The sequence below is a fragment of the Erythrobacter oryzae genome (assembly GCF_030271515.1).
Classification (GTDB): domain Bacteria; phylum Pseudomonadota; class Alphaproteobacteria; order Sphingomonadales; family Sphingomonadaceae; genus Erythrobacter; species Erythrobacter oryzae.
In genome coordinates this window covers 276,576-332,257 of record NZ_JASCXI010000001.1, presented here as the reverse complement: position 1 = coordinate 332,257, position 55,682 = coordinate 276,576, and the positions used below count along the sequence as shown (strand labels likewise).

At 67.8% G+C, this 55,682-nt stretch carries 56 protein-coding genes (1 of these 56 only partly in view); 16 read left to right on the top strand and 40 right to left on the bottom strand.

Going from position 1 to position 55,682, the window contains the following annotated elements:
• Positions 1–16 precede the first annotated feature (16 nt).
• From PFX90_RS01655 to lexA, 8 genes are all read left to right on the top strand, one after another.
• Positions 17–1,546, top strand: a complete 1,530-nt coding sequence (locus PFX90_RS01655) for an anthranilate synthase component I family protein (RefSeq protein ID WP_419180072.1) — start codon at positions 17–19, stop codon at positions 1,544–1,546.
• Positions 1,543–2,394, top strand: a complete 852-nt coding sequence (locus tag PFX90_RS01650; protein WP_285709794.1) for a phosphodiester glycosidase family protein — start codon at positions 1,543–1,545, stop codon at positions 2,392–2,394. The genes PFX90_RS01655 and PFX90_RS01650 overlap by 4 nt, the downstream gene beginning before the upstream one ends.
• Positions 2,391–3,017: an anthranilate synthase component II gene (locus tag PFX90_RS01645; RefSeq protein ID WP_285709791.1), complete on the top strand. Its 627-nt coding sequence runs from the start codon at positions 2,391–2,393 to the stop codon at positions 3,015–3,017. Before PFX90_RS01650 ends, PFX90_RS01645 begins: the two co-directional genes overlap by 4 nt.
• Positions 3,014–4,006: an anthranilate phosphoribosyltransferase gene (trpD, locus tag PFX90_RS01640; protein ID WP_285709788.1), complete on the top strand. Its 993-nt coding sequence runs from the start codon at positions 3,014–3,016 to the stop codon at positions 4,004–4,006. Before PFX90_RS01645 ends, trpD begins: the two co-directional genes overlap by 4 nt.
• A 4-nt stretch (positions 4,007–4,010) precedes the next feature.
• Positions 4,011–4,805: an indole-3-glycerol phosphate synthase TrpC gene (gene trpC, locus PFX90_RS01635; protein ID WP_285709786.1), complete on the top strand. Its 795-nt coding sequence runs from the start codon at positions 4,011–4,013 to the stop codon at positions 4,803–4,805.
• 254 nt (positions 4,806–5,059) lie between these two features.
• The gene (gene moaC / locus PFX90_RS01630; protein ID WP_285711224.1) at positions 5,060–5,491 is read left to right on the top strand and encodes a cyclic pyranopterin monophosphate synthase MoaC; all 432 of its coding nucleotides are present in this window, start codon (positions 5,060–5,062) and stop codon (positions 5,489–5,491) included.
• Positions 5,488–6,669, top strand: coding sequence for a molybdopterin molybdotransferase MoeA (locus tag PFX90_RS01625; RefSeq protein ID WP_285709784.1), 1,182 nt, complete (start codon positions 5,488–5,490; stop codon positions 6,667–6,669). Before moaC ends, PFX90_RS01625 begins: the two co-directional genes overlap by 4 nt.
• A 210-nt stretch (positions 6,670–6,879) precedes the next feature.
• Positions 6,880–7,566, top strand: a complete 687-nt coding sequence (lexA, locus tag PFX90_RS01620; protein WP_285709779.1) for a transcriptional repressor LexA — start codon at positions 6,880–6,882, stop codon at positions 7,564–7,566.
• Here lexA and PFX90_RS01615 read toward each other — a convergent pair.
• On the bottom strand, positions 7,560–9,752 hold the full coding sequence (locus tag PFX90_RS01615; protein ID WP_285709777.1) for a ComEC/Rec2 family competence protein: 2,193 nt from the start codon (positions 9,750–9,752) through the stop codon (positions 7,560–7,562). The two genes, lexA and PFX90_RS01615, sit on opposite strands and share 7 nt — an antisense overlap.
• Before the next feature lie 163 nt (positions 9,753–9,915).
• Here PFX90_RS01615 and gltX point away from each other — a divergent pair, with 163 nt between their 5' ends.
• From gltX to PFX90_RS01600, 3 genes are all read left to right on the top strand, one after another.
• Positions 9,916–11,352 (top strand): glutamate--tRNA ligase, encoded by a 1,437-nt coding sequence (gene gltX, locus PFX90_RS01610; protein WP_285709774.1) that lies wholly within the window; start codon positions 9,916–9,918, stop codon positions 11,350–11,352.
• 63 nt (positions 11,353–11,415) lie between these two features.
• Positions 11,416–12,702 (top strand): citrate synthase, encoded by a 1,287-nt coding sequence (locus PFX90_RS01605; protein ID WP_285709772.1) that lies wholly within the window; start codon positions 11,416–11,418, stop codon positions 12,700–12,702.
• 38 nt (positions 12,703–12,740) lie between these two features.
• On the top strand, positions 12,741–12,911 hold the full coding sequence (locus tag PFX90_RS01600; protein WP_285709770.1) for a hypothetical protein: 171 nt from the start codon (positions 12,741–12,743) through the stop codon (positions 12,909–12,911).
• 6 nt (positions 12,912–12,917) lie between these two features.
• On the opposite strand, the gene PFX90_RS01595 is transcribed toward PFX90_RS01600, so the two are convergent.
• The 4 genes from PFX90_RS01595 to PFX90_RS01580 form a co-directional block, all read right to left on the bottom strand.
• On the bottom strand, positions 12,918–14,324 hold the full coding sequence (locus PFX90_RS01595) for a sensor histidine kinase (RefSeq protein WP_285709768.1): 1,407 nt from the start codon (positions 14,322–14,324) through the stop codon (positions 12,918–12,920).
• A complete protein-coding gene (locus PFX90_RS01590) occupies positions 14,324–15,259 on the bottom strand; it encodes a hypothetical protein (protein ID WP_285709765.1) in 936 nt (311 codons plus the stop codon). Before PFX90_RS01590 ends, PFX90_RS01595 begins: the two co-directional genes overlap by 1 nt.
• A 43-nt stretch (positions 15,260–15,302) precedes the next feature.
• Complete coding sequence (locus tag PFX90_RS01585) at positions 15,303–16,511, bottom strand: hypothetical protein (protein ID WP_285709763.1); 1,209 nt, start codon at positions 16,509–16,511, stop codon at positions 15,303–15,305.
• Between the two features lie 116 nt (positions 16,512–16,627).
• Positions 16,628–16,954, bottom strand: coding sequence for an Hpt domain-containing protein (locus tag PFX90_RS01580; protein WP_285709762.1), 327 nt, complete (start codon positions 16,952–16,954; stop codon positions 16,628–16,630).
• 67 nt (positions 16,955–17,021) lie between these two features.
• Here PFX90_RS01580 and PFX90_RS01575 point away from each other — a divergent pair, with 67 nt between their 5' ends.
• Entirely contained in the window at positions 17,022–19,571 is a 2,550-nt protein-coding gene (locus PFX90_RS01575) for a coiled-coil domain-containing protein (RefSeq protein WP_285709759.1), read from the top strand.
• Here the strand turns inward: PFX90_RS01575 and PFX90_RS01570 are convergent.
• The 26 genes from PFX90_RS01570 to PFX90_RS01445 form a co-directional block, all read right to left on the bottom strand.
• Complete coding sequence (locus PFX90_RS01570; RefSeq protein WP_285709757.1) at positions 19,568–19,849, bottom strand: DUF1467 family protein; 282 nt, start codon at positions 19,847–19,849, stop codon at positions 19,568–19,570. The two genes, PFX90_RS01575 and PFX90_RS01570, sit on opposite strands and share 4 nt — an antisense overlap.
• The gene (locus tag PFX90_RS01565; protein ID WP_285709755.1) at positions 19,849–21,504 is read right to left on the bottom strand and encodes a ribonuclease J; all 1,656 of its coding nucleotides are present in this window, start codon (positions 21,502–21,504) and stop codon (positions 19,849–19,851) included. The genes PFX90_RS01570 and PFX90_RS01565 overlap by 1 nt, the downstream gene beginning before the upstream one ends.
• A gap of 23 nt (positions 21,505–21,527) precedes the next feature.
• The gene (locus PFX90_RS01560; RefSeq protein WP_285711223.1) at positions 21,528–22,322 is read right to left on the bottom strand and encodes a type III pantothenate kinase; all 795 of its coding nucleotides are present in this window, start codon (positions 22,320–22,322) and stop codon (positions 21,528–21,530) included.
• 16 nt (positions 22,323–22,338) lie between these two features.
• Positions 22,339–23,049, bottom strand: coding sequence for a biotin--[acetyl-CoA-carboxylase] ligase (locus tag PFX90_RS01555; RefSeq protein ID WP_285709753.1), 711 nt, complete (start codon positions 23,047–23,049; stop codon positions 22,339–22,341).
• Positions 23,046–24,524 (bottom strand): NADH-quinone oxidoreductase subunit NuoN, encoded by a 1,479-nt coding sequence (nuoN, locus tag PFX90_RS01550; RefSeq protein WP_285709750.1) that lies wholly within the window; start codon positions 24,522–24,524, stop codon positions 23,046–23,048. The genes PFX90_RS01555 and nuoN overlap by 4 nt, the downstream gene beginning before the upstream one ends.
• Positions 24,524–26,101 carry an NADH-quinone oxidoreductase subunit M gene (locus PFX90_RS01545; RefSeq protein ID WP_285709748.1) on the bottom strand — a complete coding sequence of 526 codons (1,578 nt, stop codon included), beginning with the start codon at positions 26,099–26,101 and terminating at the stop codon, positions 24,524–24,526. The genes nuoN and PFX90_RS01545 overlap by 1 nt, the downstream gene beginning before the upstream one ends.
• Before the next feature lie 14 nt (positions 26,102–26,115).
• Positions 26,116–28,140, bottom strand: coding sequence for an NADH-quinone oxidoreductase subunit L (gene nuoL / locus PFX90_RS01540; protein ID WP_285709746.1), 2,025 nt, complete (start codon positions 28,138–28,140; stop codon positions 26,116–26,118).
• 6 nt (positions 28,141–28,146) lie between these two features.
• A complete protein-coding gene (gene nuoK / locus PFX90_RS01535; protein WP_285709744.1) occupies positions 28,147–28,452 on the bottom strand; it encodes an NADH-quinone oxidoreductase subunit NuoK in 306 nt (101 codons plus the stop codon).
• Positions 28,449–29,072 carry an NADH-quinone oxidoreductase subunit J gene (locus PFX90_RS01530; protein WP_285711222.1) on the bottom strand — a complete coding sequence of 208 codons (624 nt, stop codon included), beginning with the start codon at positions 29,070–29,072 and terminating at the stop codon, positions 28,449–28,451. The genes nuoK and PFX90_RS01530 overlap by 4 nt, the downstream gene beginning before the upstream one ends.
• A gap of 135 nt (positions 29,073–29,207) precedes the next feature.
• Positions 29,208–29,696: an NADH-quinone oxidoreductase subunit NuoI gene (gene nuoI / locus PFX90_RS01525; protein ID WP_086735106.1), complete on the bottom strand. Its 489-nt coding sequence runs from the start codon at positions 29,694–29,696 to the stop codon at positions 29,208–29,210.
• A complete protein-coding gene (gene nuoH, locus PFX90_RS01520) occupies positions 29,693–30,739 on the bottom strand; it encodes an NADH-quinone oxidoreductase subunit NuoH (RefSeq protein ID WP_285709738.1) in 1,047 nt (348 codons plus the stop codon). Before nuoH ends, nuoI begins: the two co-directional genes overlap by 4 nt.
• Positions 30,739–30,921 carry a hypothetical protein gene (locus tag PFX90_RS01515; protein WP_285709736.1) on the bottom strand — a complete coding sequence of 61 codons (183 nt, stop codon included), beginning with the start codon at positions 30,919–30,921 and terminating at the stop codon, positions 30,739–30,741. Before PFX90_RS01515 ends, nuoH begins: the two co-directional genes overlap by 1 nt.
• The gene (gene nuoG / locus PFX90_RS01510; RefSeq protein WP_285709734.1) at positions 30,918–32,933 is read right to left on the bottom strand and encodes an NADH-quinone oxidoreductase subunit NuoG; all 2,016 of its coding nucleotides are present in this window, start codon (positions 32,931–32,933) and stop codon (positions 30,918–30,920) included. The genes PFX90_RS01515 and nuoG overlap by 4 nt, the downstream gene beginning before the upstream one ends.
• A 280-nt stretch (positions 32,934–33,213) precedes the next feature.
• Positions 33,214–34,506: an NADH-quinone oxidoreductase subunit NuoF gene (nuoF, locus tag PFX90_RS01505; RefSeq protein ID WP_285709732.1), complete on the bottom strand. Its 1,293-nt coding sequence runs from the start codon at positions 34,504–34,506 to the stop codon at positions 33,214–33,216.
• Positions 34,506–34,682, bottom strand: coding sequence for a hypothetical protein (locus PFX90_RS01500; protein WP_285709730.1), 177 nt, complete (start codon positions 34,680–34,682; stop codon positions 34,506–34,508). Before PFX90_RS01500 ends, nuoF begins: the two co-directional genes overlap by 1 nt.
• A complete protein-coding gene (locus tag PFX90_RS01495; RefSeq protein ID WP_285709728.1) occupies positions 34,679–34,822 on the bottom strand; it encodes a hypothetical protein in 144 nt (47 codons plus the stop codon). Before PFX90_RS01495 ends, PFX90_RS01500 begins: the two co-directional genes overlap by 4 nt.
• Positions 34,819–34,989 (bottom strand): hypothetical protein, encoded by a 171-nt coding sequence (locus PFX90_RS01490; RefSeq protein WP_285709726.1) that lies wholly within the window; start codon positions 34,987–34,989, stop codon positions 34,819–34,821. The genes PFX90_RS01495 and PFX90_RS01490 overlap by 4 nt, the downstream gene beginning before the upstream one ends.
• Entirely contained in the window at positions 34,989–35,657 is a 669-nt protein-coding gene (gene nuoE, locus PFX90_RS01485) for an NADH-quinone oxidoreductase subunit NuoE (protein ID WP_285709724.1), read from the bottom strand. The genes PFX90_RS01490 and nuoE overlap by 1 nt, the downstream gene beginning before the upstream one ends.
• Positions 35,657–35,962, bottom strand: a complete 306-nt coding sequence (locus tag PFX90_RS01480) for a nuclear transport factor 2 family protein (RefSeq protein WP_336426484.1) — start codon at positions 35,960–35,962, stop codon at positions 35,657–35,659. The genes nuoE and PFX90_RS01480 overlap by 1 nt, the downstream gene beginning before the upstream one ends.
• Before the next feature lie 23 nt (positions 35,963–35,985).
• On the bottom strand, positions 35,986–37,197 hold the full coding sequence (locus PFX90_RS01475) for an NADH-quinone oxidoreductase subunit D (protein WP_285709719.1): 1,212 nt from the start codon (positions 37,195–37,197) through the stop codon (positions 35,986–35,988).
• Positions 37,194–37,985 (bottom strand): NADH-quinone oxidoreductase subunit C, encoded by a 792-nt coding sequence (locus PFX90_RS01470; RefSeq protein ID WP_285709716.1) that lies wholly within the window; start codon positions 37,983–37,985, stop codon positions 37,194–37,196. Before PFX90_RS01470 ends, PFX90_RS01475 begins: the two co-directional genes overlap by 4 nt.
• On the bottom strand, positions 37,982–38,521 hold the full coding sequence (locus PFX90_RS01465) for a hypothetical protein (RefSeq protein WP_285709714.1): 540 nt from the start codon (positions 38,519–38,521) through the stop codon (positions 37,982–37,984). Before PFX90_RS01465 ends, PFX90_RS01470 begins: the two co-directional genes overlap by 4 nt.
• The gene (locus PFX90_RS01460; RefSeq protein WP_285709712.1) at positions 38,518–39,096 is read right to left on the bottom strand and encodes a NuoB/complex I 20 kDa subunit family protein; all 579 of its coding nucleotides are present in this window, start codon (positions 39,094–39,096) and stop codon (positions 38,518–38,520) included. The genes PFX90_RS01465 and PFX90_RS01460 overlap by 4 nt, the downstream gene beginning before the upstream one ends.
• A complete protein-coding gene (locus PFX90_RS01455) occupies positions 39,093–39,467 on the bottom strand; it encodes an NADH-quinone oxidoreductase subunit A (RefSeq protein WP_285711221.1) in 375 nt (124 codons plus the stop codon). Before PFX90_RS01455 ends, PFX90_RS01460 begins: the two co-directional genes overlap by 4 nt.
• Before the next feature lie 132 nt (positions 39,468–39,599).
• A complete protein-coding gene (locus PFX90_RS01450; protein WP_285709710.1) occupies positions 39,600–40,829 on the bottom strand; it encodes an NHL repeat-containing protein in 1,230 nt (409 codons plus the stop codon).
• On the bottom strand, positions 40,826–42,277 hold the full coding sequence (locus tag PFX90_RS01445; protein WP_285709708.1) for a coniferyl aldehyde dehydrogenase: 1,452 nt from the start codon (positions 42,275–42,277) through the stop codon (positions 40,826–40,828). The genes PFX90_RS01450 and PFX90_RS01445 overlap by 4 nt, the downstream gene beginning before the upstream one ends.
• Before the next feature lie 142 nt (positions 42,278–42,419).
• Between PFX90_RS01445 and PFX90_RS01440 the strand changes: the two genes are divergently transcribed.
• Entirely contained in the window at positions 42,420–43,616 is a 1,197-nt protein-coding gene (locus PFX90_RS01440) for a thiolase family protein (RefSeq protein WP_285709706.1), read from the top strand.
• A gap of 139 nt (positions 43,617–43,755) precedes the next feature.
• On the opposite strand, the gene PFX90_RS01435 is transcribed toward PFX90_RS01440, so the two are convergent.
• On the bottom strand, positions 43,756–44,253 hold the full coding sequence (locus PFX90_RS01435) for an SH3 domain-containing protein (protein ID WP_285709705.1): 498 nt from the start codon (positions 44,251–44,253) through the stop codon (positions 43,756–43,758).
• Between the two features lie 96 nt (positions 44,254–44,349).
• Between PFX90_RS01435 and PFX90_RS01430 the strand changes: the two genes are divergently transcribed.
• Both PFX90_RS01430 and PFX90_RS01425 read left to right on the top strand, forming a co-directional pair.
• Positions 44,350–45,357 carry a 2-hydroxyacid dehydrogenase gene (locus PFX90_RS01430; RefSeq protein WP_285709703.1) on the top strand — a complete coding sequence of 336 codons (1,008 nt, stop codon included), beginning with the start codon at positions 44,350–44,352 and terminating at the stop codon, positions 45,355–45,357.
• 13 nt (positions 45,358–45,370) lie between these two features.
• Positions 45,371–45,793 (top strand): hypothetical protein, encoded by a 423-nt coding sequence (locus PFX90_RS01425; RefSeq protein ID WP_285709700.1) that lies wholly within the window; start codon positions 45,371–45,373, stop codon positions 45,791–45,793.
• Here the strand turns inward: PFX90_RS01425 and PFX90_RS01420 are convergent.
• From PFX90_RS01420 to PFX90_RS01385, 8 genes are all read right to left on the bottom strand, one after another.
• Positions 45,790–46,488 carry an alpha/beta fold hydrolase gene (locus PFX90_RS01420; protein WP_285709698.1) on the bottom strand — a complete coding sequence of 233 codons (699 nt, stop codon included), beginning with the start codon at positions 46,486–46,488 and terminating at the stop codon, positions 45,790–45,792. The genes PFX90_RS01425 and PFX90_RS01420 overlap by 4 nt on opposite strands.
• A 9-nt stretch (positions 46,489–46,497) precedes the next feature.
• Positions 46,498–47,145, bottom strand: coding sequence for a hypothetical protein (locus tag PFX90_RS01415; protein WP_285709695.1), 648 nt, complete (start codon positions 47,143–47,145; stop codon positions 46,498–46,500).
• Between the two features lie 40 nt (positions 47,146–47,185).
• Positions 47,186–48,589: an NAD(P)H-dependent flavin oxidoreductase gene (locus PFX90_RS01410; protein WP_285709693.1), complete on the bottom strand. Its 1,404-nt coding sequence runs from the start codon at positions 48,587–48,589 to the stop codon at positions 47,186–47,188.
• A 93-nt stretch (positions 48,590–48,682) separates the two neighbouring features.
• Positions 48,683–49,417 carry a class I SAM-dependent methyltransferase gene (locus tag PFX90_RS01405; protein ID WP_285709690.1) on the bottom strand — a complete coding sequence of 245 codons (735 nt, stop codon included), beginning with the start codon at positions 49,415–49,417 and terminating at the stop codon, positions 48,683–48,685.
• 3 nt (positions 49,418–49,420) lie between these two features.
• Positions 49,421–50,548, bottom strand: a complete 1,128-nt coding sequence (gene prfB / locus PFX90_RS01400; RefSeq protein WP_285709687.1) for a peptide chain release factor 2 — start codon at positions 50,546–50,548, stop codon at positions 49,421–49,423.
• A gap of 87 nt (positions 50,549–50,635) precedes the next feature.
• Positions 50,636–51,166, bottom strand: coding sequence for a peroxiredoxin (locus PFX90_RS01395; RefSeq protein ID WP_285709683.1), 531 nt, complete (start codon positions 51,164–51,166; stop codon positions 50,636–50,638).
• A gap of 43 nt (positions 51,167–51,209) precedes the next feature.
• Positions 51,210–53,729 carry a penicillin-binding protein 1A gene (locus tag PFX90_RS01390; protein WP_285709682.1) on the bottom strand — a complete coding sequence of 840 codons (2,520 nt, stop codon included), beginning with the start codon at positions 53,727–53,729 and terminating at the stop codon, positions 51,210–51,212.
• Between the two features lie 54 nt (positions 53,730–53,783).
• The gene (locus PFX90_RS01385) at positions 53,784–54,713 is read right to left on the bottom strand and encodes an N-acetylmuramoyl-L-alanine amidase family protein (RefSeq protein WP_285709680.1); all 930 of its coding nucleotides are present in this window, start codon (positions 54,711–54,713) and stop codon (positions 53,784–53,786) included.
• 427 nt (positions 54,714–55,140) lie between these two features.
• On the opposite strand from PFX90_RS01385, the gene PFX90_RS01380 reads away from it, so the two are divergent.
• Positions 55,141–55,682: the 5' portion of an Rne/Rng family ribonuclease gene (locus PFX90_RS01380; RefSeq protein WP_285709678.1), read on the top strand. It continues 2,197 nt past the right edge of the window; 542 of the gene's 2,739 nt are visible here — the first part of the coding sequence; its start codon is at positions 55,141–55,143; its stop codon lies off the right edge, out of view.

The following is a 55,682-nucleotide window of genomic DNA, read 5'->3' as shown; positions in this document are numbered from 1 at the left end:
ACCCCGTGAGCCTTTCGTGACCCTCCCGCCCCCGGCCGGCCTGCCCGAGAACGCCCCCGCCGCCATCGCCAGCCTCGCCGCCGGGCGGCCGAGCCTCGTGTGGCGCCGGATCATCGCCGACAGCGACACGCCCGTGGGCGCGGCGCGGCGGCTGATCGTGCCCGGGCGCGGCGACTTCCTGCTCGAGAGCGTCGAGGGCGGCGAGGTGCGCGGGCGCTACAGCCTGCTGGGGCTCGACCCCGATCTGGTGTTCCGGGCGAAAGGCGCGGCGGCCGAGATCAACCGCGACTGGAAACTCGACCCCGAGGCCTACGTGCCGCTGGCAGGCGGCGCGCTCGCCGAACTGCGCGCGCTGGCGGATGCCTGCCGAATCGATCCCATGCCCGAGGGGCTGCCCCCGGCGCTCGCCTGTCTGGTGGGCTATTTCGGCTACGAGACCATCGGCCTCGTCGAGACCCTGCCACGCGCCCCGCAAAGCCCGCTCGAACTTCCCGACATGCTGTTCGTGCGGCCCACGGTCATTCTCGTCTTCGACCGGCTGACCGACGCGATCTTCGCGATCGCCCCGATCTGGGAGGCCGCCGATCCTGCCGATGCCGTCGCGCGCGCGGGCGAGCGGATCGATGCCGCGCTGAGCCAGCTCGGCGCACCCATGCCCGCAGGCGGGGCACAGGCCGTGCCGGACACCCTCACCGATCTTGCGCCGGTCATCGCACCCGATGACTACAAGGCGATGGCGCTGGCGGCGAAGGAATACATCGTTGCGGGTGACATCTTCCAGGTGGTGCTCGCCCAGCGCTTCACCTGCCCCTTCACCCTCCCCCCGCTCGCGCTCTACCGCGCGCTGCGGCGGGTGAACCCCTCGCCCTTCCTCTATTTCCTCGACCTGCCGGGCTTTGCGCTGGTCGGCTCCTCGCCGGAGATTCTGGTGCGGGTGCGTGACGACGAAGTCACGATCCGCCCCATCGCCGGCACCCGCCCCCGCGGCGCGACGCGCGAGGAGGACATCGCCAACGAGGCCAGTCTGCTCGCCGATCCCAAGGAGCGCGCCGAGCACCTGATGCTGCTCGACCTCGGCCGCAACGATGTCGGTCGGGTGGCGGCGGCAGGCACGGTCGAGGTGACCGGCAGCTTCACCATCGAGCGCTACAGCCATGTGATGCATATCGTCAGCAATGTGGTCGGGCAGCTCGCAGGCGACCGCGACGCGCTCGATGCGCTGTTCGCAGGGTTCCCGGCGGGCACGGTCTCTGGCGCGCCAAAAGTCCGCGCGTGCCAGATCATCGCCGAACTCGAGCCCGAGACGCGCGGCGCCTATGCCGGCGGCGTAGGCTATTTCGCGCCCGACGGCAGCCTCGATAGCTGCATTGTCCTGCGCACCGCGGTGGTGAAGGACGGGGTGATACACGTGCAGGCGGGCGCAGGGATCGTCGCCGATTCGGACCCCGATTACGAACTCGCCGAATGCCGCGCCAAGGCCGGCGCCCTCATCGCCGCCGCGCGCGAGGCGGTGCGCGTCGCGGGCGAGCCGGGGTATGGCCAATGAAGCGTGCTGCCCTCATCCTCGCCCTGACGCTGGCGCTCGCCGCCTGTTCCGATGCCCCGGCGGGCGAGGCGCAGGTCAAGGTCAAATTCGACGGCTCGGACGCCGAAGAGCCGCTCGCCGCGCCCACCGAGACCGCCGCGCCCGACCTCGGCCCCTCGGCCTGCGAGAGCGTGACCTTTGAGAGCATCCCCCTCACCCACTGCATCGCCGACCCCGCGCAGCACCGTATCGCCATGGCCAATCTCGGCAAGGACAAGCAGCCCTTCGGCAGCCTCTCCGCCTTCGCCGCCAGCGTCGATCCGGCGACCATCGCCTTCGCCGTCAATGGCGGGATGTATGGCGACGACCTGAAGGCCATCGGCTACTACGTCCAGAACGGCGAGCGCCTGAAGGAGCTGAACCGCGCAGACGGGGACGGCAATTTCTACATGAAGCCAAACGGCGTGTTCTTCGGCAGCGACGCCAAATGGCAGGTGCTGGGGAGCAACACCTTCTTCAACACCATCGGCGACCGCCCGCAATTCGGCACGCAATCGGGCCCGCTGCTTCTGGCCGATGGCAAATTGCACCCCGAGGTGCAGGACGACGGCCCCTCCAAGGCGATCCGCAACGCCGTCGGCGTCGATGCGGGCGGCAAGGCGCATTTCGTCATCTCCGACGCCCCCGTCAGCTTCGGCCAGCTCGCGCGCTATTACCGCGATGTGCTGAAGGTGAAAAACGCGCTCTATCTCGACGGGGCGATCTCCTCGCTGTGGGACCCGGCGAGGGGCCGCATGGACAAGGGCCGCGTGGGGCCGATCATCGTGGTGACGAAGCGCGAGGCGAAGGCGGAGGCGACACCGGAATGATCCCCACTCCCCAGATATTGGTCATCGACAATTACGACAGCTTCACCTTCAACCTCGTCCATTACCTAATGGAGCTGGGGGCCGAGGTGCGCGTCGAGCGCAACGACGCGCTTACCGCCGCCGAGGCGATCCGCACCAATGCGGCCGGGTTCCTGATCTCGCCCGGCCCTTGCACGCCCAACGAGGCGGGCATCAGCCTCGATCTGGTCGCGGCCTGTGCGGATGCGGGCAAGCCGCTGATGGGCGTGTGCCTCGGCCACCAGGCGATCGGGCAGCACTTCGGCGGGACGGTGCAGCGCGGCGGGCTGATGCATGGCAAGACCTCACCCGTCAGCCATGACGGGACGGGGGTGTTCGAGGGCCTCCCCTCCCCCTTCATCGCGACACGCTACCACAGCCTCGAGGTGGTGAACGTGCCCGCAGAGCTTATCGCCAATGCCCATGCCGAGACACCCGGCGCCGATCACCCCAGCGTGATGGGCTTCCGCCACGCGAGCTTGCCGATCCATTCGGTGCAATTCCACCCCGAGAGCATCGCCACCGAGCATGGCCATGCCCTCCTCGCCAATTTCGTGAAGCTGTGCGGGCTCGAGCCGGTGCTGCCCGCGCGGGCCACCGCATGACCGCCCTGCCCGACATCACCGCGCCCCTCAGCGAGGCCGAGGCCGAAGCGGCCTTCGGCGTCCTGCTCGACGGCGCGCCCAGCGAACAGGAGATCGCCGACTTCCTCGTCGCCCTCTCCGCGCGCGGCGAGACGGCGGACGAGATCGCCGGTGCTGCCCGTGCCCTGCGCGCGCGGCTCATCCCCATCGCCTCGCCCGAAGGCGCGATCGACGTCTGCGGCACGGGGGGTGATGGGCACCACACCTTGAACGTCTCGACCGCCGTCAGCCTCGTGGTCGCGGCCTGCGGCGTGCCGGTCGCCAAGCACGGCAACCGCGCGGCATCCTCGAAAGCGGGCGCGGCGGATACATTGGAAGCCCTCGGCCTCGACATGGACGCGGCCGGGCGCACCGCCGAAAAGACCCTCGCCGAGATCGGCATCTGCTTCCTCTTCGCCAAGAACCACCACCCCGCGATGGCGCGCATCCAGCCCATCCGGGTGCGGATCGGCCAGCGCACGATCTTCAACCTGATGGGGCCGCTGTCGAACCCCGCAGGCGTCGAGAGCCAGCTGATCGGCATCGCGCGGCCCGCCTATGTCCCGATTTATGCCGGAGCGATGGCGCGGCTCGGCACGGGCCGGTCGCTGATCGTCTCGGGCGACGAGGGCCTCGACGAGCTTAGCCTCGCGGGCGGCAACGAGGTCGCGGTCGTCAGCGGCAATGCCTTCACGATGGAGCGGATCGACGCCGCGGCGGTTGGCCTCCCCCATGCGCCGATCGAAGCGATCCGGGGCGATGACGCGAAGCACAACGCCGCCGCGCTGAAGGCGCTGCTGATGGGCACCCCTGGCCCCTATCGCGACGCGGTGCTGTTCAACGCCGCTGGCGCGATGACCGTGGCCGGGCGCGGCAGCGACTGGCCCGAGCGTGCCGCGATGGCCGCCGAAGCGCTCGACAGCGGGGCCGCGCTGGCCTTGCTCGAACGCTGGATTGCGCTAGCGAAGTGAGACGATGAACAAGCTCGAGGAAATCTGCGCCACCAAGCGCGAGGAAGTCGCCGCCCGCAAGCCCGCGACCACGATCGCCGCGCTCGAAGCCGCCGCCGCTGCGCAAACCGCGCCTCGCGGGTTCGAGGCCGCATTGCGCGCCCGTGCCGCCGAAGGCTTTGCCCTCATCGCCGAGATCAAGAAGGCGAGCCCGTCCAAAGGCCTGATCCGCGCCAACTTCCGCCCCGCCGAACACGCCAAGGCCTACGAGGCAGGCGGCGCGGCGTGCCTTTCGGTGCTGACCGATGCGCCCTATTTCCAGGGGCACGAGGATTACCTCGTCGAAGCCCGCGCCGCCTGCGCCCTGCCGGTGCTGCGCAAGGACTTCATGGTCGACCCGTGGCAATGTCTCGAAGCCCGCGCCATCGGGGCCGATGCGATCCTCATCATCGTCGCCGCGCTCGAAGACGCGCAGATGGCCGAGATCGAGGCCGCCGCGCGCCAATACGGCATGGACGTGCTGGTCGAGGTGCATGACGAGGCGGAAATGGAGCGCGCCGCGCGCGTGCTGCAATCGCGACTGATCGGGGTCAACAACCGCGACCTGAAAACCTTCACCACCTCGCTCGCCGTGACCGAAAGGCTCGCCCCGCTCGCACCGGAAGGCACGCTGCTGGTGGGCGAGAGCGGGATCAACACTCACGCCGATTGCGAGCGTCTGGCCCGCGCCGGGGTGCGCACCTTCCTCGTCGGCGAAAGCCTGATGCGGCAGGACGATGTCGCGGCTGCGACCTGCGCCCTGCTGGCGGGCGCGGTGTGAGGCAATCCGGGCGCGCTCCGAGGGGAAAACCTGCTCTGTCCTACAGGCGCCAAATCGGGCAAGAGTAAGCGCATGAACCACGCTGTCCCTTCCCTTTTCCATGCTCTCCCCCCGCGCTGCACGGGGCGCTCTTTTTCGCCCCTGGACAGTGTCTCATGTGTCTCCAACACGGCCCTCCGGTCAGCTTCGGAGGCTTGGGCGTGAACGGCGAGACCGAGAGACTCACCCACCTCGACGACACAGGCGCAGCGCGGATGGTCGATGTCGGCGGCAAGGCAGCGACCGAGCGCCGAGCGGTGGCGAGCGGGCGGATCACCATGAGCCCCGAGGTGCTCGCCGCGATCCGCGCAGGCAACGCCCCCAAGGGCGATGTGCTCTCCGCCGCACGCATCGCCGGGATCATGGCCGCCAAGCGCACCGGCGAGCTGATCCCGCTGTGCCACCCGCTAGGGCTTGAGGCGGTGAACGTCGACTTCGCCTATGAATCAGACGCCATCCGCGTCACCGCCACCGCCTCGCTGACCGGCAAGACGGGAGTGGAGATGGAGGCGATGACCGCGGTCTCGGTCGCGCTGCTGACGATCTACGACATGGCCAAGGCGCTCGACAAAGGCATGGTGATCGAAGGCGTGCGCCTCGTCGCCAAGAGCGGCGGCAAGTCGGGCGACTGGAAGGCTCCTGCTTGAAGCCGCTGCTCGGTCTCGAGGAAGCACAGGCCCGCCTGCTGGCGCTCGCGCCGCAGCTGCCGCCCGAGACGGTGCCGGTCGAGGCCGCGCTCGGCCGCTTCCTCGCCGAAGACCTCCACGCCGCCCGCACCCAGCCCCCCGCCGACCTCTCGGCGATGGACGGCTATGCGCTCGCCGGGGGCGAGGGACCGTGGACGCTGGTGGGCGAGAGCCGTGCGGGCGCGCCCTATCGCGAGGTGCTGGAGCCGGGGCAATGCGTGCGCATCTCGACCGGCGCGATCGTGCCGCCCGGTGCCGACCGCGTGCTGCTGCAGGAGGATGCCGCCGACGATGCCGGACGGATCAGCGCAACCGAGCTCCCGCCGCCCGGTCGCCACATCCGCGCGCGCGGGTTTGACTTCCACGCCGGTGACCTGCTGCTGGCGCGCTCCACCCGCCTGACCCCCGCCCGCCTCGCGCTGGCGCTCGCCGGGGGGCACGGGCAAGTCACCGTCCCGCGCCGCCTGCGGGTGGCGGTGATGGACTCAGGCGACGAGCTCAGCCCCGATCCCGCCGACTGCCTCCCCCACCAGATCCCCGCGAGCAACGCAGCGATGATCGCCGCCATGCTCGAACCGCTCGGCTGCGAGGTGACCCGCGTCGGCCCCGTGCCCGACAACCGCGAGGCCCTCGCCGCCGCGCTGGCGCAGGCGGAAGACGCCGACGTCCTCGTCACCTCGGGTGGCGCATCGGTGGGCGATCACGATCTCATCAAGCCCGCGCTCGCCGACTGGGGCGCCGAGACCGCCTTCTGGCGCGTCGCGATCAAGCCGGGCAAGCCGCTGCTGGTCGCCACCAGAGGCGCGCAGGTGATCCTCGGCCTGCCGGGCAATCCGGTATCGAGCTTCGTCACCGCCTTCCTCTTCGCGCTGCCGCTGGTGCGTGCCGCGATCGGTGATCTTGACCCGCTGCCGCGCGCCGTCGCCATGATCGCGGGCGAGGACCTGCCACCCACCGAAAAGCGCCGCGAGTTCCTGCGGGCGGTGGTGGAGGGTGACAGCGTGCGGCTCGCCGGATCGCAGGACTCATCGGCGCTTTCGGCGCTGGCGGCGGCCGATGCCCTGATCGACCGGCCGGCGGGCTCGCCAGCGGCCAGGGCGGGAGAGGTGGTGCGGGTGTTCCTGCTCCGAAATGGCTGAATTGCGCGGGTTCAGCGCGGGCGACGCTTGACTTGGGCGAATGAGTTGCCTAATTGTTCCTTGTTCGTTCACCTTAATGGCGGAACGGCAAGTGCAGACTACGCACCGGGGCCTGGAGCAAGCAGGCAGGTGCCTCTTGGCGCACGCAAGGGATTGGCACGCTTTGCCCTGTCGGGCGCGGCGTGGGTGCGACCACAGGAGAATTGACCAATGCTGACCGCAAAACAGCGCGAGCTGATCGTCTTCATCCAGCAGCGGCTCGAGGAAACGGGCATCTCGCCGAGCTTCGAGGAAATGAAGGAAGCGCTCGATTTGAAGAGCAAGTCGGGCGTCCACCGGCTGATCTCCGCCTTGGAGGAACGCGGCTTCCTGCGCCGCCTGCCCAACCGGGCCCGCGCGCTCGAGGTGATCCGCGAACCGGGCGATACTACCCCTGCCCGCGCGGCTGCGCCTGCGGGTGACAATGTGGTGTCGATGCCCGCGCCGCGTGCGCCCCAGCGCGAGGCCGCCAATGACGTAGTCGATCTGCCGTTGCATGGCCGCATCGCCGCCGGTGCCCCGATCGAAGCGCTCGAAGGCCAGTCGACCCTGCCGGTGCCGGCGGCGCTGCTCGGCCCGGGCGAGCATTATGCGCTCGAGGTGTCGGGCGACTCGATGATCGAGGCAGGCATCTTCGACGGTGATTTCGCGCTGGTTCGCCGCACCAACACCGCGCGCGACGGCGAGATCGTGGTCGCGCTGGTGCGCGGTGAGGAAGCGACGCTCAAGTATCTGCGCCGCGAGAACGGGCAGGTGCGGCTCGATCCGGCGAACGCGACCTATGATCCGCAGTTCTACCGCCCGGACGAGGTCGAGGTGCAGGGCAAGCTGGCGGGGCTCCTGCGCCGCTATCACTGAGACGTGGCGGCGGGAGCCAAGGGCGCGGGGCGTATCGGCCTCGGCTCCGGCTCCCGCCACCAGCCATGTTCGCCCTGGCCCTCGGCGACCGTGGTGATGCGCTCGGCGGCAAGGTCGATGGCGATCCCGCCCGAGCGTTCGAGGTATCGCCGGTCGGCCTTGAGCCATCGCGGGCGGCAGGAGCGTGGAAGGAAGCGCTCGGAGACGACGATGTCCGCCCCGGCGCAGGCGGCGGCGAGCGCGCGCTCCTCCACCTGACCCCGCCCGCGACCGAGGAGCAGCACCCAGTCGCGCCCGCCGCGCGCGATGGTGAGGGTGCAGAAGGCCGAGGTGCAGCGCGCAGCGGGCCAGTCGGCGATCGGCACGGGCTCGGCGCCGACCCCGGCGAGCTCCATCAGGTTGTCGCGGGTGTAATCCGAGCGGCTGTCGCGTAGGGAGACGAGCCGCAGCGTCCCGTCCGCTTCGCGCATGGTGATCCCGACCTGCTGCCCGTCGCCCGCCACGAGCATGTCGGGCACCGGGGTGAGCGCCACCATCACGCTCGCCGCCGCGACCGGCACAAACCCCGCAAGCCGCACCCGCCCGCGCCATAGCGCGAGCCACAGGCCCCCGCTCGCGAAGAGTGCGACGGCAAACCCGCTGATCTGCGGCATCAACCGCACAGCTCCGGCCTGCGAAGCGGTAAGGTGGGCGATCCCGAGCAGGAGCGCGAGCGCCTGCTCGACCAGCCACCAGAACGGCCAGCCTAGCCCGATGAGATCGAACACCAGCGCCAGTGCGATCAGCGGCATCGCCACGAAAGTTACCAGCGGGATCGCGACGACATTGGCGAGCGCCCCGTACATGCCTGCGCGGTGGAAGTGGAACAGCACGATCGGCATCAGCGCCAGCTCGATCACAACGCCGGTCGCGAACAGCAGCACCGTCCGCCGGGCAAGGTGCTTCCACCAGGGCTCCTCGTGGTGCGCGAGAAAGGCGTGAACCGGCGCACTGTTCGATAGCGCAATGATCGCCAGCACCGCGGCAAAGCTCATCTGGAAGCTGGGGCCGATCGCGCTCTCGGGCCACAGCAGCAGCACGAAGCCCGCGGCAACCGCCACCATCCGCAAGGACAGCGCCTCGCGCCCCAGCACCAGCGCGCCCAGCACCAGCAGCGCGGCGACGCAGCTCCTCACCGTCGGAACCTCGGCCCCGGTGAGCAGCGTATAGGCGATGCCCGTCAGCCCTCCGCCCACCGCCGCCACGACCGGCAGCCGCACCCGCAGGGCGAGCGCGGGCCACAGCGCGAGGAGGCGCAAGACCGCGAAATAGGCCGCGGCGATCACCGCGCTGACATGCAATCCGCTCACCGAAAGCAGGTGCGTGAGGCCCGAGTCGCGCATCGCCACCTCGTCGCTCTCGGCAATCCCGCCGCGGTCGCCGCTGGCGAAAGCTGCTGCGATCGCGCCCGGCGAGCCCGGGACAGCGGCGCGGACATGGGCCGAGAGAGCCCGCTGCCAGCGCGCCAGCCCCTCGCTCTCGGGTGCTGGGGTCATCACAGTCAGCTGCCCCACCATCGTGCCCGTCGCCGCAAGCCCCTGGAACCACGCCGCGCGGGCGAAGTCGTAGCTCCCCGGCAGCATCGGCGAGGCGGGCGGCATCAGCCGGGCGCGCAGCCGCACCAACGCGCCCTCGGCCAGCCCCGCGGGCGGCCCGCCCTTGCCCAGCGCTTTCAGAGGCACATTGACCCTGACCTTGCGAGCCACCCCGTCCTCGGCGTCGCGCATCGCGAGCGTCAAGCGCAAGCGCTCTTCGGCGGGCTGGTCCTCGCGTGCCAGCACCCGGCCCTCGATCAGCACCACCGCCGGGCGCGCGATAGGCTCGGCCCCGACTACGCCCGAGCGCGCCCACACCGTAGCCACGCCGAAAGCGAAGACCAGCCCGCAGGCGACCACCGCGAGCCTCAGGTTCGCCCGCGTCTCGTCCGCCGCGCTGCCCGGCGGCCAGAGTGCGAGGGCGGCCAGCGCCAGCCCCGCGCCGCTGGCCATCGCCGCCAGCCATTGCCACGGGTGAGGAAGCGTGAACCAGGTGATGATCCCGAGCGCGAAGACCACCGCCAGCCACGGCGCGCGCTCGAACCCGGCCCCGGCGAGGAAGCGCTCGGCCGCATCGCCCGCGGCCCGCCACGAACCGCCGCCGCTGGACAACCCTCTCGCTCTTTGCCAAGGGCGCGGCGCCGGTTCCCGGTCGGCAGCCCCGCCGCCCGGGTCCTCCCCCATCGGAATGATCGGCACGTCGCGCATCGGCTCGCCCCCCGACCCGGGCCGGTATTGCCCGAGCCGTCTGAAAGTGAACAGGAAAGCAACGCCCATGGCAAGCGAAAGCAGCACCCCCGACGCCCTCCCCGCCGGCGAGGTCGTCACCCGCTTCGCCCCCTCGCCGACCGGCTTCCTGCACATCGGCGGCGCGCGCACCGCGCTGTTCAACTGGCTCTATGCCCGCCACCACGGCGGCCGCACGCTGCTCAGGATCGAGGATACCGACCGCAAGCGCTCCACGCAGGAGGCGATCGACGCGATCATCGAGGGGCTCGACTGGATGGGCCTCGATTATGACGCCCCCCCGCTGTTCCAGTCCGACCGCGCCGAGCGCCATGCCGAGGTCGCGTGGCAGCTGCTCAAGGCGGGCCACGCCTACAAGTGCTTTGCCACCCCCGAAGAGCTCGAAGCGATGCGCGAGGAGCAGCGCGCCCAGAAGAAGCCGCTGCGCTATGACGGGCGCTGGCGCGACCGCGATCCTGCCGAGGCGCCCGAGGGCGCGCCCTTCGTGATCCGCCTCAGGACGCCCGAGGACGGCGAGGTCACGATCCACGACCGCGTTCAGGGCGCGGTGACGGTGAAGAACGATGAGCTCGACGACTACATCATCCTGCGCGCCGACGGGACGCCGACCTATATGCTCGCGGTGGTGGTCGACGACCACGACATGGGCGTCACCCACGTGATCCGCGGCGACGATCACCTCAACAACGCCTTCCGCCAGCTCCCGATCATCCGCGCGATGAACGCAATCGAGGGCAATTGGCCCGATCCGGTCTATGCCCATATCCCGCTGATCCACGGCAGCGACGGGGCGAAGCTGTCGAAGCGCCATGGCGCGCTCGGCGTGGAGGCCTATCGCGACGAATTCGGCATCCTGCCCGAGGCGCTGTTCAACTATCTGCTGCGCCTCGGCTGGGGGCATGGTGACCGCGAGGAAATCACCCGCGCCGAAGCAGTGGAGCTGTTCGACCTGGCGGGCGTGGGCAAGAGCCCTTCGCGCTTCGACATGAAGAAGCTCGAAAACCTGAACGGGCACTACCTGCGCGAGGCCGACGACGCGCGCCTTGCCGCGCTGGTTGCCGCGCGCATCGGCGAGCATGCCGACGAAGCGCTGCTCGCCCGCGCCATGCCGGTGCTGAAGGTGCGCGCCAAGAACCTCAATGAAGTGGTTGAAGGCGCAGGCTTCCTCTTCGCCAAGCGGCCGCTGGTGATGACCGAAAAGGCCGCCGCCCTGCTCGAGGGCGACGCGCGCGCGATTTTGCGGAAGATTTACGAGGCGCTACGGGGCGAAAACGACTGGACAAGCGAGGCGCTCGAAGCCACTACGAAGGCGCTCGCCGAGGAGCAGGGATTGGGTCTCGGCAAGCTGGCGCAGCCGATGCGCGCGGCGCTGACGGGGACGACCACGTCACCGGGGATTTTCGATGTTCTGGTCCTGCTCGGCCGAGACGAGGCACTGGCCCGGCTCGACGCGCAGGCCGCCTGAGACTTAGCCTGAAACAGGGCGACCGGCGGGGGCCGGAAGTAAAATTTGGACAGGAGACAGATCTTGGCAGACAAGACGGCGAAACTCGAATTCGGCGGCCAGACGCACGAATATCCCGTGCTCGCGGGCAGCACCGGCCCCGACGTGATCGACATCCGCAAGCTCTATGCGCAGACGGGTGCCTTCACCTTCGACCCGGGCTTCACCTCGACCGCGAGCTGCGAGAGCGCGCTCACCTATATCGACGGTGACGAGGGCGTGCTGCTCCACCGCGGCTATCCGATCGGTCAGCTGGCCGAGGATTCGAGCTTCATGGAAGTCAGCTACCTGCTCTTGAACGGCGAACTGCCGAGCCAGCAGGAACTCGCGGACTTCACCTACACCATCACCCGCCACACCATGCTGCACGAGCAGCTGATGACCTTCTACCGCGGGTTCCGCCGCGACGCGCACCCGATGGCGGTGATGTGCGGCGTGGTCGGCGCGCTCTCGGCCTTCTACCACGACAGCACCGACATCTCCGATCCGCAGCAGCGCATGATCGCCTCGCACCGGCTGATCGCCAAGATGCCGACGATCGCGGCGATGGCCTACAAGTATTCGGTCGGCCAGCCCTTCGTCTATCCGGACAACTCGCTGAGCTACACCGGCAACTTCCTGCGCATGACCTTCGGCGTCCCGGCCGAGCCCTATGTGGTGAACCCGGTGGTCGAGCGCGCGCTGGACCGCATCTTCATCCTCCACGCCGACCACGAGCAGAACGCATCGACCTCGACCGTGCGTCTGGCAGGCTCCTCGGGCGCGAACCCCTTCGCCTGCATCGCGGCGGGCATCGCCTGCCTGTGGGGCCCGGCGCATGGCGGGGCGAACGAGGCCGCGCTCAACATGCTGCGCGAGATCGGCACGCCCGATCGCATCCCGCACTATATCGAGCGCGCCAAGGACAAGAACGATCCCTTCCGCCTGATGGGCTTTGGCCACCGCGTCTACAAGAACTACGACCCCCGCGCGACCGTCATGCAGAAGACCGTGCGCGAGGTGTTCGAGAGCCTCAAGGTCACCGACCCGCTGTTCGAGACAGCGCTGCAGCTGGAAGAGATCGCGCTCAACGATCCCTATTTCATCGAGAAGAAGCTGTTCCCGAATGTCGACTTCTATTCGGGCATCATCCTCTCGGCGATCGGCTTCCCGACCACGATGTTCACCGCGCTCTTCGCGCTGGCGCGCACCGTGGGCTGGGTGGCGCAGTGGAACGAGATGATCTCGGATCCCGGCCAGAAGATCGGGCGTCCGCGCCAGCTCTACACCGGGCCCACGGAGCGCGACTACATCCCGCTCGACAAGCGCTAAGCGGCTGACGCAAAATGCTTATGCTGAGGGCGGCAGGGATGTTCCTTGTCGCCCTCGGTTGTATCTGGGCCCTGCAAGGCCTCGGCCTGCTGCACTGGCCTGCGGACAGCTTCATGCTCGGCGAGCGGGAATGGGTGTTTCGGGGCAGCGCGATGGTGTTGGCGGGTGCGATCCTGATCGGGCTTCCGCGATGGCTTCGCCGCGGCTGACCGCAATCAGGCGGCGGGCAGTTCCAGCGTGAACAAGGCGCCCCCGCTTGGCGCGCTTCCCACGGTCAGCGTCCCCTCCATCGCCTCGGCAAGGCGGCGCGAGATGTAGAGGCCGAGGCCGCTGCCCTTGTCCTTGCCCCCGTCGCTGTCGCGGCCGAGGCGCTCGAACTTGTCGAAGATCCGCGCGGCCTGCTCGGGCGAGACGCCCGGCCCCTCGTCGGCGACCGACACGGCCACCCGGCCATCAGCCAGCGGTAAGGCGCTGATCGTCACCGTGCTCGCCGCCGGAGCATAGGCGATGGCGTTGCCGACCAGATTGATGAGGATCTGCAGCACCCGCCGGAACTCGGCGCTGGCGACCGCCGCGCCGCGCTCGCCCTCGACCACCAGCGCGGTGTCGCGGTTGTGCGCGCGCACGCCGAGGATGCCCGCGGCCCGCTGGGCGGCGTCGGCGAGATCGACGGGTTCCTTGGCGGTGGCAAAGCCCGGGGTCTCGACCACCTCGAGATCGGCGAGATCGTCGAGCATCGCGGCAAGGTGCTGCCCGGCGCTGGCGATGGTGCCGGCATATTCGCTGTATTCGTCGCGCAGGGGCCCCGCGAGGCGCGCGCGCATGGTCTCGGCATTGGCGATGATGCGCTGCACCGGCTGACGCAGCACCGGCGTGAGCGCGGTGCCGACGAGCCGGGCGGGCGAGGTTTCGAGGGGGCCCTCGGCTGCGCCTTCGGGAGCGGTTTGGACGAGGGGTTCGTCGGCGATCAGCAGCAGCTCGAAGCCCGAGGGGTTCTGCACGTCGGCCCCGAGCGGGATGAGCCGCACCCGCCAGCTGCGCGCCGAGCCCGCGATGCGGCACGCCGCGCCGTCGAGCAGGCGCCAGTGGAGCGGCTGGTGGTGGGTGATGTCGGTGAGTTCGACCAGCTCGCTCCACAAGGTGCCCGGCGCGGCCAGCGCGGCAGCCTCGAGCACGACGGCATCGGGGGCGCGGGCGCTTAGCACCTGGAGCCGCTGACGCGCATCGAGCCGGGCGCTGACCTCGGCGGTGGCGCGGTCGATCGCGTCGATGCGCTCGGCGAATTCGCGTGCCGAGGGCGGGGTCAGGGGGCTCCTCTGCCAGTTCTCGACCAGCACCTCGCACCCGCCGCCGTCATCCTCGCCCAAGGGGTGGATGCGCGCGAAGCCCGAGACTTCGGCGTCGCCGTCGAAGGCGGAGAAACTGCGCGCGATCCTGAGGCCAAGCCCCCGCGCCTGGCGCACCAGCGCGAGCAGTTCGGGGATGGCGAGCATGCCGGGCAGATCGCCGCCGCAGCGCTCCTGCAGCTCGGCGAGCGGCGCGTCGGCGCTCAGCAGCCGGCCCTGCGCATCGGTGAGGCCATAGGCGCCCACCAGCGTGTCGGCGGGGTCGACCATGTTCATCACGCCGTCCGGCCCGCAGCGATGAGCGCGGCGGCGCGGGCCGGAGCGAGCGCGCCAATCGCGGGCGGCAACTGTGCGGCGGGCTCGGCGAGCACCAGCTGGCGCTCGATCGCGGGGGCAGACTGGCCTGCCGCGCGCAGCAGCAGGGCGAGCCGCAGGCCCTGCCCTTCCTGCACCGCAAGCACCGCCTCGCCGCGCGGGGCACGGGTTTCGCTCGCCAGCGCCGAGGCGAAGAGCGCAAGGCCCGCATGCTCCAGCGCAAGCGCCGCCACCGCCCCGCGCCGCATCGCCGCGACAAGCCGCGCCAGCAGCCCGAGGCGCGAGGTGGCCTCGTCATAACCCGCCTGAAGCCGCGCGAGGCCCGCAGTGTCGCCTGCGCCATCGAGCGCGCGGGCCAGCAGGGTGTGGAACAGTTCGGCCGGAAGCTCGCCCAAGGGCAGCTCCATCCGCCGCTGGCTCTGAACGAAGCGCGACTGTGCGGCGAGCGTCGTCATCGCCAGCGCGGCCACCGCGGTGTCCTCGGCGGCGATCAATTCCTGGAGCAGCGGGCTCAGCACCGGATCGATGGCGTGGCGCTGCTGCAAGCGGTCGGCGACGAGGCTCTCGGTCGCGAGCGCGTGGCAGTGGGCGAGCAGCGCCTCCTCGCCCATCAGCGCCTCGGCGAGCGCATCGAGCGCAGCCGGATCGCCGCCCGCCGCACGCGCCGCCGGATCGCGCCCGGCCTGTGCGGCCAGCAATTGTGCGGCGATATCGAGGATCATGCCGCGCACCCGCGCGAGGATCGCCTCGCTGACAAGGCCCTGCGCTTCCGAGCCCAGCAGGTGACGCAGCACCGGGACGACCGCCGTCAGCGCGCGGGCCTCGCGCGCGAGCCCGCCGCGCAGGATCGCCTCGACTGCATCGTCGGCGGCATGGTCCATCGTCTCTTCGCGCATCGTCCTTCGGGCTTAGTGCCCCTATAGTTAAGGACGGGTTAGATTATTCCTTGGCCCCGCGCAGCAGCAAAGCTGCGCATAGCCCCAAGGCGAGACAGGCGAGCGCGTGTGGCAGCAGCCCGAAGGCGGCAGCGAGGGCGAGGACCAGCAGCAGGCTCGCGCGGTCGGAGGCGGCAGCGGCCAGCGCGCTGTCGCCCCCGCGCGCGGCAATCCGGGCCAGCGCGTAGGCGACCGGGCCGAGCACGGCGAGCGGCTGGACTTCGGGAAAGGGCGCAAGGCCGAACCACAGGGTGACACCTGCAAGCAGGTCGCACAGAGCGGTCAGAACTCTGGCCGGGGTGCCGGTCCCCGCCCCGCCCTCGCGGCGCAGCTTCGCGCCGAGGGCGGCGAAACCATGCGATACCTGCGCGCCGAACACGCCCGTCGCCGCCAGCGCCAGCCCGCTCGCGCCAAAGCCGAAGGCCGCCGCCATCACCCCGCCGAGCAGCAGCACCAGCGCCGCCCCGCCAGCGATCAGCGGCCCCTGTTCGAGGCCACGCGGCATCGCCGCCCGCACCGCAGCGCCTGCCAACGCGATCCCCGGCGCGCGCCAGTCGGCAGGCGGCGCGGCGGCGGCGATCAGTGCGCTCTCGTGGCGCTGCGTGGCGGCGTCGCTGTCGGCGAGCAGCCAGGTCTCGGGCACCAGCTCGCGCGCGGCGAGCTCGCGGGTCGGGGTGCCCGATTGCAGCGCGAGCCGCAGCAGCAGCGAGACCGCGTCGGCATCGGCGGGAAACTCGGCGAGGCGCTGCGCCGGCGCGCCGCGCATCACCAGCACCCCGCCCCAGTGGCGCTGCGCATCGATGCGCTCGAAATCCTCGGGGTGTGCGGCGGCGAGCGGGTGGTCGGCGGGGATCGTCGCGACCATCCGCTGGAGGGGCGCTTCCGCCTCCCCTCCGACAAGCGCCCGCACCACCGCCGGATCGGGCACCAGCCCGTCGGCGAGGATCACCAGATCATCCTCGGCCCGCACCAGCGCGGGGATCGCGGAAAGGCCCCGCAGCGCGTGGAACTGCACGCCCTCGCTTTCGAGCATGTGCTGCAATTCGAGCACCGTCCCGCCCGGCGTTTCGGCGAGGCACAGCACCCGCTCGACCTCCAGCCCCTTGAGCAGCGCCGCCTGCCACGCGATTACGCTGCGTCCCGCCAGCGGGAGCGCGGCGCGCAGCGCGCCCTCCTCGCTGTGGCGCAGCGCGGCAATCAGGCCGATGCGCATGGCGCTTGTGTCTCCCGTCCCGGCATAGGGCAGGAGGATTGGCGGCTTACGCCGCGTGGTTCAAGCGCGGGCGCGCGATTTGCCCCCAAGCACAGGGCGGCACACCGCGGCGCAGGTCAGATGCGGTTGGGATCGGGGGTGCGGGTGCGCGCGAAGCGGGTGATCACCGCCTCGACCTCGCGGATCGCCATCGGCTCGCCCGGCGCGGCGTGGAGCGCGATTTCGGCGGCCTGGAGCAGGTCTTCGGCGTGGAAGCTGGCCGCGAGGCCCTTAAGCCGCATCGCCGCGACATGCCAGTTGCCGTCGCAGCGCGCGCGCTTGAGCAGGTCGAGCTGCTTGGTCGCGCTTTCGACGAAAGCGCTCCGCAGCTCGCGCAGCAGCGCGGCATCATCGCCGGCCGCCGCCGCCAGGGTCGCATCGAGAGCTCCGTGATTGAACGCCATGCCTCGGGAATAGTCCGGATTGGTTAAAGCGGGGTTTATCCCGACTCGCGCTGTGGTATGCAGGGGCATGGCAGGACGGCACGAAATGCGCGCCTTGGGGCGCAAGAGCGGCGGCGACGACGCGGGCGAGACCACGCTTCCCGAGGCAGAGGCCGGCGCGGATGCACTCGAATTGTCGGACAGCTGGGTGGCCGAAGCGGATGGCGAGGAGGCCTTTGCCGCCCCCCGCCCCTCGCTGCTCGCGAAGGCGGCGCCATTTCTGGCGGTTCTGGCGGTGGCGGGATGGAGCGGGTTCTTCGTCTGGGCCCATCTCGCCGCCATGCAGGCCGGCCCTGCCCCCGCGCAGTGGGCACAATGGGTGGTGATGTGGGCCGTGCCGGTCGCGCTGGTGGGTGTGCTCTACTTGCTTGCGATGCGCTCCTCGCACGCCGAGGCGCAGCGCTTTGCCGCCACCGCTGCGGCGATGAACCGCGAGAGCGCGGCGCTGGAAGCGCGATTGAAGGTCGTGAACCGCGAACTCAGCCTCGCACGCGAATTCCTCGCCGCCGAGGCGCGCGATCTCGAAGCGCTGGGGCGCATCGCGGCCGAGCGGCTCTCGACCCATGCGGGGGAATTGCAGGCGCTGATCCGCAATAACGGCGCCGAGGTCGAGACCATCGCCACCACCAGCGAAACCGCGCTCGGCAACATGAACCGGCTGCGTGACGATCTGCCGGTGATCGCCAATGCCGCGCGCGACGTGACCAACCAGATCGGCAGCGCCGGGCGCACCGCCGAGGAGCAGCTCGCAAAGCTTGCGGGCGGGTTCGAACGGATCACCACCGCCGGCACCGCGAGCGAGGAGCAGGTTGCGCGGCTGGGCGAGACGGTGGGCACCACGCTCGCCGGGTTCGAGGGCCAGATCACGCGGATCGACGCGCTGGTCACGCAGCGTTTTGCGGCGCTCCAGACCGAGGCGGAGAGCTACCGCGCGGCAGTCGGCGCGCTCGAGGAAGAGGCGATGGCCGCGCTGCGCGAGCGCGCAGGCACTGCCGCGAGCGAGGCCGACAGCACCGCCGCGCGCCTTCGCGAAGCAGCAGAAGAGGCCGAGGCCCGCTTTGCCGCCACCATCAAGGGGCTGCACGACGCGATGCTCGAAAAGCTGCGCCTCGTCGACGAGCTCGACCGCAGCACCAGCACCGCGGCATCGCAGCGCATCGCCCAGCTGCGCGACGAAGCGGTGCGCTTCGACGAACACCTCGAAGCGCGCAACCGCAGCTTCGACGAGCTGATCGAGCAGCGCCAGGCCGCCTTCGAGACGCGCGAGGCGCAGGCCGGCGAAGTGCTCGCCCAGCGGCTGGCCGCGCTCGACGATGCCCTCTCGCAGGCGCGCGAAGCGCAGTTGGCGGAGATCGAGAAGCTGGTCGCGCAGGGCGAGGCCATGACCGAGCGGGCGACGATGCTGGCCCGCGTGGTCGGCGAAGCGGGCGCTGCGGGCGAGGAAGCGCGGACCAGTCTAGGGGCTGCGCTCGATAACGTCACCCGCCAGCTCGAGGAAAAGCGCGCGGTGCTGGCCGCGACCGACGCGCAGATGGCACACCTGACCGACAGCTCGGTACGCCTGCTCGAAATCCTGCAATCGGGCGCGCGCACTTGCCGCGAGGACCTTTCCGGCGCAATCGGCGGGGCCAGTTCCGCGCTCGAGACGGTCGAGGCACGCGCCGATAAGGTCGCCGCGCTGATGCTGCGCAGCAAGGAGGCGGGGAGCGACCTTGCCGATTACCTCGTGCAGACCCGCGACGGGATCGACGCCGCCGAAGTAGCCATTGCCGGCTTCAAGTCGCGCCTTGCCGAGGAGACCGAGGACGTGCTCGCGCGCCTGCAAGGCCTGCGCGGCGGCTTTGCCCGGCTCGCCGAGGAAAGCGGCGCGCTGGCGCAGGAGACGCAGGACGCCTTGCGCGAGAACCTCGCCGCGCTCGAAGCGGCGATCACCGGCGCCTTCGCGACGCTGGATGAAGGCGCGCGCGAACGGATGCTGGCGCTGGCGGGCCAGCTCGGCAGCGAGGCGGTCGAAGCGCTCGAACGCGCCTTGCGCAACGAAACGGCGGCGACCATCGGCGCGCTCGAGCAGTCCGCCGCCCATGCCTCGGGCGTCGGGCGCGAGGCGGCGATCCAGCTGCGCGACCAGCTGGTCAAGGTCAACGAGCTCACCGGCAACCTCGAACAGCGCGTCACCCGTGCGCGCGAACTGGCCGAGGAGCAGGTCAACAACGACTTCACGCGGCGCATGGCGCTGATCACCGATGCACTCAATTCGGCCGCGATCGACATCGCCGGGGCGTTGTCGAGCGAGGTCACCGACACCGCGTGGGACGCCTATCTCAAGGGCGACCGCGGGATCTTCACCCGCCGCGCGGTCAAGCTGCTCGACAACGGCAGCGCGCGCGATGTCGCCGCGCTCTACACCTCGGACGAAGCCTTCAAGGCCAATGTCGGCCGCTACATCCACGATTTCGAGGCGCTGCTGCGACAGACGCTCTCGACCCGCGACGGGCATGTGCTGAGCGTCACGATGCTGGGTTCGGACATGGGCAAGCTCTATGTGGCGCTCGCCCAGGCGATCCAGCGCTTGCGCTAGCTGGCGGCGCTCGGCGGCTTGGGCAGGAAGTCGATGTCCGCCGCGGTGATCCAGCCATAGGTGAAGTTGGCAATGAACAGCGCGGTGAGCACCGCGGCGATCACGGTCGCCCGCAGCGCCAGCCTGCCGGGACGGAAGTTGACCGGCGCGCTGTCGGCCTGTCCCGGGACCTTCTCGACCCCCGCCTCGTCCGCGGTGCGCACGCCGAAGGGGAGCATGATGAAGGCGCTCATCACCCAGAACAGGAAGTAGATCGCAAGGACAGAGGTGACCTGCATCAGGCCGCCGCCCCCGGCATCACCACGCGCACCTGCGGCTTCTTGCCCGACCAGCGCTGCGCGCAGCGGCGGGCGGCGAGGCGCGCGGCTTCGCGGATCGCGGCCTCGTCCTTGGCATCGCGACCCTTGAGCTTGCCGATCGCCTTGAGCACGTCCTCGCTGGCTTCGGCGAGGAATTCGGGGAGGTCTTCGTCCAAGGGCAGGCCGACAGCCTCGATCACCGGCCTCGCGCCGCGCGCCAGCACCACCACCAGCACACCCTCGCCCGCGATGCGGCGGCGCATGGTGATCGCATCGCCATCGGCGGGCGCGATGATGTCGCCATCGAGCACCAGCCTCCCGGCGCGCACTTCGGCCAGCTTGCCCGGCTTTCCGGGGGCGAGGCGGACGATGTCGCCGTTCTTCTGAACCACGTTATGCGGGATGCCGCTGGCCTTCCCGACCCGCGCCTGCTCCGCCATGTGGCGGATCTCGCCGTGGACGGGCACCAGCACCTCGGGCTTGAGCCAGCTGTACAGCGCCTCCAGCTCCGGCCGCCCCGGGTGGCCCGAGACGTGGATCAGCGCCTGTCGGTCGGTCACCATCTGGATCCCGCGCGCGGCGAGCTGGTTCTGGATCTTGCCGATGGCGATCTCGTTGCCCGGGATCTGGCGCGAGGAGAACAGCACGACGTCGCCCGCGACCAGTTCGATCGGGTGGTTCATGTCCGCCATCCGGCCGAGTGCCGCGCGCGGCTCGCCCTGCCCGCCGGTGGCGAGGATCAGCACCTGCCCACGCGGCAGACCCATCGCGGTGTCGAAATCGATCAGCGGGGGCAGGTCTGCCAGATAGCCATTGTCCTGCGCCACCTCGATGATCCGGTCCAGCGAGCGGCCCGCGACACACAGCTGCCGCCCGGTCTCGCGCGCGACTTCGCCCAGCGTCTGGAGCCGCGCGACATTGCTCGCGAAGGTGGCGACGACGACGCGCTTGCCCGTATGGCGCGCGACCTCTTCCATCAGCGCCTTGTGCACCGCGCCCTCGCTGCCCGAGGGGTTGGGATTGAAGACATTGGTGGAGTCGCACACCAGCGCCAGCACGCCCTCCTCGCCGATTTCGCGCAGCTCCTCCTCGGTGGTGGGCTCGCCGATGATCGGATCATCGTCGAGCTTCCAGTCGCCGGTGTGGAAGATGCGCCCGTGGGGGGTGTCGATCAGCAGCGCATTGCCCTCGGCAATCGAATGCGCGAGCGGCAGGTAGGTGATGGTGAAAGGCCCGAGCTCGATCTCGCCGTGGTCTTCCTCGATGATGTTGAGTTCGACCTGCCCGAGCAGCCCCGCCTCCTCGAGCTTTCGCGCCACCAGATCGGCGGTGAAGGGCGTGGCATAGAGCGGCACGCCCAAGTCGCCCGCGAAATAGGGCACCGCGCCGATGTGGTCCTCGTGCGCGTGGGTGAGGACGATGCCGATCAGGTCCTTGCGCCGTTCCTCGATGAAATCGAGACCGGCGAAGACCAATTCGACGCCGGGATATTCGTTGCCCGAGAAGGTCATGCCCAGATCGACCATGATCCACTTGCCCTGGCAGCCGTAGAGATTGACGTTCATGCCAATCTCGCCCGAGCCGCCGAGTGCAAGGAACAGGAGTTCGTCTTCGGGGGTGTAATCTTTCTTCACAATGTCTCTTACGTTGCGCGCGCTCAGGCGGTTTCGGCCTGGCGGGCGAGGATGGCGAGGCCATCGAGGGTGAGGTCGGCATCGACGTGGTCGAAAATCTCGGTCGCGTCGTCGAACAATATGGCGAGCCCGCCGGTCGCTACAACCTTGGCGGGGCGGCCGATTTCGCTCTTCATCTTGGCGACCATGCCCTCCATCATCGCGACATAGCCCCAGAAGACGCCGATCAGCATCTGGTCTTCGGTGTTGCGGCCGATCACCGAGCGGCTGCCAGGGGCCTTGATGGCGATGCGCGGGAGCTTGGCGGTCTTGCCCACCAATGCATCAAGGCTGAGGTTGATCCCCGGCGCGATCGAGCCGCCCTTGTAGGCGCCGGTGTAGTCCACCGCCTCGAACTTGGTTGCGGTGCCGAAGTCGACGATGATCAGGTCGCCACCATATTTGTGGTGCGCGGCAAGGATGTTGAGCGCGCGGTCGGCGCCCAGCGAGGACGGCTGGTCGACATCGATCTCGAACCGCCAGCGCGCGGGGCCCTGCCCGGCGAAGAGCGGCGTGATGCCGAAGTATTTCTCGCACAGGACGGTGAGGTTGTGATCGGCGCGCGGCACGACCGAGGCGACGATGATCTGCTTGATCTGGTCGCGCTCCACCCCCTCGATCTTCAGGAGCTGGAGCAGCCAGACGGCATATTCGTCCCCCGTGCGGCGCGGATCGGTGGCGATGCGCCAGCGCGCGCGGGTGGTGTGGGTGCCGTCCGCGTTGAGGTCGAACAGCGCGAAGACGACATTGGTGTTCCCGACATCGGCGGCGAGCAGCATGGTGGGCATTCCCTATTCAGGCGATATCGCCAGCGCGAATGACACGTTCGCGGCCATCCGCCAAGCGCAGGCGCAAGGCCCCGTCGGATTCCTCCAGCCCGGCAAAGGTTCCGGTGAGGATCGATCCGTCGGTGTCGTGGACCCTGACCGACGTTCCCAGCGCGTGGATCGACTGGGTGAGGAAGGCCTGGAGCGTCGCGGCAAGGCCATAGATGCGCCACGCTTCGAGCCTGCGGTCGAAGGCGGCGGCGAGGCTGGCGGCGAATTCTTCCAAAGGCGGCGGTGCGATGACGTCCGACAGTGCAGCAGTCTTGCGACCCTCGACCTGCGGCGCGCGGGCGAGGTTCACCCCGATCCCGACGACAATGTGCCCCCGCACCATCTCGAGCAGGATGCCCGAGAGCTTGCCGCCATCGAGAAGCACGTCGTTGGGCCACTTGAGGCCGAGCCCGGTCGTATCGCCCAAGGCTGTGACGCAGGCATCCCGCACCGCGAGCGCCGCGACGAAGCTAAGCGAAGCAGGCGGCGGACCACCCTCCCCCAACACCACGACAGTCGAACCCATGAAATTGCCCGCCCCGTCGAACCACTCGCGCCCCTGCCGCCCGCGTCCGGCGGTCTGGCGGCGGGCGACCAGCCACGCCCCCTCCACCCAGCCCTCGCCGCTGCGAAGCGAAGCGGCGAGGTCGGCGTTGGTCGAGCCGGTCTCTTCGACGAGGGTGATCAAACCGCGAGGAACAGCGAAGCGGCTGCCTTGTCGGCCAGATCGGTCAGCGAGGGCGTCAGGAGGTAGCCCAGCGGCGAGATGATCAGCGCGGTGAGGCCGAGCAGCACCCAGTGGCTCGTCTCGCTCTTGCCGGTGACGACGCCGACGGGCTCGTCAAAGAACATCACCTTGACGAACTTGATGTAATAGAACGCCCCGATCACGCTCGCCGCGATGGCGATGGCACCGAAGGCGACGAGGCCTGCCTCGATGGTCGCCTGGAAGATCACGAACTTGGCATAGAAGCCGAGCAGCGGCGGGATGCCGGCCAAGCTGAACATGAAGACCAGCAGCGCCCAGGCGATCGCCGGCTTGGTCACCGAAAGCCCGCGAATGTCGGTGAAGGTCTCGTAGAGGTTGCCCTCCTCATCGCGCAGCATCAGCAGCGCGACGAAGCAGCCGATGCTCATGGCGACATAGATGAAGAGGTATACCAGCATCGCGCTCGCGCCGTCGGCATTCGCCACGGCAAGCCCGAGCAGGATAAAGCCGATATTGTTGATCGAGGAATAGGCGAGCAGGCGCTTGAGGTTCTCCTGCCCGATCGCTCCCAGCGCGCCGAAGACGATCGAGGCCAATGCCATGAACATCACGATCTGCTGCCACGCGGCGACCTGACCGCCGAACACCTCGAACACCACGCGCGCGGTGAGGCCCACGGCGGCGACCTTGGGGGCGGTGGCGAAGAAGGCGGTGACCGGCGTGGGCGCGCCTTCATAGACGTCGGGCGTCCACATGTGGAACGGCACGGCGCTGATCTTGAACGCAAGGCCCGAGAGCACGAAGATAACCCCGAACAGCGCGCCCGTGCCCATCTCGCCGGTCAGGCCAGCGCGGACCGCTTCGAACGAGGTGCCGCCGGTGAAGCCGTAGAGCAGGCTCATGCCGTAGAGCAGGATGCCGGAGGCCAGCGCGCCGAGCACGAAATACTTGAGCCCCGCCTCGCCCGAACGCGTGTCGCGGCGCAGGATGGCGGCGAGGACGTAGGCCGAGAGGCTGTTCAATTCGAGCCCGAGATAGAGGCTCATGAAATCATTGGCCGAGACCATCAGGCTCATGCCGACCGCCGCGAAGAGCACCAGCACCGGATATTCGGCGCGCATCCCGCGCTCGGTGCCCGCAGCGGGGCTGGCGAAGAAGGACGGCGCGATCATCAGCGCGGCGATGGCCGAAAGGTAGATCAGCGCCTTGGCGAAGAGCGCATAGCTGTCGATCTTGAGCAGGCCCCCGAAGGCGAGCGTCGCCGGCCCGTCCACGCCGAAGTGGAGGCCGGGAACGATCAGCAGCCCTGCGGCAAACAGCGCGGCCGCCGCAACGATGGCGATCTGGCGCGCAGCCTTGTCCCCGCCCCATGCGGCGACCAGCAGCAGCGCAAGCCCCACGCCGGTCAGCATCAGCTCCGGCAGGACGAGCGGGAAAGAAGCGGCGAAATCCATCAGTGCGCGCCCTCCTTGGCGCCTTCGTGTTCCATGCCCTCATGCTCCGAGCCATGATGCTCCAGAGCATTGGCGGCCTTGTCACGCGGGGTGCCGGGAGCGAGCCGCGCGTCGCCCGCGGGCGCGGCGGCGGCGAGGCGGGCGTCGAGCGTGGCGATGTCCTTGCGCATCGGCGCGAGGAAGCTTTCGGGGTAAACCCCCATCCACAACACAGCGGCGGCGATGGGCGCCATCATCACCCACTCGCGGGCCGAAATGTCGGGCATCGCGGCGGCGTCTTCGTTGGTCTGCCCGCCGAACGCCACCCTGCGGTAGAGGTAGAGCATATAGGCCGCACCAAGAATGATCCCCGTGGTGCAGATCAGCGCGACGAGGCTTGAGGTCTGATAGATCCCCGCGAGCGACAGGAACTCGCCGACAAAGCCGCTGGTACCCGGCAGGCCTATGCTCGCCATGGTGAACAGCAGGAAGAACAGCGCGTAATAGGGCATGTTGATCGCAAGCCCGCCGTAGCGCGCGATCTCGCGGGTGTGGAGGCGGTCGTAGATCACGCCCACGCACAGGAACAGCGCGCCCGAGACGAGGCCGTGGGAGAGCATGACGATCATCGCCCCCTCGAGGCCCTGCACATTGAAGGCGAACAGGCCGACGGTGACGATCGCCATGTGCGCGACCGACGAATAGGCGATCAGCTTCTTCATGTCGGCCTGCACCAGCGCGACCAGCGAGGTGTAGACCACCGCCACCATCGACAGGGCGAACACCAGCCATGCGAACTGCGCGGATGCCTCGGGGAACATCGGCAGGCTGAAGCGGATGAAGCCGTAGCCGCCGAGTTTCAACAGCACGCCCGCCAGGATCACCGAACCGGCGGTCGGGGCCTGCACGTGCGCGTCGGGCAGCCAGGTGTGGAGCGGCCACATCGGGACCTTGACCGCGAAGCTCGCGAAGAAGGCCAGCCACAGCCAGGTCTGCGCCTGCGCGGGGAAGCCGTATTCCATCAGCGTCGGGATGTCGGACGTGCCCGCCTCGGCCACCATCCAGAACATCGCGATCAGCATCAGCACCGAGCCGAGCAGGGTGTAGAGGAAGAACTTGTAGCTCGCGTAGATGCGGTTGTCCCCGCCCCACACGCCGATGATGAGATACATCGGAATGAGGCCCGCCTCGAAGAAGACGTAGAACAGGAACAGGTCCTGCGCCGCGAAGGTGCCGATCATCAGCACTTCCATGAACAGGAAGGCCGCCATGTATTCGCCGACGCGCTTGGTGACCGATTCCCAGCTGGCGAGGATGCAGACCGGCATCAGGAAGACGCTGAGCATGATCAGCATCAGCGCGATCCCGTCGATCCCGAGCTTGTAGCTGAACGCGGCGAAGAGGTTGGCCTCCTCGGTGAACTGCCACTGCGGGCCGCCGATATCGTAATTCGCCCAAAGGGCGATGCCGAGCACGAAGGTGACAAGCGTCGCCCCGAGCGCGATCCAGCGGGCAGCCGCCGCGCCCGCGAACAGGCACAGCGCCGCGCCCGCCAGCGGCACGCACATCATCAGCGACAGGATGGGAAGGCCTTCCATTACGAAGCGCGCTCCTAAAGCAGAACGTAGGTGACAGCGGCGACCAGCCCGAGGAGCATGATCAGCGCATAGGTGTAGACGTAGCCCGACTGGATCGACTTGGCCGCGACCGCGCTGCGCTGGACCACGGCAGCGATGCCGTTGGGGCCGAGGCGGTCGATGGTGCCGATGTCGCCGAGCTGCCAGAAGGCACGGCCGAAGGCGAAGGCGGGCTTCACGAAGATCGCGTCATAGAGCTCGTCGAAGTACCACTTGCGGTAGACGAAGTTGTGCAGGGCTCCGAAGCTCGCGACGAACTTGCCCGGGATCTCGGGCTTGGCGATGTAGGCGACGTATGCCCCCGCAAGGCCGATCAGCATCACGGCGGTCGCAGCCAGCTTCACCCACAGCGGCACGCCGTGCATCGCGTGGATCAGGTCCTCGTTGTAGAAGATCGCCCCGTTCCAGAAGCTCGCGCCGTCGATGAACTCGTGGTGGAACACGAAGCCCGCAAACACCGCGCCGAGGCTGAGGATGCCGAGCGGGATCAGCATCGACGCCGGGCTTTCATGCGGGTGGTAGCCCGCCGTGCCGTCGCTCGGCGCGTGGTGGTGATCGTCATGGCCGTGGGCGTGCCCATGCGCGTGATCGTCGTGAACCGCGTGCTGGATATGCTCCGACTGCTCCCAGCGCGGCTTGCCCCAGAAGGTCAGGAACATCAGGCGCCACGAATAGAAGCTCGTCAGCAGCGCCGCGATCGCGCCCGCCCAGAAGGCAAACTGCCCCGCCCCGTTGTGACGCGCATAGGCCGCCTCGAGGATCGCGTCCTTCGAGTAGAAGCCCGCAAAGCCGAACACCCCGAGAATGCCGACGCCGGTGATCGCCAGCGTGCCCGCCATCATCGCCCAGAAGGTGAGCGGGATCTTTTTACGCAGGCCGCCATAGTAGCGCATGTCCTGCTCGTGGTGCATCGCGTGGATCACCGAGCCAGCGCCAAGGAACAGCAGCGCCTTGAAGAAGGCGTGGGTGAAGAGGTGGAACATCGCCGCCCCGTAAGCGCCAACGCCGGCGGCGAAGAACATGTAGCCAAGCTGCGAGCAGGTCGAATAGGCGATCACCCGCTTGATGTCCCACTGGGTGGTGCCAATGGTTGCGGCGAAGAAGCAGGTCGCAGCGCCCACGATGGTGACGATGGTGAGCGCGGTCGGTGCGGTCTCGAACATCGGCGAGAGGCGGCACACCATGAACACGCCCGCCGTCACCATGGTCGCTGCGTGGATCAGTGCCGAGACCGGGGTCGGGCCCTCCATCGCGTCGGGCAGCCAGGTGTGCAGGCCCAGCTGCGCGCTCTTGCCCATCGCGCCGATGAACAACAGGATGCACAGGATATCCATCGTGTAGAGGCGCATGCCGACGAAGGTGATCGTCGCGCCGCTCATGGCGGGTGCCGCTTCGAGGATCGCCGGGATCGAGGTCGTCTGGAACACCAGATAGGTGCCGAAGATGCCGAGCATGAAGCCGAGGTCACCGACGCGGTTGACCACGAAAGCCTTGATCGCCGCCGCGCCCGCGCTGGGCTTCCTGAACCAGAAACCGATCAGCAGATAGGAGGCGAGGCCCACCCCTTCCCATCCGAAGAACATCTGGACGAGGTTGTCGGCCGTCACCAGCATCAGCATCGCGAAGGTGAACAGCGAGAGGTAGGCGAAGAAGCGCGGCTGATCCGGGTCTTCATCCATGTACCCCCACGAATAGAGGTGCACGAGCGCCGAGACCGAATTGATCACGACCAGCATGATCGCCGTCATGGTGTCGACCCTGAGCGCCCAGTCGAAGGTCAGGCTGCCCGACTGCACCCACTTCAGCACCGGCACGACTTCCGGCGTGGCGGTGCCGCCGAGGAATCCGAGGAAGATCGGCCAGCTGAGGCCTGCTGCGAGAAACAGCCCGGCGGTCGTCACGCTCTTGGCGGCGACATTGCCGATCATGCGGTTGCCCAGCCCTGCGATCAGGGCAGCGACCAGCGGCGCAAAGACGATGATGAGGATCTGCGTGGACACGCGCGCTTACCCCTTCATCCGGTTGATATCGTCGACCGCGATAGAACCGCGGGTGCGGAAATAGATCACGAGGATCGCAAGGCCGATGGCCGCCTCGGCCGCCGCGACAGTCAGCACCAGCATCGCGAAGATCTGGCCGGTGAGGTCGTGCAGAAACGCGCTGAAGGCGACGAGGTTGAGGTTCACCGCGAGCAGGATCAGCTCGACCGCCATCAGGATGACGATCACGTTCTTGCGGTTGAGGAAGATCCCCAGCACGCCCAGCACGAACAGGATCGCGCCCACGACAAGGTAATGTTCGATCCCGATCACAGCTCGATCCCCTGGCCCACTTCGGGGCTCTTCATGACGGTGGCCTCTTCCGGACGGCGGCGGATCTGCTTGCCGACATCCTGCCGCGCGCGGGCGCCGGGCTTCGGCGGCTGGAAGGTCAGCACAATCGCGCCGATCATCGCGACCAGCAGGATGATCCCGGCAATCTCGAAGAGGATGATGTAGCGGCCATAGAGCAGCGCTCCGAGCGCCTCGATGTTGGAAGTGTCGGCGGCCTGCATCGCGGTGCCATCGGGCGTGCCGAGCGTCAGCCCGCCCGCGTTGTAGGCCCCGACGCCCAGCAGCAGCTCGGCGAGCAGGATCGCGGCGATCAGAAGCCCGAGCGGCGCATTGCGGGAAAAGCCTGCGCGCATCGCGGCGAAATCGATGTCGAGCATCATCACCACGAACAGGAACAGCACCGCGACCGCGCCCACGTAGACGATCACCAGCAGCATCGCGATGAACTCGGCGCCCAGCAAGACCATCAGGCCCGCCGCGTTGAAGAAGGCGAGGATCAGCCACAGCACCGAGTGCACGGGATTCCGCGCCATCACCACCATGACGGCGCTGGCGACGACGATGGTCGCGAAGAAATAGAAGGCGATGGCCTGTATCAGCATGATGCGTCTCCGCCGATCCGTCCCCCCGGCGTTACGCGGGGTGCAGAAAGCGGCATTTGATCCCTTAGTCCAAGTGTGAGCCGCAGCAGAACGCCCCGGCCCGGTAACCCCATATCCTCGTCGCCGCGCGCCCTAGCGGTAGGGTGCGTCGGCTTCAAGGTTGGCCGCGATGGCCCTTTCCCATTTGTCACCATTCGCGAGCAGCTTGGCCTTGTCGTACAAGAGCTCCTCGCGGGTTTCGGTCGAATATTCGAAGTTCGGCCCCTCGACGATCGCATCGACCGGGCAGGCTTCCTGGCAGAAGCCGCAGAAGATGCACTTGGTCATGTCGATGTCGTAGCGAGTGGTGCGGCGGCTGCCGTCCTCGCGCGGCTCGCTCTCGATGGTGATCGCCTGCGCAGGGCACACGGCCTCGCACAGCTTGCACGCGATGCAGCGTTCCTCCCCGTTCGGATAGCGCCGCAGCGCATGCTCGCCGCGGAAGCGGGGCGAGAGCGGGGCCTTCTCGAAGGGGTAGTTGATCGTCACCTTGGGCTTGAAGAAATATTTCAGCGTCAAGGCGTGGGCCTTGAGGAATTCCCAGAGGGTGAACGATTTGATGAGGTGGGAGACGGTGGTCATGCAAAGTGCCCAATGGCCATGAGGTAACCGGAAGTGGCGGCAACGAATAGAAGGCTCATCGGCAGGAACACCTTCCACCCGAGGCGCATCAGCTGGTCGTAGCGGTAGCGCGGCACGGTCGCCCAGATCCAGCTGAACATGAAGAAGAACACGAAGGTCTTCACGAGGAACCAGATGATCCCCGGCACCATGTAGAGCACCGGAATGTCGAGCGGCGGCAGCCACCCGCCCCAGAACAGCAGCGTGTTCAGCGAGCACATCAGCAGGATGTTGGCATACTCGCCGAGCCAGAACAGCGCGAAGCTCATCGAGGAGTATTCGGTCTGGTAGCCCGCGACGAGCTCGCTCTCGGCCTCGGTCAAGTCGAAGGGCGCGCGCGCGGTCTCAGCGAGGGCCGAGATGAAGAACACCACCCACATCGGGAAGAGCAGCGGGTGCACCGCATAGGCGTTGATCAGCCCGAGCCCGAAGCCCTGCTGCGCGTTGACGATCCCGCTGAGATTGAAGGTCCCCGCAAACAGCACGACGCACACCAGCACGAAGCCGATCGAGACTTCGTAGGAGATCATCTGCGCCGAGGCGCGCATCGCCGAGAAGAACGGGTATTTGGAGTTCGACGCCCACCCGCTCATCACCACGCCGTAAACCCCCATCGAGGAGATCGCGAGGATGTAGAGCAAGCCCACATTGATGTCCGAAATCACCACGCCCGCATCGAACGGGATCACCGCCCAGGCCGCGAGCGCGACGGTGAAGGTGATGATCGGCGCGATCAGGAAGATGCCCTTGTTCGCGGCGCTCGGGATGATGGTCTCCTGCAGGAAGACCTTGAGGCCGTCGGCGAAGCTTTGCAGCAGCCCGAAAGGCCCGACCACATTGGGCCCGCGCCGCAACATGATCGCGCCCAGCACCTTGCGGTCGACATAGATCACCATCGCGACGCTGAACATGACGAGCAGCGAGACGATCAGGATCCCCGCAAGCGTCGCGACGGTCCAGGCCCATTCGTAAGGCAGGCCGAGGGATTGGAAGAAGGCGGTCATCAGTCGGAACCTCCGCAATCAAATCCGACATCCCCAGCGTACTCGATGTCTCCGGCCTCACCCTGCGACTTCGGGTTGGGCACGCGGTTATGATCCGACTTCAAGAGAGCGAAGCCAACGATAACGCCGACGAGCAGCGCCGCTACCGCGAAGGCCGCAAGGATCGTGAGGAACGTGCTCATTCCGCAGCCTCCTTCACATCCGCCCCGTGGAGCAGCTCGTCCGAGCAGCGCTGCATCACCTCGCTCGCGCGGGCGATGGGGTTGGTGAGGTAGAAGTCCTTGATCGGGTAGCCCGCAAGCTCGCCGTCGAACTTGGCGCCGCTGTCCGCCTTGGGGAGCGCGCCGTAATCGGCAAGGCCCTCTTCGCCCAGTGCGGGCACGGCGGCGATCATCTTGCTCTGCAATTCGCCGAAGCTGTCGAAGCCGACAGTCACGCCCAGCGCATCGGCCAGAGCGCGCAGGATCGTCCAGTCCTCGCGCGCGTCGCCGGGGGCGTAGACCGCCTTCTCGGCGTATTGCACGCGGCCCTCGGTATTGACGTAGGTCCCGTCCTTCTCGGCATAGGACGCGCCGGGAAGGATGATGTCGGCGTGATGCGCGCCCTTGTCGCCGTGGTGGCCGATATAGACCTTGAGGCTGCCCGCGTAGGGCGCATAGTCCATCTCGTCCGCACCGAGGCTGAGCAGCACCTTCGGCGCAGCGGCGGCAATGTCGCCCATCCCGCGCGGAAGCGTGAAGCCAAGCATCAGCGAGGCCATCCGCGCCGCCGAAATGTGCAGCACGTTGAAGCCGTTCCAGCCTTCACGCACCAGATCGAACTTGTCGACCAGCTTGAGCGCCGCCGGAAGCGCGCCCTTGGCCAGCGCCGCCGCGCCGACGATCACCGCCGGGCGCTTCGCCGACTTCATGACGTCACCCAATTCCTTGGGGATGCGGTTCAGCAGCTTGAGGTCGGAGCCGAGGAAGGTCGCCGGATAGGTCGGATCCCATTCGGGGCCGATGATGAAGACCTTGGCCCCCGCCTTGACCGCCTTGCGCAGGCGGACGTTGAGCAGCGCGGCTTCCCAGCGGACATTGCTGCCGACGATCAGGATCGCGTCGGCGGTCTCGATCCCGGCGAAGGTGCTGTTGAAGTTCACCGCCGCGAGGTTCGACACGTCATAGGTCATGCCGGTCTGGCGCGCTTCGGTGAGCTGCGATCCGCAGGCATTGACCAGCGCCTTGGCCGCAAACATCGTCTCGGCATCAAGCAGATCGCCCGCGACCGCCGCGATGCTGGCCTTGTCGCCTTCCAGAGCGGAGGCGATCATCCCGAAAGCCTCGGTCCATTCGGCAGGCTGCAAGCGGCCATCGCGGCGCACCCATACGCGGTCCAGGCGGCGCTTGGTCAGGCCATCGACCTGATAGCGGCCCTTGTCGCTCAGCCACTCCTCGTTGACGTCGTCATTCACCCGCGGCAGCGCGCGCATGACTTCGCGGCCCTTGGAGTGGAGCGTGATGTTCGCGCCCACCGCGTCCGACACGTCGATCGAGAGCGTCTTCTTCAGCTCCCACGGCCGCGCTTCGAAGGCATAGGGCCGCGAGGTCAGAGCGCCGACCGGGCACAGGTCGATCACATTGGCGCTGAGTTCATGCGCCGCCGCCTGCTCCAGATAGGTGGTGATCTGCATATCCTCGCCGCGATAGAGCGCGCCGATTTCGTCCACGCCCGCGATCTCCTCGGAGAAGCGCACGCAGCGGGTGCAGTGGATGCAGCGGGTCATGATCGTCTTGATCAGCGGGCCCATGTACTTCTCGGTGACGGCGCGCTTGTTCTCGGAAAAGCGCGAGCCGCCGCGGCCATAGGCGACCGCCTGATCCTGCAGGTCGCACTCGCCGCCCTGATCGCAGATCGGGCAATCGAGCGGGTGGTTGATGAGCAGGAACTCCATCACGCCTTCGCGGGCCTTCTTGACCATCGGGCTGTCGGTGCGGATTTCCTGACCCTCGGCAGCCGGGAGCGCGCAGGAGGCCTGCGGCTTGGGCGGCCCGGGCTTCACTTCGACCAGACACATGCGGCAATTGCCGGCGATGGAGAGGCGTTCGTGATAGCAGAAGCGCGGGATTTCCTTCCCCGCCAGCTCGCACGCCTGCAGGACGGTCGCGCCCGCCGGGACTTCGATTTCCTGACCGTCTACGGTGACTTTAGGCATCAATCCGTCGCCTTACTTTTCGATGAGTTGACCGGGTCCTTTTCCCGCAGTTTCTGAATGAGCTTCTGCTCGTCCAAGGCAATCAGTGTCTCGTCCCTGCCACATGCGTCGTACCCGACCATCAGCGCTGGATGTGCCGTTGCAGTATCAGATGCGGACACCACCTCGCGTGCAGCATTGGGAGCTTTCTCCCACATGCAATCCGCAATGCGGCCTGAACTTACACACCCAGTAAGTCCCACCATTGCCAGAAATGGCATTACAAAGGAGGCGAGGCTCGTCACTCGGCCGCCTCCGCAAACCGCGCGTTGTGCTCATGGATCCGCCGCTCGAGCTCGGGGCGGAAGTGGCGGATGAGGCCCTGGATCGGCCATGCGGCAGCATCGCCCAGCGCGCAGATCGTGTGGCCTTCGACCTGCTTGGTGACTTCCTGCAGCATGTCGATCTCCTCGATTGCCGCATCGCCGGTGCGCAGGCGCTCCATCATGCGCCACATCCAGCCCGTGCCCTCGCGGCAGGGGGTGCACTGGCCGCAGCTTTCGTGCTTGTAGAAGTAAGAGAGGCGGCTGATCGCGCGGACGATGTCGGTCGACTTGTCCATGACGATGACCGCCGCCGTGCCGAGGCCCGAGCCCAGCTCCTTGAGCCCGTCGAAATCCATCGGCGCGTTGCGGATCTGCGCGGCGGGCACCAGCGGCACGGACGAACCGCCCGGGATCACCGCCAGCAGATTGTCCCACCCGCCGCGGATGCCGCCGCAGTGCTTTTCGATCAGCTCCTCGAAGGGAATACTCATCGCTTCCTCGACCACGCAGGGCTTTTCCACGTGACCGCTGATCTGGAACAGCTTGGTGCCCTTGTTGTTCTCGCGCCCGAAGCTGCTGAACCACGCAGCCCCGCGCCGCAGGATCGTCGGCGCGACCGCGATGCTCTCGACATTGTTCACCGTGGTCGGGCAGCCATAGAGACCAGCGCCCGCCGGGAACGGGGGTTTCAGGCGCGGCTGACCCTTCTTGCCCTCAAGGCTTTCGATCATCGCGGTTTCTTCGCCGCAGATGTAGGCGCCCGCGCCGCGGTGCATGAAGACGTCGAAGTCGTAGCCCGAACCGCAGGCGTTCTTGCCGATCAGCCCGGCGTCATAGGCCTCGGAAATCGCCTTCTGGAGCGTCTCGGCCTCGCGGATATATTCGCCGCGGATGTAGATATAGGCCGCGCGAGCGCGCATCGCGTAGCCCGCGACCAGCGCGCCTTCGACCAGCTTGTGCGGATCGTGGCGGATGATTTCACGGTCCTTGCAGCTGCCGGGCTCGGATTCGTCGGCATTGATGACGAGGAAGCTCGGCCGCCCGTCACGCGATTCCTTGGGCATGAAGGACCACTTGAGCCCGGTCGGGAAGCCCGCCCCGCCCCGCCCGCGCAGGCCGCTCGCCTTGATTTCCTCGATGATCGCATCCTGCCCGCGCGCGAGCAGTGCCTTGGTGTCATCCCAATCCCCGCGCGCCTGCGCGGCCTTGAGGCTCCAGTCCTGGAAGCCGTAGAGGTTGGTGAAGATGCGGTCCTTGTCAGCCAGCATCACTGCGTTTCCCTTGCTTTGGCGCGCCGAATGCGGGCCAGCGAAATCGTCTGGAACACGAGGCCAAGCCCCATGATGATCACCCCCATCTCGAGCGGCCCGGTCGCAGTCAGCACCGCGCCCAGCGCAAAGCCGGTGAGGCCGAGGATCGCGAGGAGGAGCGTGAGCGGGTTCATCCGAAGCTCCCCGATTGCCACATGCCGATCAGCACCACGCCAATCAGCAGGATCACGCCCACGCGCACCAGCCCCATCAGCACCTTGAAGGCGATGAAGGCGAGCACCAGCGCGACGAGGATGGAGACGATCGAGGTCATCTGTTGTTCTTGCCGCCGAGCAACTGACGCGCCGTGCCGACCCCGCCAAGGATCACGCCCAGCAACACCCAGACGACCCAGCTATCCCCTTGGAAAAACCGCATCACGCCGAGCGCGAGGAAGATCAGACCGACGATCCCGACACCGGTATAGGCCTTGTTTCCCATCACCATTCCCCCCGATAGTCATGGTTGGCCCCCACCATCGCGGTCAGCGTGGTCGGCCCGCCCGCAGGCTCGGAGGTGTGGCGGCCCGGCTCCTGCGTGCCGGTCTTCGGCTGCTGGCCCGCCGCGAGCGCATCGAGCACCGCGTCGAGGCGTTCGGGGGTCAGGTCCTCGTAATTGTCGTCGTTGATCTGGACCATCGGCGCGGTGGCGCAATTGCCCATGCATTCGACTTCGGTGAGGGTCCACAGCCCATCGGCCGAGACCCCGCCCTTCACCATACCGCGCTTCTTGCAGGCGGCCATGATGTCGTCCGAGCCGCGCAGCATGCAGGGTGTGGTGCCGCACACCTGCACGTGGAATTTGCCGACGGGCTTCAGGTTATACATGAAGTAGAAGCTGGCGACCTCGAGCACGCGGATCACCGGCATGTCGAGATACTTCGCGACATACTCGATCACCGGCAGCGGCAGCCAGCCCTGCGTATCGGTCTCCGCCCCGACCTGCCGCTGGGCGAGATCGAGCAGCGGCATCACCGCCGAGCGCTGGCGCCCCTCGGGATACTTGGCGATGTGCCAGTCGGCGGTTTTCTTGTTCTCGGGCGTCCACGCGAAGCCGCCCCAGCGGGCGCGCAGTTCGGGGGTGTCGGGAGCGGGGGTACGGTCAGCCATTAGCGGATGAACTCCACGCGAGAGCAGAGATCGCCCTCGAAGGAATAGATGGACATGACTTCGAAGGGCTCGGCGGCGGCAGAGCGGTAAACCCGCTCATGCAGCACGGCGAATTCGCCAAGCTCGTAGCCTGTGACAATCTCGGCGCGGTTCTCGGGGAACTCGGCGAACATCGCCTTTAGGCCCGTGCGCGTGCCTTCCTTCCCTTCGCGGATCACAGCACCGCGATAGCCCGCCTCGCAGGCATCCTCGGTCATCAGCGCGACATAGGCGTCGGCATCCTGCGCGTTGTAATGCGCGATCATCTGCTCGGCGATGGCCAGCCTGCTCACCGGTCACACTCCCCGAACACCACGTCGATCGCGCCCAGAATGGCGGTCGCATCGGGAAGCATGTGGCCCTTGGACATGAAGTCCATCGCCTGGAGGTGCGAGAAGGCGGTGGGGCGGATCTTGCAGCGGTAGGGCTTGTTGGTGCCGTCGCTGACGAGATAGACGCCGAACTCGCCCTTGGGGCTTTCGGTCGCCACATAGACCTCGCCCGCGGGGACGTGGAAGCCTTCGGTGTAGAGCTTGAAGTGGTGGATCAGCGCTTCCATCGACTGCTTCATCTCGCCGCGCTTGGGCGGGACGACCTTGGTGTCGGTCGAGGCAATCGGGCCGCCCGGCATGTCGCGCAGGCACTGGCGGATGATCTTCGCGCTCTCGTAGACTTCCTTCACGCGCACCATGAAGCGGTCGTAGCAATCGCTGTTGGTGCCGACCGGGATGTCGAACTCCATGCGGTCATAGACATCGTAGGGCTGCGACTTGCGCAGGTCCCACGGCAGGCCCGCGGCGCGGATCATCGGGCCCGAGAAGCCCCAGGCAATCGCGTCCTCGCGCGACACGACGGCGATATCGACATTGCGCTGCTTGAAGATGCGGTTGTCCATCACGAGGCTCATCGCGTCCTCGAACAGCTGGAAGAAGCGGTTGTCGAGCCAGTCGCCGATGTCGACCAGCAGCTTTTCCGGCACGTCCTGATGGACGCCGCCCGGGCGGAACCACGCCGAGTGCATCCGCGCGCCCGACGCCCGCTCGAAGAAGTTGAGGCAGTCCTCGCGCAGGTCCATGATCCACAGGTTCGGCGTGAACGCGCCGACATCGAGGATGTGCGCGCCCATGTTGAGCATGTGGTTGCAGATGCGGGTGAGCTCGGCGAACAGCACGCGCAGGTACTGGGCGCGCAGCGGAACCTCGAGGTTCAGCAGCTTCTCGATGGCGAGCACATAGGAGTGCTCCATCGCCAGCGGCGAGCAGTAGTCGAGCCGGTCGAAATAGGGCAGCGCCTGAAGATAGGTCTTGTGCTCGATCAGCTTCTCGGTGCCGCGGTGGAGCAGGCCGACATGGGGGTCGATCCGCTCGATCACTTCGCCGTCGAGCTCCATCACCATGCGCAGAACGCCGTGCGCGGCCGGGTGCTGGGGGCCGAAGTTGATCGTGTAGTTGGTGATGACCTCGCCCTCGGTCGTGGGCGATTCCTGGAGATTCATGCTCATCGGCCACCCTCCTTCGAGGTGGGATCGGGGGCGCCGGGGGCACCCTTGCCGCTGTCCTTCTGGGCAGGCGCGGCGCCGCCAACGGGCTTGGCCGCGGCCTCGTCCGCCTTCTTGCCCGCGCCGGTATCGGCGGGCTTCTCGGTGGTCTTGGGCTCGGCGACCGCGGGCGCGCCGCGGGACTTCTCGTCACCCGGCAGCACGTAATCGGCGCCTTCCCAGGGCGAGAGGAAATCGAAGCTGCGCATTTCCTGCGCCAGCACGACGGGCTCGTAGACCACGCGCTTTTCCTCCTCGGAATAGCGCAGTTCGGTGTAGCCCGTCATCGGGAAGTCCTTGCGGAACGGGTGCCCCTCGAAGCCGTAGTCTGTGAGGATGCGGCGCAGGTCGGGGTTCCCGGCGAAGGTCACGCCGTACATGTCGAACACTTCGCGCTCGAGCCACCCGGCGTTGGGCCACAGCGTGGTGACGGTGGGCACGGGCGTGTCCTCGCTAGCCGAGCACTTCACCATCACCCGGTGATTCTTGGTGAGGCTCTGGAGCATGTAGACGACTTCGAAGCGCTCAGGGCGGCTGGGGTAGTCGACCCCGGCGATTTCCATGAGCTGCTGGTAGGCGTGGTCGTCACGCAGGATGCGCAGCACCTTGTCTACCGCATCGCGCTCGACGCGGAAGATCACCTCGCCGTGGGCTTCGATGGCCTCGATCAGCCAGACCGAGATGGTCTCGCTGACGGCCTCGATCACGCCCTCGTTCGACGCGAATTTGGGGGCGGAGTGGAGGACGGTCATGGCGCCGTGATCCTGAGCGATTGGACAAAACGTTCGAGCGTGGCTTCGGCGTCGACATCCTGTCGCACCTTCCCGCCGGAGGAAATGAGGATGACCGTCGCCTTGTCGACCTCGACGACACCGGCGTCGGCGAGCACACCGTCCTTCAGCTCGCGGTTGATGAAAGCGCGGCGGCCATCGATGATGACATCGCGCTGGACACCCGCGGCGTCCTTGCTGGCGAGAACAAACTCGCGGATCAGGTCGAACACGGCCCGCCCGCCGGTCTTGGCCGAAGGGTCGGTCAGGGCGCCGGCCATGTAGATCCAGTCATCGGCGAGGCACATCACGCGGTTGGCGGAATCGACTGACATGCCAATCCCGACATCGCCCGGAAGCTGGGCGATGCGCGCGATCTCTTCGGCCGTGCACGGCACTTCGACCGAGAACTTCGCGCTCGGCGCGGAAAAGCGGGTCCAGGGCGCGGCTTCCTGCGCGCTCGCCGGAAAGGCCAGCGCAGCCACAGCCGCCAGACCGGAGAGAAGCGCTACCCTCACCGCTCGATCGTCCCGACGCGGCGGATCTTGCGCTGCAACTGCATCACGCCGTAGAGCAGCGCCTCGGCGGTCGGCGGGCAACCGGGGACGTAGATGTCGACCGGCACGATGCGGTCGCAGCCGCGCACCACCGAATAGCTGTAATGGTAGTAGCCGCCGCCATTGGCGCAGCTGCCCATCGAGATGACGTATTTCGGGTCCGACATCTGGTCGTAGACCTTGCGCAGCGCCGGGGCCATCTTGTTGCACAGCGTTCCGGCGACGATCATCACGTCCGACTGGCGCGGGGAGGCGCGCGGGGCAGCGCCGAAGCGCTCCATGTCGTAGCGCGGCATGTTGACGTGGATCATCTCGACCGCGCAGCAGGCAAGGCCGAACGTCATCCACCACAGCGAGCCCGTGCGCGCCCACTGGAACAGCTCCTCGGTCGAGGTGACGAGGAAGCCCTTGTCGGTGACTTCGGTCTGGAGCGCGTTGAAGAAGCTCGCGTCAGGCGCGCGGACCTCGCCGCCTTGCGCGGTGGTCAGCTTCGAAATGTCGGGCAGTCCTTGGGGAGGAGAAATCGTGTTGTTCATTCCCAGTCCAACGCCCCTTTCTTCCATTCATAAGCGAGGCCCACCGCGAGGATGAACAGGAACACCATCATTCCGCTCCATCCGATCCAGCCCGTCTTTCCAAGGCTCACCGCCCAGGGGAACAGGAAGGCAGCCTCGAGGTCGAAGACGATGAAGCTGATCGCGACGAGGTAGAAGCGCACATCGAACTGGCTGCGCGCGTCCTCGAAGGCGGGGAAGCCGCACTCGTATTCCGAGAGCTTTTCCGCATCGGGATTGTGCACGCCGGTAAGGCGCGAGACCGCCATCGGGGCCACGACGAAAAGCACCGACAGCCCGAGGGCAACCAGCACGAATAACAGTATCGGCAGATACTGGCTGAGGTCGATCACGACGATGTCCAAGCAGTTAATCCCGTGGGTCGCCCTAGGCCTGTCGCGCGCACCGCGCAAGCCTGCGACTCGGGGAAAAGCCCGTAGCTGTGTTGCAGGAAATCGAACAGAGGTTGCGGCGCGTTATCCGCTTCAGCGCGCAGCCAGCGGCAGACGGCGGATCACCGTGGGCAGCGGCTTGGCCCCCTCGCGCAACACACCCTTGTCGTAGAGAGCCCATTGGCCGGTCGCGACATAGTAAAGCGCGCCATCGGCGATGCTCCCGCCGAGTGGCTCGGTCCAGTCGGGATGGGCCTGTTCGAGGATGCGGTGGCCTGTGATGCGGCTGCCATCGTCCGACAGGCGGAAAGCGCTGATCCGCATCGGGCTGGTGCCGTTCTGGACCGCAATGAGCTCGCCCTCGTGGAGCCAGAGCCCGTCGATGCCGTCGAGCGCGGCGGGCACATCGCTCACAAGGCGGCTCACCGCGCCGCTGGCGAGGTCGATGATGGCGAGGCCATAGCCATAGTCGCTGACATAGAGCCGCGCGCCATCCGCGCTCACCGCCAGCCCCTGGGGTGAGCGAAAGGTTCCGGGGGGCACTAGCGTTGCGAGCGCTTCGGCGCCCGGGTGTGCGCGGTAAACACCTCCGCCCAACGGATCGCTGGCGTAGACCCTGTCATCGGGCCCGATCGTGAGATCGGACACCGCCACACCCTCGGGCGCGGGGATCATCAAAGGGTCTCGCATGGGGCCGACCAGTCCGATCAGTCCCGTAAATCCTCCAGGGTCGGACATTGCCCCGTCGATATTGGCCGAGACAATCCATCCCACGTTGCCATCGGGCGCAATGGCGATGCCCGACAAGGCCTGAGCCCGCGGGATCGGAACGTCGATCCAATTTCCCTTGGAACCGAGCGCGAACAGGCTGCGCCGGGATACGGAGCTTGCTACGGCATCCTGTTCCCCCGGCGGCACGAAGACGCTCTCGATCAGCCCCGCCTCGGCCGGGAGGGTGCTGAAGACGGTGCTGCCTCCGATGACAAGCGGCACGCCAGCGACCGCATCGCGGGCGGCCTGGGCATGCGCGGGTCCGATCAGTTCGGGAATCCTTGCCTTGGCGCGCTCGCTGAAAGCATGGCCCCTCGCTGCGAGCCAGCGCAGGCTGGCGAGCGCGCCCTCGCCCTCGCCCGCTTCGAGTTGCGCGTTGAGCAGCCGCAGCCGGACGCTGGCGCTGTCGGGAAAGTCGCGGGCGAGCTGCTCAAGCCCGGCCACATCGGCGATCTGACCGGTCGCGGCATCGACAGGCCGCCACACTGCCGGCACCTCGGCCCCGAGCGGAGCCGACAGTGCCAATGCCAGCGCGGCGGCCAGCGCCCTCATTTCATCATGCGCCCCGCTGCCGCCTCGGTAGCCTTGCCATAGGGCGGCTTCAGCCCGCCGAGCTTGGCGATGTCGATCTTGGGCTGGTGATAGACCGCGCGCGCGTGGCTGAACTCGCGGAAACCCTCGATCGCGTGATAGCTTCCCATGCCCGAGGGCCCGACCCCGCCGAAGGGCAGGTCTTCCATCGAGACATGGAACACCACGTCATTGGTGGTCACCCCGCCCGAGATCGTGCGGGTCAGCACCCGCTCCTGCTCGGCCTTGTCCTCACCGAAATAGTAGAGGCCGAGCGGGCGGTCGTGCTCGTTGATGTAGTCGACCGCCTGATCGACCGACTTGTAGGTCATCACCGGCAGGACGGGGCCGAAGATTTCCTCCTGCATCACGGTCATGCCGTCATTGACATTGCGCAGCACGGTGAGCGGCATCTTGCGCTGGTTGGCGTTGCCGAAATCCTCGCCCGCCGGGTTGACCTCGATCACCTCTGCGCCCTTGTCGCGCGCGTCGGCGACGAGGCCTTGCAGGCGCTCGAAATGGCGGTCGGAGACGATCGAGGCGTAGTCGTCATTGTCGAGCACGCGCGGATACATCGCGGCGGCCGCCCCGGTGACGCCCGCGACGGCTTCGTCGGCCTTGTCCTCGGGCACCATCAGGTAATCGGGCGCGAGGCAGATCTGGCCGGCATTCATCATCTTGCCGATCGCGATACGCTCGCCCGCCTTGGCGAAATCGGCGCTGCGGCCCATGACGACCGGCGACTTGCCGCCGAGTTCGAGCGTCACCGGCACAAGGTTCGCCGCCGCCGCCTGCATCACCCGGCGCCCCGTCGCGGTCGAGCCGGTGAAGACGAGGTGATCGAAGGGGAGCGAGGAGAACGCCGCGGCCACTTCCGGCCCGCCGGTGATCACCGCGACTTCCTCGGGCTGGAAATATTGCGCGGTGAGCTCGGCCATCAGCTCGCTGGTGCGCTCGGTGAATTCGGACGGCTTGATCATCGCCCGGTTGCCCGCGGCGAGCACCTGCATCAGCGGGCCGAAAGCGAGCTGGACGGGGAAGTTCCAGGGCGAGAGGATGCCGATCACCCCCTTGGGTTCATAGCGCACCTCGGCCCGCGCGCCCATCAGCCCCAGCGGGAACTGAACCTTGCGCTTCTCCGGCTTCGACCACTGGTCCATATGCTTCAAGGCATGGTTCCCCGCGCCCACCGTCGCGGCGATGTCGGTGAGCATCGACTGGTGGTGCGAGCGGCTGCCGAAATCGGCGCTCATCGCCTTGGCGAATTCCTCGCCGTGCTCCTTGACCAGCGCCATCGCGCGGCGGATGCGGTCCTTGCGCTGGCTCAGCGGCTCGGGGCGCGAGGCGGTGAAGGCGGCGCGCTGGCGGGCCAGCAGGCTTTCGAGTTCTTCGCGGCGGTCGGCGGCCATGTCGTTCTCCCGTTCGGACATATGCGTTGTTATTTGAGACGCGTTGTCGCCCAATCCTGACGGCCTGACAAGGTTGTTACCCAGGGCCTCGCGCGATTGCCAATATTGCAATGCAGCATTAAAGCAGCGGGCAAGGACATAATCCCGCAGGAAGGACCATTCCATGACCCAGCTCTCCCCCGCCGATCCGATCGTGATCCTCTCCTACGCCCGCACCCCGATGGGCGCGATGAAGGGCGCGCTGGCCGAGGTCGCCGCAACCGATCTCGGTGCCATCGCGGTCAAGGCCGCGGTCGAGCGCGCGGGCGTTGCGGGCGAGGATATCGACCGCGCCTATATGGGCTGCGTGCTGCCCGCCGGGCTCGGCCAAGCGCCCGCGCGTCAGGCGGCGATCAAGGCGGGGCTGCCGCTTTCGGTGCAGGCGACCACGGTCAACAAGGTCTGCGGCAGCGGCATGCAGACCGTGATCATGGGGGCCGAGGCCCTCGCCAGCGGCACGATCGACGTGGTGGTCGCAGGCGGCATGGAGAGCATGACCAATGCGCCTTACCTCATGAAGAAGCACCGCTCGGGCGCGCGCATGGGGCATGACACGGCCTATGACCACATGTTCCTCGACGGGCTGGAGGACGCCTACGAGCCCGGCCGCGCGATGGGCACCTTCGCGCAGGACACCGCCAACGCCTACCAGATGACCCGCGAGGAGATGGACGCCTACACCATCGAATCGCTCGCCCGCGCCAACGCGGCGATCGCCAGTGGCGCCTTCGCCGACGAGGTGGTGCCCGTCACCGTTTCGACCCGCGCGGGGGATGTCGTGGTCGAGCATGACGAGGCCCCCGGCAAGGGCCGCCCCGACAAGATCCCGCAGCTGAAGCCCGCCTTCGCCAAGGACGGGACGATCACCGCGGCGACCTCGTCGTCGATCTCGGACGGCGCGGCCGCTCTGGTGCTGACCCGCGCGAGCGTCGCCGGGGCCAAGGGGCTTGCCCCCGTTGCGCGCATCGTCGCCACCGCCGCACACGCGCAGGCCCCCGCGCAGTTCACCACCGCGCCGATCCCCGCGATCCAGAAGGTGCTCGAGCGTGCCGGGTGGAGCGTCGAGGATGTCGACCTGTTCGAAGTCAACGAAGCCTTCGCCTGCGTCGCGATGTTCGCGATGCGCGACCTCGGCATTCCGCACGAGAAGATCAACGTCAACGGCGGCGGCACCGCACTCGGCCACCCCATCGGCGCGAGCGGCGCGCGGATCATCGTGACGCTGATCGCCGCGCTGAAGGCCAAGGGGCTGAAGCGCGGCGTCGCCTCGCTGTGCATCGGCGGCGGGGAAGCGACTGCGGTCGCGGTCGAACTGGTCTGAGCCCAACCGCAGGCCGAGAGAGCTGAAGCAGGCTGCGGGGCGTGGGCCCCGTCGGGCCCGCGCCCCGCGGCTTCACTCCACCGGGCCGGGGGCGCGCTTTGCCATTGGCAAAGCGCGCCCCCGGCCCCCACAAACTTTGCTACTCGTCGCCCGGCAGGTCCTGCGAGCCCCACAGGCGCTCGGCGGCGATGAAGCCCTTGCGGCCTTCGATGTCGACCTCGCACCACCCGGCCTTGCACTTCTTCATCCGCGCGATCACCCCCGGCTCTGCGCGCCACTTGATCGCGGAAGCCGGGTCCGCGGCGGCGCGCACCTCGGCAAGGCCTGTGCCGATCACCATCCCGCCGCGCGCGGGATCGAGCTGGCTCGCCGAGACCCAGCCCTGCGTGCCCTCGTGATCCTCGACGAGGCGCCAGCCCTCGCGGATGCGCACCACCTTCACCGGCAGGCCCTTGCGCAGATAGACCCAGGAGACCGGATATTCCGCGCTCGGCCCCACGCGCATGTTGACCTTCTTGTAGCGCAGCGCCGCCCAATAGGGCAGCACCCGGTCCTGCGCGGCGAGCGGCACGGCAAAGGCGCCGATGGCGAGCACCAGCCCCAGCACACAAGCGATGATCTGGCGGAATCCCTGCATTCCTTAGGCGATACCCCCATCCGCCTCGCGGATTCAAGCCGCGCGTTGCGATCCGCGCCTTGACCGCCAAGGGTTTGAAGGATTAGCCCACGGGCCATGACCCAGCGCCCTTCCCGCCCGCTCGCCAGCCCGCCGCGCGTGATCGTCACCCGCCACCTGATGCCGGGGGTCGAGGCACGGATGCGCGAGCTGTTCGATGTCGTTCTGAACGAGAGCGATACGCCGCTCACCCGCGATGAGCTGGCGGCTGCGATGCAGGATTGCGACGTGCTGGTGCCGACCGTGACCGACAAGATCGACGCCGATCTGATCGCGGGCGCAGGCGAGCGCCTTGGCCTCATCGCCAGCTTCGGCGCGGGCACAGAGCATATTGACCTCGCCGCTGCGGCGTCGCGAAAGATCATCGTGACCAACACGCCCGGCGTCTTCACCGACGACACCGCCGACCTTGCGATGGCCGGGATCATCGGCGTGCCGCGCCGCATCCGCGAGGGCACCGCGCTGGTGCGCCGCGGCGAGTGGACCGGTTGGGCGCCCTCGGGGCTGCTGGGCAGGAAGCTCGCAGGCAAGGTGCTCGGCATCGTCGGCATGGGCCGCATTGGCCAGGCGGTCGCCCACCGCGCGCGCGCCTTCGGGCTCGAGATCGCCTACACCAACCGCAAGCAGCTGCCCGAGGCGCTTGAGCGGATGCTCGGCGCGCGCTATGTCGCGGACGTCGACACGCTGATGGCCGAGGCCGACATTCTCACGCTCCACTGCCCGCTCACCGACGAGACCCGTCACATGGTCGACGCGCGCCGCATCGCGCTGATGAAGCCCGGCAGCTCCATCGTGAACACCGCGCGCGGGGAGCTGATCGATCAGGAGGCGCTGATCGCCGCGCTCGAATCGGGCCACCTCGCGGGCGCCGGGCTCGACGTCTACCCTAACGAGCCCCATGTCGATGCGCGCCTCATCGCCCACCCCAATGTCATGACCCTCCCCCACATCGGCAGCGCGACGGCCGAGGGCCGCGAGGATTCGGGCCACAAGGTGATCGCCAACATCCGCATGTGGGCCGACGGGCACCGCCCGCCCGATCAGGTGCTGACCGCGCTGATCTGAGGAGTACAGCACGATGCGAGCCCTGCGTCTGCTTGCGATCATCCCCGCGACGGCACTCATCGGAGCCGCTCCGCCGATCCCGCGCGAAACCAGGCCCGGCGAAGGCGTTCTGTGCATTGGCACTTTCATCTACTTCGTCGAGAAGACCGGCAGAATGTGCCGACCGGGCGAGGATGAAGAGTTTCAGCAGCGGATAGGCGGCTACGCCAAGAGATTTGACGAATACATCATTCGCAATTCGGGCGGTTCGTCCGCGGCCCTCGAGACGTTCAAGAACGGGCAGAACCTCGATAGCGACGACCGGGGCTATATCTGCGAAGGCGACGTCGCGCGGAGCTACGACGCGTTCATCAAGATCCCTCGCGAAGAACTGAACAAGGCCGTCGACGAAATTCTTTCGCGCGACGGCCCCCCCTCGTTCGGTGACTGCGTCTAGCGCGCCAGCCAGTCTCCCAGCTCGGTCACCACTCGCGCGACAGCAGGCCGGGTCGAGGCAAGCGCGAAGTGCGAGAACGGCATTTCCACCTCGGCATCGCGCTCATGCGGCAGGCCGCGCGCGGCGGCAGGCGCGATCACGCCGTCCTTCCGCGACCAGAGCGCAATCGTGGGCACCGGGGGCTTCACCGCCGGATCGTCCGGCAACGGCGGCGCATCGACCTTGTGGTCGTTGATCGCCTCGTAGAGCCGCCAGGCATTGTTCGCGCGCCGGTCACCCGAGAAGGGCGTGCCCAATGTCATCACCAGCTCTACCAGATCGGGGTGCCGCTGCGCCAGCACCCGGGCGTAGAGCCCGCCGAGGCTCCACCCGACAATCGCGACCTTGCGCTGCTCGGCCTCGGCGACCTCAGCAAGCCGGTCGAGCGCGCGCGAAAGCACCTTGGTCTGGATGCCGGTCAGGAAGCCCATCTTTGACGCGTAACTGCGGTATCCCGTCACATCGAGCGTGCGGCGCAGCAGCGCGGTGGCGCTGTCGCTCGAGAGGATGCCGGGGATCACCAGCACCGGCTGCCCCGCCCCGTCCCGCGCGCCCGCCACAGGCTGCGCCCGGCGCAGCGGCGCGAGCGCGATCGGCACGGTGATCGGCAGCTCGCGAACCCAGAGCGAGAGCGGCGGCGGGGCGTGATCGTTCATCCCCGCGCTCTAGCGCTGTGCGCTGTCGCCGGCAAACTGCGACACCGCGGCCGACTTTATGCCCTCGATTTCCGCCGCAAGCCGACGGTTGGGGTGATCGCCGCAGAACCCTTCCAGCTCGCGCGTGCCTGACGGCTCGACAACCTCGGCCAGATAGCCGGGCCCGTCCGTGCAGACGATGATGACTTCATCGCCGCGGCTATCGATCACCGTCGGCGAAACGAGAGGAGCCGACAGGGCCGCTTCGAACGACTTCCGCAGCCGATCGAACTGCTCCCGCGGTATGTCCGAATAGGCACTGAGCATCTCGATCCAGCCTGCTTCCGGATGGCCATCAAGGATCACGACCCGTACCGCAGCGACCTGGCCGTTATAAGGGCGGATCGAGACCTCATAGCCGACGCCGCCCAGTGCTGGCTGCGAGGAGAACCGGAGCATCACGTCTCCCGGATCACGGACCTCGCTCGGCTCGAAACACTTCGCAAAGCTTGCTGGCTTCGCCAGCGGCGCGTTTTCTGCTGTCGTGCGCTCCGTAATGCGCCTGATGCACTGCGCCATTGGTGTTGCGGGCTTGGCCTCGTAATCTTCAGCTTCAACAGGCTGCGCCGCAGCAGCATGGGAGAGCAGCGCCGCGAAGCCGGCAGCCGCGAGTTTCATGCAAACATGATCGGCGCAGCGCATCGCAACTCCCGCTCGTTCAATCCCCCGTCAAAATCCGCTCGACCAGCTCGCCCACGCTCGGGGTGTAGCCGTTCGAGAAGAAGGGGTCGGTCTTGAAGCGGTAGGCGGCGTGGCCTGCGAAGGCGAGGTTGTTGTCGGGGTCGTCGCCGTGAGCGATGTCCTGGAGGGTCTTCTGGATGCAGAAGCTGCGCGGATCGGCCAAGCGCCCGGTGGTGTAATCGTCGTGGTCCTTCCACGCCGAGAAGCCGCAATGCGACAGGCAGCCCATGCAGTCCTGCTGGTCCTTGCGGATCGTGTCGCGCGCCTCGGGCGTCACGAAGACGATCGTGCCCTCGGGGGTCTTGAGCGGCTCGGTGTGCCCGGCGCGCATCCACATTTCGGCGCGGGTCTTGTCCTCGGGGCGCACCCAGAAGCTCCTCGCCTTGCCGTCCTCGCCGAGCTGCACCGTGCCCTCTTCCTCGCCCCGCTTGAAGAACGGGATCTGGCGCTCCGAGCGGTGCATCAGGTCGTAGAGGAACGGGGTCTTGACCGCGCTCGAATAGAAGCCGGTGGGCGAGAACTTGTGGAGCAGGACGTCGCCCGGCTCGACGGTGCGGAGCATGTCCTTCCAGATCTGCGGGATCGGGCTCTCCTGCGTCAGCAAAGGCCGCGTGCCGAACTGGAAGGCGATTTTCCCGAGCTCGGGATTGTCGATCCAGTTTTCCCACTCGCGCAGATACCACACGCCGCCCGCCATCACGATCGGCACGTCGTCCGAGACGCCCTCGGCGCGCATCGTCTCGCGCAGCACCTTGACGCGGGGGTACGGGTCCTCGGGCTTGGTCGGATCCTCGGCGTTGCTGAGGCCATTGTGCCCGCCCGCCAGCCACGGGTCCTCATAGACCACCGCCGCCATCAGCTCGGCGACCTTGTGATAGCTCCGCTTCCACAGCGCACGAAACGCGCGGCCCGAGCTGACGATGGGCAAGTAATTGACGTTGAAGCGCGCCGCGATCTCGGCGAGCTTGTAGGGCATCCCCGCCCCGCAGGTGACGCCCGTCACGAGGCCCCGGGTGCGTTCGAGCACGCCTTCGAGCACGGCCTGCGCCCCGCCCATTTCCCACAGCACGTTGATGTTGATCGCGCCCTTGCCGTTCGCGATCTCGTAGGCCTTCTTGACCTGCGTCGTGGCGCCTTCGATGGCGTAGCGGATCAGCTCCTGGTGGCGCTCCTCGCGGGTGCGGCCGTGGTAGATCTGGGGGATGACGTTGCCATCGTCGTCATAGCTGTCGGCGTTGACCGCGCTCACCGTGCCGATCCCGCCGGCGGCCGCCCATGCACCCGAACTGGCGTGGTTGGTTGCCGACACGCCCTTGCCGCCCTCGACCAGCGGCCACACTTCGCGCCCGCCGTATACGATCGGGCTCAGTCCCTTGAACAATGAAGATCCCCTCTGCGCCCCAGCGGCGCGGTATATTGAATTCTTGCCATAGTGCGCACTGCCCCGCTGGGCAACCTCGGTGGCTGCGCGGCGTCAGCCGGCATCGCAGACCTTGATCTTGTCCGGCGCGGTGCGTTCGCGGCCGCGCTCGAAGCGGGCGAAATAGCCCTTGATGTCGGGCCGCTCGATGTATTCGACGAGGACATAGCCCACCGCCTCGAACTCGCAGAACAGCACGGTGTGCGGCAGGCCGTGGCGGCCGACGGGGCTGTCGCTCTCGACCACCACGATCTGCCCGCCATTGCCCAGCGCGGGCCACAGGTTCCACAGGAAGGCATAGGGCTCGGTCACCTCGTGGTACATGTGCACCATGAAGATCCGGTCGAAGCTGTCGGGCGGCAGCTGCGGGTTGTCGATGCCGCCGAGCTTGATCGAGATGTTCTCGAGCCGCTCGCGCTCCACCCGTCGCCCGAGCCGGTCGAGGGCCTCGCGGCTGATGTCCTGCGCCAGCACGCGGCCATCGGCGCCGACGCGCTCGGCGAGGCGTACGGTGTAATAGCCCTCGCCCGCGCCGATATCGGCGACGGTCATGCCCGGGCGCAGGTCGGCAAGGTCCATCACCACCTGCGCCTCGTTGCGCTCGTCACGCGCGTCCTCGTTGGAGAACTGGGTCGAGACGACGGCAGCGACCGGGCGGTCGGGCGCGGGGAACTTGAGTGCACTCTCGGGACGGTCCGAGGCGGCGGGCGCGATCGCGTCGCACCCCGCCAGCAGACCTGCGCCGAGCAGGGCGGCAGCGGGGATCATCGCAAGCCGCAAACGCGCCATGGCCTACTCCACGTCCTCGATCTCGACCTTCTCGCCCGTCACGCGTTGTGCCAGCGCGGCCGAGATGAAGGGATCGATCGCGCCGTCGAGCACCGCGTCGGGCGAGGTCGAGACCACCCCGGTGCGCAGGTCCTTGACCATCTGGTAGGGCTGCAAGACGTAGGAGCGGATCTGGTGGCCCCATCCGATGTCGCTCTTGGCCGAGTGTTCGGCGCTCGCGGCTTCCTCGCGCGCGCGCATTTCGGCCTCGTAGAGCCGCGCCTTGAGCATGTTCATCGCGATTTCGCGGTTCTTGTGCTGGCTGCGGTCCTGCTGGCTCGCGACGACGATGCCGGTCGGCTGGTGAGTGATGCGCACCGCCGAATCGGTGGTGTTGACGTGCTGCCCGCCCGCACCCGAGGCCCGATAGGTGTCGATCTTGAGGTCGGCCGGGTTGATGTCGATCTCGAAGGTATCGTCGATCACCGGGAAGACCCACACGCTCGAGAACGAGGTGTGCCGCCGCGCCGAGCTGTCATAGGGGCTGATGCGGACGAGGCGGTGGACGCCGCTTTCGGTCTTGGCATAGCCATAGGCGCCGTCGCCCTTGATCAGCAGCGTCGCCGACTTGATCCCGGCCTGCTCGCCCGCCTGATATTCGACCGTCTCGACCTTGAACCCGCGCCGCTCGGCCCAGCGGCCATACATGCGGAAGAGCATTTCGGCCCAGTCCTGGCTCTCGGTCCCGCCCGCGCCGGCGTGGATTTCGAGATAGGTGTCGTTGCCGTCCGCCTCACCCGAAAGCAGCGCCTGGACCTTGTCGGCATCGGCCCGGTCGGCGAGCGCGGCGAGCGTGGCGAGGCCATCCTCGACGATCGCCTCCTCGCCCTCGGCCTCGCCCATCTCGATGAACTCGATCGCGTCGGCCATTTCGGCCTCGATTTCACGCACCGTGTTGACCGCCGTTTCGAGCGTCTTCTGCTCGCGGCTGATCGCCTGCGCCTGCTTGGGGTTGTCCCACAGGTTCGGGTCCTGCACGCGAGCGTTCAACTCGTCCAGGCGCCGCAGCGCGCGCTCCCAGTCGAGCGACAGGCGCACCAGCGCGAGGGCCGCTTCGATCCGGTTGATGTAGCCTTGGGCCTCGGCCCGCATCGGTCAGTCCTTCGTGGCGAAAAGCATCAATGAGGCCGACGCGCTTAGCGTGGGCGGCGCGATTGTAAAGCGCCTGCGCCGCGCGCGCTACTTGGCGAGGGCCCGCACCGCGGCGAGCGTCTTGGCGACATGATCGCGGTAGTCGGCGTTGGAATGCACCGCGACGATCCGGCCATCGCGGGCGATGACGTAGGAAGTGCGCCGCGTCATCCCCGAAGCCATCGCGACGTCATAGGCCTTGGCGATCGCGGGCGAAGCGACGCCGACCGGGAAGGCATCGCGGCATTCCTTGCGGCTGAAATCCTTTAGCGTGGCGATATCGTCGGCCGACATGCCGATCACGCTCGCACCCGCCGCCTTGAACTGCGGCATGGCCTCGGCAAAGGCATTGGCCTCGAGCGTGCACCCTTGCGTGAAGGCCTTGGGGTAGAAATAGAGCACCACCGGCCCCTTGGCGAGCGCGGCCTTGAGGCTGAAGCCGAACTCCTTGCCCGCGAGTGCGGCGCGGGTGGTGAAGAGCGGGGCCTTGGCGCTCTCCTTCAATTCGGCCGAGGCGGTGGTGACAGCGAGGGCGGCAAGCGCCAGTGCGGCGGAGGCGGAGCGGATGAAGCGGTTCATGCCCTCCCCAACCCGTGAAGCTGCCCGCCGGTTCCGCCGCAGATCAGTCAATTCCGCCTTCCTCGACGAAATTGCCCTCATCCGCCGGCGCATCGGTCACCGCGGCCGCCGCGCTCTGGCGACCGGCGCGGATCAGCGCGAGGATCTCGTTGCGCTTGGCGAGAATCGCGTCCTGCCGCGTGTAGCGCTCGGGCTCGGTATCGGGCTTGAAGGCCTCCCAGATGATCGCCGACTTGGGATCGTCGGTCGGCCAGCCATCGAACACGCGCTTGCCCGAGCGGCGGTCGATCCGCACCATGCGCACGCCGGTGGGCGCGACGGGCGGGAGATCGGACCACTTGGGCTTGGTCTTCTCGATCAGGCTCTTGATGATCGGCGCGGAGATCGTGCCGCCATAGGCATAGCCGCCCATGTTGCGCGGCTGGTCGAAGCCCACATAGGCGCCCGCGATCATCTGCTGCGTGCCGCCGATGAACCACACATCCTTGGGGCCGGTGGTGGTGCCGGTCTTGCCGAACAGCGGCAGGCCAAGCGAGTTGAGCACGGTCGCCGTGCCGCGGCTCACCGCGCCGCGCAGCATGTGCATCACCTGAAACGCGGTGCGCGCGTCCATCGCCTGCGTGCCCATGACGCCAAAGCGCGGCATCGGCTTGCCGTCCCACTTCGCCATGTTGCACCCGCGGCACTCGCGCGCGTCGGCCCGCCACAGCACCTTGCCGCGGCGGTCCTGCACATAGTCGATCAGCGTCGGCGGGTTGAGCCGGCCGTGGTTCGCCAGCGCCGAATAGGCCGCGACCATCTTGACGAGCGTCGTCTCCCCTGCCCCCAGCGCGGTCGAGGGATAGGGCGGGAACTTGCCGATCCCGAGCTTCTCGATCTCCTTGACCACGTTGGGCATGCCTGCGGTCATCCCGATCTGCACGGTCATGATGTTCTGCGACTGCTCGAGGCCGTAGCGCATCGGGTGCTGCCCGCCGCTGCCCGAGCCGCGGATGCACTTCTCGCCGAGGTTCGCGCCCTGATAATAGCAGAAGCGCGAGTTATCGACCTGGGTCGAGGGGGTCATCCCGTTGTCGAGCCCGGCGGCATAGACGAAGGGCTTGATGGTCGAGCCCGGCTGGCGGTTGGCCTGCGTCGCGCGGTTGAAGTCCGACAGGCGGTTGTCGAAGCCGCCCTGCATCGCCAGCACGCGGCCGGTCTGCGCCTGCTCGACCACCAGCGCGCCCTGCGCCTCGGGAATGGTGCGCACGGCAAAGCCGTTGCCCGATGGCGAAGCGGCGATCACGTCGCCGGCCTTGAGATTGTTGGGCAGCCCGATCAGCGGCGCTTCGGAGCCATCGGCAAAGCCGATCCGCGCACTCTGCCCGCTGCGCTGCGTGACGACGCCGACGCGCCAGTCCTTGTAGCTGATGCCCAATGGCGAGGATTGCAGCTGGCCCGCCCAGTTGCCTTCCGAAAGGTCGAGCGTCGCGATCGGCCCGGCCCAGGCGCGACCGCCGTGATAGCGCAGCAGCCCTTCGCGCAGGGCATCGCGCGCGGCGGTCTGCATCTGGGGATCGAGGCTGGTGCGCACCCACAGCCCGCCGGCATAGACCGAGTTCGGCCCCTTCTCCGCGGTCTCGCCGAAGCGGGTGATGAGCTCGCGGCGCACTTCCTCGAGGAAATAGCCCGCGTCCACGCTGCGCTCGCGCCGCTGGGTCACGAGGCCCAAGGGCTGCGCGGCTGCCGCGCGGCGCTCCGAGCCGGTGATGAAGCCGTTTTTCTCCATCTGGTCGAGCACGAAATTGCGCCGCTCGAGCGCGGCTGCTTCCTGCCCTTTCCGCCCATAACGCTCGGGCGCCTTGGGCAGGATCGCGAGGAAGGCCATCTCGTGGAGCTGGAGCTGGTCGACGTCCTTGTCGAAATAGGCGCGCGCGGCCGCCTGCACCCCGAAGGAGCGGCGGCCGAGCGGGATTTCGTTGAGGTAAAGCTCGAGGATCTCCTGCTTGGTCAGCACCTGCTCGATGCGGCCGGCAAGGATCATTTCCTTAAGCTTGCGGGTCACCGAATATTCGTCGCCCAAGAGCAGGTTCTTGGCGACCTGCTGGGTGATGGTCGACCCGCCCACCGCGCGCTCGCCCGAACCGGCCTTGCGCGCATAGTCGAACACCGCATTGGCCGTGCCGAGGAAATCGACGCCGCCGTGGCTGAAGAAGGTCTTGTCCTCGGCGGCGAGATAGGCCTCGATCAGCTTCTGCGGAAAGTCCGCATATTGCAGCTGCACCCGCCGCTCGCGCGCATAGGAATGGACGATCTCGCCATCGATCCCGCGCACCACGGTCGGCAGCGGGGTTTCGTAGGTGAGGAGCTGCTCGGCCTCGGGCAGGTCGCTTGCCAGCCACACGAAGACCGCGATCCACAATGCGAGGAACGCCCCGAAGGCGATCGCGGCAAGCCGGAACAGCCGGCTCTGCTTCCAGCGCGCGCCGAACCAAGCGAGGCCTGCGCCGATGTCGCGATTGACGCGGTAGCGCAGGTAGGCCCAGGTGGAAAGCTGGCCGTCGGGGGGAGTGGTCTCGGTCATGGACGGCGCGCAACTAGCACGCAGACCCTCGGGAAGGCTAGCGCCATTGCGACCCTATTCCCCGCCTGTGGGCGCGCCCTTGGGCGCAGCTTGCACCGCCTCGGCGCGGCGCGCGAAATGGACCCGGATCGCGCGCGCCAGCACCCCGGCATAGCGCGCCCGGCCCTCCGCCGTGGTGAGCACCGCGCGGTCCTTCTGGTTGGTGACGAAGCCGCTTTCGAACAGCACCGAGGGAACGTCCGGCGCACGCAAGACCGCGAGCGCGGCCGAGCGGCGCGGCTGGGGGACGAAGGCGAGCGCGCTCTGGCCCTCGCGCAGCACCAGGCCGGCGAAGGCCAGCGCGTCCTCCTGCGTGCGCTGCTGCGACAGCTCGACGAGGATCGCGCTGACATTTGCGCTGGCGCCTTCGATGGTGATGCCATTGAGGCGGTCGGCATCATTCTCGCGCGCGGCAAAACGCGCCGCCGCCTCGCTCGAAGCCTCGTCGGAGAGCGTGTAGATGCTCGCCCCGCTCACCGTGTCGTTGGCGCCGCCTGCGCTGTCGGCGTGAATCGAGATGAACAGATCGGCCTCGAGCAGCCTGGCGATCTCGGGACGGTGGGGGAGCGGCAGGATGCGATCATCGGCGCGGGTCAGGGCGACGCGGATGCCGCCCTGCTTCAGCAATTCGTCACGCAGTGCGAGCGCGATGGCGAGGGTGATGGCCTTCTCCTCGAACCGCTTGCCGGCCTCATCCTTGCCGACCGCGCCCGGATCGCGCCCGCCGTGCCCGGCATCGATCACCACCAGCGGGCGCGAGGGATCGTCCGGCCCTTCGACCTTGGGCAGTTCGAGCGGCGGCGCGGCCTCGCCCTCGAAGGGGAAATGGAGCACATAGTCGCGCCCCCAGATCGGCACCGGGATCACCAGCCCCAGCGCCTTCGCCCCGCCCAGCAATGCTGCGGGCACGAAGAGAACGATCAGCAGGAGCGTGCGGTAACTCATTGCGCCTTGCGGCTTACGTTCTTGTCACGGGCAAACGCAATAGAGTTGCGGGGCCCGCCCCACAATGCTAGCACTGCTTTCACAGGGGCCGGATAAGAGCGCAACCCGCGCATTCCGCCCGCCCCTTGCTCCGGGCGACCGATATTCTTCGCACCCGGTCCAATACAGGTTGATGCAGTGACAGATCGCTTTTCCCGGACAACAAGCACCCAGCGCGCCCTGCGCCTGCGTGCGGTCACGGGAGAAGGCGCGGCGCCGTGCCGCACGCTCGCCATTGCAGACACGAGCTTCGCGCCGGGCGCCGACTTCGGCCCTCACAGCGCGATTATCCCTTCCGGCAAGGCCCTCGGGCGCGCCGGTTCACCACAATATGCGCGCCCCCTTTACGACCGCTCGCGGTCAAGGCCGGGCGCATGGAGACATTTCAATGGCAACGCGCATGCTTATCGATGCGCGCCACCCGGAAGAAACCCGGGTGGCGGTTCTGCAAGGCAACCGGATTGAGGAATTCGACTTTGAATCTGCCGAACACAAGCAGATCAAGGGCAATATCTATCTCGCCAAGGTAACCCGGGTCGAGCCCTCGCTGCAGGCGGCTTTCGTCGACTTCGGCGGCAATCGTCACGGCTTCCTCGCCTTCAGCGAAATCCACCCCGATTACTACCAGATCCCCAAGGCGGATCGCGACGCGCTGCTGGCTGAAGAAGCCGAGGCCGCCGAGGAAGAAGAGCGCCTGCGCGCCGAAGAGGAAGACGAGGGCATCTCGCCCGGCGCCGAATATGACGCCGAGGACGAAAGCGGCGAAGCGCTCGCCGAGGACTTTGCCGAGAACGGCGTCGAGGAAGTCGACACCTCCGACAAGGACGATGTCGCCACCATCGAAGGCGGGGCCTCGGACGAGGAAGAGGGCTCGGACGACGAGAACGGCGAGAACGAGGGCGAAGAAGCCGCCGAGGACAGCGAAGGGGC

What these genes read in the sequence shown, in the direction of transcription:
- PFX90_RS01430 (WP_285709703.1), top strand. Translation starts at nt 44,350, where the DNA reads ATGACCCAGCGCCCTTCCCGCCCGCTCGCCAGCCCGCCGCGCGTGATC.
- PFX90_RS01415 (WP_285709695.1), bottom strand. Translation starts at nt 47,145, where the DNA reads ATGAAACTCGCGGCTGCCGGCTTCGCGGCGCTGCTCTCCCATGCTGCT.
- lexA (WP_285709779.1), top strand. Translation starts at nt 6,880, where the DNA reads ATGCTGACCGCAAAACAGCGCGAGCTGATCGTCTTCATCCAGCAGCGG.
- PFX90_RS01445 (WP_285709708.1), bottom strand. Translation starts at nt 42,277, where the DNA reads ATGTCCGAACGGGAGAACGACATGGCCGCCGACCGCCGCGAAGAACTC.
- trpD (WP_285709788.1), top strand. Translation starts at nt 3,014, where the DNA reads ATGACCGCCCTGCCCGACATCACCGCGCCCCTCAGCGAGGCCGAGGCC.
- PFX90_RS01495 (WP_285709728.1), bottom strand. Translation starts at nt 34,822, where the DNA reads ATGACCTCGATCGTCTCCATCCTCGTCGCGCTGGTGCTCGCCTTCATC.
- PFX90_RS01650 (WP_285709794.1), top strand. Translation starts at nt 1,543, where the DNA reads ATGAAGCGTGCTGCCCTCATCCTCGCCCTGACGCTGGCGCTCGCCGCC.
- PFX90_RS01425 (WP_285709700.1), top strand. Translation starts at nt 45,371, where the DNA reads ATGCGAGCCCTGCGTCTGCTTGCGATCATCCCCGCGACGGCACTCATC.
- PFX90_RS01475 (WP_285709719.1), bottom strand. Translation starts at nt 37,197, where the DNA reads ATGAGCATGAATCTCCAGGAATCGCCCACGACCGAGGGCGAGGTCATC.
- gltX (WP_285709774.1), top strand. Translation starts at nt 9,916, where the DNA reads ATGGCAAGCGAAAGCAGCACCCCCGACGCCCTCCCCGCCGGCGAGGTC.
- PFX90_RS01405 (WP_285709690.1), bottom strand. Translation starts at nt 49,417, where the DNA reads ATGGCGCGTTTGCGGCTTGCGATGATCCCCGCTGCCGCCCTGCTCGGC.
- PFX90_RS01460 (WP_285709712.1), bottom strand. Translation starts at nt 39,096, where the DNA reads ATGAACAACACGATTTCTCCTCCCCAAGGACTGCCCGACATTTCGAAG.
- trpC (WP_285709786.1), top strand. Translation starts at nt 4,011, where the DNA reads ATGAACAAGCTCGAGGAAATCTGCGCCACCAAGCGCGAGGAAGTCGCC.
- PFX90_RS01600 (WP_285709770.1), top strand. Translation starts at nt 12,741, where the DNA reads ATGTTCCTTGTCGCCCTCGGTTGTATCTGGGCCCTGCAAGGCCTCGGC.
- PFX90_RS01580 (WP_285709762.1), bottom strand. Translation starts at nt 16,954, where the DNA reads ATGGCGTTCAATCACGGAGCTCTCGATGCGACCCTGGCGGCGGCGGCC.
- PFX90_RS01515 (WP_285709736.1), bottom strand. Translation starts at nt 30,921, where the DNA reads ATGAGCACGTTCCTCACGATCCTTGCGGCCTTCGCGGTAGCGGCGCTG.
- PFX90_RS01435 (WP_285709705.1), bottom strand. Translation starts at nt 44,253, where the DNA reads ATGCAGGGATTCCGCCAGATCATCGCTTGTGTGCTGGGGCTGGTGCTC.
- PFX90_RS01595 (WP_285709768.1), bottom strand. Translation starts at nt 14,324, where the DNA reads ATGAACATGGTCGACCCCGCCGACACGCTGGTGGGCGCCTATGGCCTC.
- PFX90_RS01440 (WP_285709706.1), top strand. Translation starts at nt 42,420, where the DNA reads ATGACCCAGCTCTCCCCCGCCGATCCGATCGTGATCCTCTCCTACGCC.
- PFX90_RS01480 (WP_336426484.1), bottom strand. Translation starts at nt 35,962, where the DNA reads ATGATCGCGCATTACAACGCGCAGGATGCCGACGCCTATGTCGCGCTG.
- PFX90_RS01450 (WP_285709710.1), bottom strand. Translation starts at nt 40,829, where the DNA reads ATGAGGGCGCTGGCCGCCGCGCTGGCATTGGCACTGTCGGCTCCGCTC.
- PFX90_RS01570 (WP_285709757.1), bottom strand. Translation starts at nt 19,849, where the DNA reads ATGCAGGTCACCTCTGTCCTTGCGATCTACTTCCTGTTCTGGGTGATG.
- PFX90_RS01500 (WP_285709730.1), bottom strand. Translation starts at nt 34,682, where the DNA reads ATGAACCCGCTCACGCTCCTCCTCGCGATCCTCGGCCTCACCGGCTTT.
- PFX90_RS01490 (WP_285709726.1), bottom strand. Translation starts at nt 34,989, where the DNA reads ATGGGAAACAAGGCCTATACCGGTGTCGGGATCGTCGGTCTGATCTTC.
- nuoF (WP_285709732.1), bottom strand. Translation starts at nt 34,506, where the DNA reads ATGCTGGCTGACAAGGACCGCATCTTCACCAACCTCTACGGCTTCCAG.
- moaC (WP_285711224.1), top strand. Translation starts at nt 5,060, where the DNA reads ATGGTCGATGTCGGCGGCAAGGCAGCGACCGAGCGCCGAGCGGTGGCG.
- nuoE (WP_285709724.1), bottom strand. Translation starts at nt 35,657, where the DNA reads ATGGCTGACCGTACCCCCGCTCCCGACACCCCCGAACTGCGCGCCCGC.
- PFX90_RS01590 (WP_285709765.1), bottom strand. Translation starts at nt 15,259, where the DNA reads ATGCGCGAAGAGACGATGGACCATGCCGCCGACGATGCAGTCGAGGCG.
- PFX90_RS01585 (WP_285709763.1), bottom strand. Translation starts at nt 16,511, where the DNA reads ATGCGCATCGGCCTGATTGCCGCGCTGCGCCACAGCGAGGAGGGCGCG.
- prfB (WP_285709687.1), bottom strand. Translation starts at nt 50,548, where the DNA reads ATGCGGGCCGAGGCCCAAGGCTACATCAACCGGATCGAAGCGGCCCTC.
- PFX90_RS01420 (WP_285709698.1), bottom strand. Translation starts at nt 46,488, where the DNA reads ATGAACGATCACGCCCCGCCGCCGCTCTCGCTCTGGGTTCGCGAGCTG.
- nuoI (WP_086735106.1), bottom strand. Translation starts at nt 29,696, where the DNA reads ATGACCACCGTCTCCCACCTCATCAAATCGTTCACCCTCTGGGAATTC.
- nuoH (WP_285709738.1), bottom strand. Translation starts at nt 30,739, where the DNA reads ATGACCGCCTTCTTCCAATCCCTCGGCCTGCCTTACGAATGGGCCTGG.
- PFX90_RS01385 (WP_285709680.1), bottom strand. Translation starts at nt 54,713, where the DNA reads ATGAGTTACCGCACGCTCCTGCTGATCGTTCTCTTCGTGCCCGCAGCA.
- PFX90_RS01645 (WP_285709791.1), top strand. Translation starts at nt 2,391, where the DNA reads ATGATCCCCACTCCCCAGATATTGGTCATCGACAATTACGACAGCTTC.
- PFX90_RS01560 (WP_285711223.1), bottom strand. Translation starts at nt 22,322, where the DNA reads ATGCTGCTCGCCGCCGATGTCGGGAACACCAATGTCGTCTTCGCGCTG.
- PFX90_RS01470 (WP_285709716.1), bottom strand. Translation starts at nt 37,985, where the DNA reads ATGACCGTCCTCCACTCCGCCCCCAAATTCGCGTCGAACGAGGGCGTG.
- nuoG (WP_285709734.1), bottom strand. Translation starts at nt 32,933, where the DNA reads ATGCCTAAAGTCACCGTAGACGGTCAGGAAATCGAAGTCCCGGCGGGC.
- PFX90_RS01395 (WP_285709683.1), bottom strand. Translation starts at nt 51,166, where the DNA reads ATGAACCGCTTCATCCGCTCCGCCTCCGCCGCACTGGCGCTTGCCGCC.
- nuoN (WP_285709750.1), bottom strand. Translation starts at nt 24,524, where the DNA reads ATGGATTTCGCCGCTTCTTTCCCGCTCGTCCTGCCGGAGCTGATGCTG.
- PFX90_RS01545 (WP_285709748.1), bottom strand. Translation starts at nt 26,101, where the DNA reads ATGGAAGGCCTTCCCATCCTGTCGCTGATGATGTGCGTGCCGCTGGCG.
- PFX90_RS01575 (WP_285709759.1), top strand. Translation starts at nt 17,022, where the DNA reads ATGGCAGGACGGCACGAAATGCGCGCCTTGGGGCGCAAGAGCGGCGGC.
- PFX90_RS01390 (WP_285709682.1), bottom strand. Translation starts at nt 53,729, where the DNA reads ATGACCGAGACCACTCCCCCCGACGGCCAGCTTTCCACCTGGGCCTAC.